Origin of the sequence: Streptomyces sp. NPDC101152 (genome assembly GCF_044768275.1) — a bacterium.
In the GTDB taxonomy this organism is placed as follows: Bacteria; Actinomycetota; Actinomycetes; order Streptomycetales; family Streptomycetaceae; genus Streptomyces.
The window spans coordinates 1-56252 of sequence record NZ_JBIWPO010000026.1; the positions used below are offsets into that span (position 1 = coordinate 1).

General features: G+C 72.3%; 51 protein-coding genes. 30 read left to right on the top strand and 21 right to left on the bottom strand.

Annotated elements, in window-relative coordinates; genetic code table 11:
• Window positions 1-182: 182 nt before the first annotated feature.
• A complete protein-coding gene (locus ACIRVK_RS28260) occupies window positions 183-845 on the bottom strand; it encodes a bifunctional DNA primase/polymerase (protein WP_404251855.1) in 663 nt (220 codons plus the stop codon).
• A 263-nt stretch (window positions 846-1108) separates the two neighbouring features.
• Here ACIRVK_RS28260 and ACIRVK_RS28265 point away from each other — a divergent pair, with 263 nt between their 5' ends.
• Together ACIRVK_RS28265 and ACIRVK_RS28270 are read left to right on the top strand one after the other, a co-directional pair.
• Entirely contained in the window at window positions 1109-2494 is a 1386-nt protein-coding gene (locus ACIRVK_RS28265) for a transcriptional regulator (RefSeq protein ID WP_404251857.1), read from the top strand.
• A 221-nt stretch (window positions 2495-2715) separates the two neighbouring features.
• A complete protein-coding gene (locus ACIRVK_RS28270) occupies window positions 2716-4296 on the top strand; it encodes a hypothetical protein (RefSeq protein ID WP_404251859.1) in 1581 nt (526 codons plus the stop codon).
• A gap of 7 nt (window positions 4297-4303) precedes the next feature.
• Here ACIRVK_RS28270 and ACIRVK_RS28275 read toward each other — a convergent pair whose 3' ends face one another.
• Entirely contained in the window at window positions 4304-5611 is a 1308-nt protein-coding gene (locus tag ACIRVK_RS28275) for an ABC transporter substrate-binding protein (protein ID WP_404251860.1), read from the bottom strand.
• 117 nt (window positions 5612-5728) lie between these two features.
• Here ACIRVK_RS28275 and ACIRVK_RS28280 point away from each other — a divergent pair, with 117 nt between their 5' ends.
• Window positions 5729-6229 (top strand): hypothetical protein, encoded by a 501-nt coding sequence (locus tag ACIRVK_RS28280; protein WP_404251862.1) that lies wholly within the window; start codon window positions 5729-5731, stop codon window positions 6227-6229.
• A 46-nt stretch (window positions 6230-6275) separates the two neighbouring features.
• Window positions 6276-7160: a formyltetrahydrofolate deformylase gene (purU, locus tag ACIRVK_RS28285; RefSeq protein ID WP_404251864.1), complete on the top strand. Its 885-nt coding sequence runs from the start codon at window positions 6276-6278 to the stop codon at window positions 7158-7160.
• Between the two features lie 108 nt (window positions 7161-7268).
• On the opposite strand, the gene ACIRVK_RS28290 is transcribed toward purU, so the two are convergent.
• On the bottom strand, window positions 7269-8504 hold the full coding sequence (locus ACIRVK_RS28290) for a zf-HC2 domain-containing protein (protein WP_404251866.1): 1236 nt from the start codon (window positions 8502-8504) through the stop codon (window positions 7269-7271).
• On the bottom strand, window positions 8501-9082 hold the full coding sequence (locus tag ACIRVK_RS28295; protein ID WP_404251868.1) for a sigma-70 family RNA polymerase sigma factor: 582 nt from the start codon (window positions 9080-9082) through the stop codon (window positions 8501-8503). The genes ACIRVK_RS28290 and ACIRVK_RS28295 overlap by 4 nt, the downstream gene beginning before the upstream one ends.
• A gap of 309 nt (window positions 9083-9391) precedes the next feature.
• Between ACIRVK_RS28295 and ACIRVK_RS28300 the strand changes: the two genes are divergently transcribed.
• Both ACIRVK_RS28300 and ACIRVK_RS28305 read left to right on the top strand, forming a co-directional pair.
• Window positions 9392-9772, top strand: coding sequence for an STAS domain-containing protein (locus tag ACIRVK_RS28300; RefSeq protein ID WP_404252091.1), 381 nt, complete (start codon window positions 9392-9394; stop codon window positions 9770-9772).
• A 184-nt stretch (window positions 9773-9956) separates the two neighbouring features.
• Window positions 9957-10469: an EF-hand domain-containing protein gene (locus tag ACIRVK_RS28305; RefSeq protein WP_404251870.1), complete on the top strand. Its 513-nt coding sequence runs from the start codon at window positions 9957-9959 to the stop codon at window positions 10467-10469.
• Here the strand turns inward: ACIRVK_RS28305 and ACIRVK_RS28310 are convergent.
• Window positions 10448-11965, bottom strand: coding sequence for a class I adenylate-forming enzyme family protein (locus ACIRVK_RS28310; protein WP_404251872.1), 1518 nt, complete (start codon window positions 11963-11965; stop codon window positions 10448-10450). The two genes, ACIRVK_RS28305 and ACIRVK_RS28310, sit on opposite strands and share 22 nt — an antisense overlap.
• Before the next feature lie 96 nt (window positions 11966-12061).
• Between ACIRVK_RS28310 and ACIRVK_RS28315 the strand changes: the two genes are divergently transcribed.
• The 4 genes from ACIRVK_RS28315 (at window position 12062) to ACIRVK_RS28330 (ending at window position 16280) form a co-directional block, all read left to right on the top strand.
• The gene (locus ACIRVK_RS28315) at window positions 12062-13255 is read left to right on the top strand and encodes an amidohydrolase family protein (RefSeq protein WP_404251874.1); all 1194 of its coding nucleotides are present in this window, start codon (window positions 12062-12064) and stop codon (window positions 13253-13255) included.
• Complete coding sequence (locus ACIRVK_RS28320) at window positions 13255-14388, top strand: acyl-CoA dehydrogenase family protein (RefSeq protein ID WP_404251876.1); 1134 nt, start codon at window positions 13255-13257, stop codon at window positions 14386-14388. Before ACIRVK_RS28315 ends, ACIRVK_RS28320 begins: the two co-directional genes overlap by 1 nt.
• 3 nt (window positions 14389-14391) lie before the next feature.
• Window positions 14392-15321, top strand: a complete 930-nt coding sequence (locus ACIRVK_RS28325) for an acyl-CoA dehydrogenase family protein (RefSeq protein ID WP_404251878.1) — start codon at window positions 14392-14394, stop codon at window positions 15319-15321.
• Between the two features lie 497 nt (window positions 15322-15818).
• Entirely contained in the window at window positions 15819-16280 is a 462-nt protein-coding gene (locus tag ACIRVK_RS28330; RefSeq protein WP_404251880.1) for an ATP-binding protein, read from the top strand.
• A gap of 403 nt (window positions 16281-16683) precedes the next feature.
• Here the strand turns inward: ACIRVK_RS28330 and ACIRVK_RS28335 are convergent, their stop codons facing one another.
• Window positions 16684-17610, bottom strand: a complete 927-nt coding sequence (locus ACIRVK_RS28335; protein WP_404251882.1) for a cyclase family protein — start codon at window positions 17608-17610, stop codon at window positions 16684-16686.
• An 84-nt stretch (window positions 17611-17694) separates the two neighbouring features.
• Here ACIRVK_RS28335 and ACIRVK_RS28340 point away from each other — a divergent pair, with 84 nt between their 5' ends.
• From ACIRVK_RS28340 to ACIRVK_RS28350, 3 genes are all read left to right on the top strand, one after another.
• Entirely contained in the window at window positions 17695-18609 is a 915-nt protein-coding gene (locus ACIRVK_RS28340; protein ID WP_404251883.1) for an SDR family NAD(P)-dependent oxidoreductase, read from the top strand.
• A 130-nt stretch (window positions 18610-18739) separates the two neighbouring features.
• Window positions 18740-19888 (top strand): acyl-CoA dehydrogenase family protein, encoded by a 1149-nt coding sequence (locus ACIRVK_RS28345; protein ID WP_404251885.1) that lies wholly within the window; start codon window positions 18740-18742, stop codon window positions 19886-19888.
• Entirely contained in the window at window positions 19888-20937 is a 1050-nt protein-coding gene (locus ACIRVK_RS28350) for a Zn-dependent alcohol dehydrogenase (protein WP_404251887.1), read from the top strand. The genes ACIRVK_RS28345 and ACIRVK_RS28350 overlap by 1 nt, the downstream gene beginning before the upstream one ends.
• Here ACIRVK_RS28350 and ACIRVK_RS28355 read toward each other — a convergent pair.
• Entirely contained in the window at window positions 20927-21910 is a 984-nt protein-coding gene (locus ACIRVK_RS28355; protein WP_404251889.1) for a GlxA family transcriptional regulator, read from the bottom strand. The genes ACIRVK_RS28350 and ACIRVK_RS28355 overlap by 11 nt on opposite strands.
• A 128-nt stretch (window positions 21911-22038) precedes the next feature.
• On the opposite strand from ACIRVK_RS28355, the gene ACIRVK_RS28360 reads away from it, so the two are divergent.
• Both ACIRVK_RS28360 and ACIRVK_RS28365 read left to right on the top strand, forming a co-directional pair.
• The gene (locus ACIRVK_RS28360) at window positions 22039-23346 is read left to right on the top strand and encodes an MFS transporter (protein WP_404251891.1); all 1308 of its coding nucleotides are present in this window, start codon (window positions 22039-22041) and stop codon (window positions 23344-23346) included.
• Window positions 23347-23405: 59 nt separating this feature from the next.
• Window positions 23406-24278 (top strand): nucleoside hydrolase, encoded by an 873-nt coding sequence (locus ACIRVK_RS28365; RefSeq protein WP_404251893.1) that lies wholly within the window; start codon window positions 23406-23408, stop codon window positions 24276-24278.
• A gap of 17 nt (window positions 24279-24295) precedes the next feature.
• Here ACIRVK_RS28365 and ACIRVK_RS28370 read toward each other — a convergent pair whose 3' ends face one another.
• From ACIRVK_RS28370 to ACIRVK_RS28390, 5 genes are all read right to left on the bottom strand, one after another.
• Window positions 24296-24901 carry a flavin reductase family protein gene (locus ACIRVK_RS28370; RefSeq protein ID WP_404251895.1) on the bottom strand — a complete coding sequence of 202 codons (606 nt, stop codon included), beginning with the start codon at window positions 24899-24901 and terminating at the stop codon, window positions 24296-24298.
• A 52-nt stretch (window positions 24902-24953) separates the two neighbouring features.
• On the bottom strand, window positions 24954-25739 hold the full coding sequence (locus ACIRVK_RS28375) for an enoyl-CoA hydratase/isomerase family protein (protein ID WP_404251897.1): 786 nt from the start codon (window positions 25737-25739) through the stop codon (window positions 24954-24956).
• Complete coding sequence (locus ACIRVK_RS28380) at window positions 25736-27961, bottom strand: acetate--CoA ligase family protein (protein ID WP_404251899.1); 2226 nt, start codon at window positions 27959-27961, stop codon at window positions 25736-25738. The genes ACIRVK_RS28375 and ACIRVK_RS28380 overlap by 4 nt, the downstream gene beginning before the upstream one ends.
• A 165-nt stretch (window positions 27962-28126) precedes the next feature.
• On the bottom strand, window positions 28127-29632 hold the full coding sequence (locus ACIRVK_RS28385; RefSeq protein WP_404251901.1) for a flavin monoamine oxidase family protein: 1506 nt from the start codon (window positions 29630-29632) through the stop codon (window positions 28127-28129).
• Between the two features lie 190 nt (window positions 29633-29822).
• Window positions 29823-31010, bottom strand: coding sequence for a flavin-containing monooxygenase (locus ACIRVK_RS28390; protein ID WP_404251903.1), 1188 nt, complete (start codon window positions 31008-31010; stop codon window positions 29823-29825).
• Between the two features lie 184 nt (window positions 31011-31194).
• Between ACIRVK_RS28390 and ACIRVK_RS28395 the strand changes: the two genes are divergently transcribed.
• The 3 genes from ACIRVK_RS28395 (at window position 31195) to ACIRVK_RS28405 (ending at window position 33288) form a co-directional block, all read left to right on the top strand.
• Complete coding sequence (locus tag ACIRVK_RS28395) at window positions 31195-31584, top strand: Zn-ribbon domain-containing OB-fold protein (protein WP_404251905.1); 390 nt, start codon at window positions 31195-31197, stop codon at window positions 31582-31584.
• Between the two features lie 23 nt (window positions 31585-31607).
• Complete coding sequence (locus tag ACIRVK_RS28400; protein ID WP_404251907.1) at window positions 31608-32228, top strand: GNAT family N-acetyltransferase; 621 nt, start codon at window positions 31608-31610, stop codon at window positions 32226-32228.
• A 184-nt stretch (window positions 32229-32412) separates the two neighbouring features.
• The gene (locus tag ACIRVK_RS28405) at window positions 32413-33288 is read left to right on the top strand and encodes a GNAT family N-acetyltransferase (protein ID WP_404251909.1); all 876 of its coding nucleotides are present in this window, start codon (window positions 32413-32415) and stop codon (window positions 33286-33288) included.
• Between the two features lie 10 nt (window positions 33289-33298).
• Here the strand turns inward: ACIRVK_RS28405 and ACIRVK_RS28410 are convergent, their stop codons facing one another.
• Window positions 33299-33964 (bottom strand): pyridoxal 5'-phosphate synthase, encoded by a 666-nt coding sequence (locus ACIRVK_RS28410; RefSeq protein WP_404251911.1) that lies wholly within the window; start codon window positions 33962-33964, stop codon window positions 33299-33301.
• A gap of 37 nt (window positions 33965-34001) precedes the next feature.
• Complete coding sequence (locus tag ACIRVK_RS28415; RefSeq protein ID WP_404251913.1) at window positions 34002-35174, bottom strand: thiolase C-terminal domain-containing protein; 1173 nt, start codon at window positions 35172-35174, stop codon at window positions 34002-34004.
• 76 nt (window positions 35175-35250) lie between these two features.
• Between ACIRVK_RS28415 and ACIRVK_RS28420 the strand changes: the two genes are divergently transcribed.
• Complete coding sequence (locus ACIRVK_RS28420) at window positions 35251-36435, top strand: acyl-CoA dehydrogenase family protein (RefSeq protein ID WP_404251915.1); 1185 nt, start codon at window positions 35251-35253, stop codon at window positions 36433-36435.
• Entirely contained in the window at window positions 36432-36908 is a 477-nt protein-coding gene (locus ACIRVK_RS28425) for a nitroreductase/quinone reductase family protein (protein WP_404251917.1), read from the top strand. The genes ACIRVK_RS28420 and ACIRVK_RS28425 overlap by 4 nt, the downstream gene beginning before the upstream one ends.
• On the opposite strand, the gene ACIRVK_RS28430 is transcribed toward ACIRVK_RS28425, so the two are convergent.
• Both ACIRVK_RS28430 and ACIRVK_RS28435 read right to left on the bottom strand, forming a co-directional pair.
• Complete coding sequence (locus ACIRVK_RS28430) at window positions 36902-37198, bottom strand: hypothetical protein (RefSeq protein ID WP_404251919.1); 297 nt, start codon at window positions 37196-37198, stop codon at window positions 36902-36904. The two genes, ACIRVK_RS28425 and ACIRVK_RS28430, sit on opposite strands and share 7 nt — an antisense overlap.
• A gap of 165 nt (window positions 37199-37363) precedes the next feature.
• Window positions 37364-38011 (bottom strand): TetR family transcriptional regulator, encoded by a 648-nt coding sequence (locus ACIRVK_RS28435; RefSeq protein WP_404251921.1) that lies wholly within the window; start codon window positions 38009-38011, stop codon window positions 37364-37366.
• Between the two features lie 123 nt (window positions 38012-38134).
• On the opposite strand from ACIRVK_RS28435, the gene ACIRVK_RS28440 reads away from it, so the two are divergent.
• From ACIRVK_RS28440 to ACIRVK_RS28450, 3 genes are all read left to right on the top strand, one after another.
• A complete protein-coding gene (locus tag ACIRVK_RS28440; RefSeq protein WP_404251923.1) occupies window positions 38135-38860 on the top strand; it encodes a VOC family protein in 726 nt (241 codons plus the stop codon).
• A gap of 210 nt (window positions 38861-39070) precedes the next feature.
• Window positions 39071-41416, top strand: a complete 2346-nt coding sequence (locus ACIRVK_RS28445; protein WP_404251925.1) for a PQQ-binding-like beta-propeller repeat protein — start codon at window positions 39071-39073, stop codon at window positions 41414-41416.
• A gap of 262 nt (window positions 41417-41678) precedes the next feature.
• Window positions 41679-43682 carry a DUF4157 domain-containing protein gene (locus tag ACIRVK_RS28450; protein WP_404251927.1) on the top strand — a complete coding sequence of 668 codons (2004 nt, stop codon included), beginning with the start codon at window positions 41679-41681 and terminating at the stop codon, window positions 43680-43682.
• An 18-nt stretch (window positions 43683-43700) separates the two neighbouring features.
• Here ACIRVK_RS28450 and ACIRVK_RS28455 read toward each other — a convergent pair whose 3' ends face one another.
• From ACIRVK_RS28455 to ACIRVK_RS28465, 3 genes are read right to left on the bottom strand one after another with little or no spacing between them, the layout of a single operon-like run.
• A complete protein-coding gene (locus ACIRVK_RS28455; protein WP_404251929.1) occupies window positions 43701-44480 on the bottom strand; it encodes an enoyl-CoA hydratase/isomerase family protein in 780 nt (259 codons plus the stop codon).
• Window positions 44477-44893, bottom strand: a complete 417-nt coding sequence (locus tag ACIRVK_RS28460) for a Zn-ribbon domain-containing OB-fold protein (RefSeq protein WP_404251931.1) — start codon at window positions 44891-44893, stop codon at window positions 44477-44479. Before ACIRVK_RS28460 ends, ACIRVK_RS28455 begins: the two co-directional genes overlap by 4 nt.
• Window positions 44894-44900: 7 nt before the next feature.
• The gene (locus tag ACIRVK_RS28465; protein WP_404251933.1) at window positions 44901-46049 is read right to left on the bottom strand and encodes a lipid-transfer protein; all 1149 of its coding nucleotides are present in this window, start codon (window positions 46047-46049) and stop codon (window positions 44901-44903) included.
• Window positions 46050-46141: 92 nt separating this feature from the next.
• On the opposite strand from ACIRVK_RS28465, the gene ACIRVK_RS28470 reads away from it, so the two are divergent.
• Genes ACIRVK_RS28470 through ACIRVK_RS28480 form a run of 3 tightly spaced genes read left to right on the top strand, consistent with a single transcriptional unit; the run spans window position 46142 to window position 48353 of the window.
• Complete coding sequence (locus ACIRVK_RS28470; RefSeq protein WP_404251935.1) at window positions 46142-47734, top strand: FadD3 family acyl-CoA ligase; 1593 nt, start codon at window positions 46142-46144, stop codon at window positions 47732-47734.
• Between the two features lie 32 nt (window positions 47735-47766).
• On the top strand, window positions 47767-47985 hold the full coding sequence (locus ACIRVK_RS28475) for a hypothetical protein (protein WP_404251937.1): 219 nt from the start codon (window positions 47767-47769) through the stop codon (window positions 47983-47985).
• Window positions 47982-48353 (top strand): fic family toxin-antitoxin system, toxin component, encoded by a 372-nt coding sequence (locus ACIRVK_RS28480; protein ID WP_404251939.1) that lies wholly within the window; start codon window positions 47982-47984, stop codon window positions 48351-48353. The genes ACIRVK_RS28475 and ACIRVK_RS28480 overlap by 4 nt, the downstream gene beginning before the upstream one ends.
• A 64-nt stretch (window positions 48354-48417) precedes the next feature.
• On the opposite strand, the gene ACIRVK_RS28485 is transcribed toward ACIRVK_RS28480, so the two are convergent.
• Both ACIRVK_RS28485 and ACIRVK_RS28490 read right to left on the bottom strand, forming a co-directional pair.
• Window positions 48418-48585, bottom strand: coding sequence for a hypothetical protein (locus ACIRVK_RS28485; protein WP_404251940.1), 168 nt, complete (start codon window positions 48583-48585; stop codon window positions 48418-48420).
• Window positions 48586-48942: 357 nt separating this feature from the next.
• Window positions 48943-51891, bottom strand: a complete 2949-nt coding sequence (locus tag ACIRVK_RS28490; protein ID WP_404251942.1) for a BTAD domain-containing putative transcriptional regulator — start codon at window positions 51889-51891, stop codon at window positions 48943-48945.
• 186 nt (window positions 51892-52077) lie between these two features.
• Here ACIRVK_RS28490 and ACIRVK_RS28495 point away from each other — a divergent pair, with 186 nt between their 5' ends.
• The 4 genes from ACIRVK_RS28495 (at window position 52078) to ACIRVK_RS28510 (ending at window position 56212) form a co-directional block, all read left to right on the top strand.
• The gene (locus tag ACIRVK_RS28495) at window positions 52078-53304 is read left to right on the top strand and encodes an amidohydrolase family protein (RefSeq protein ID WP_404251944.1); all 1227 of its coding nucleotides are present in this window, start codon (window positions 52078-52080) and stop codon (window positions 53302-53304) included.
• Complete coding sequence (locus ACIRVK_RS28500; protein ID WP_404251946.1) at window positions 53301-54224, top strand: LLM class F420-dependent oxidoreductase; 924 nt, start codon at window positions 53301-53303, stop codon at window positions 54222-54224. The genes ACIRVK_RS28495 and ACIRVK_RS28500 overlap by 4 nt, the downstream gene beginning before the upstream one ends.
• Window positions 54225-54235: 11 nt before the next feature.
• Entirely contained in the window at window positions 54236-55006 is a 771-nt protein-coding gene (locus tag ACIRVK_RS28505) for an SDR family NAD(P)-dependent oxidoreductase (RefSeq protein ID WP_404251948.1), read from the top strand.
• A gap of 87 nt (window positions 55007-55093) precedes the next feature.
• The gene (locus tag ACIRVK_RS28510; RefSeq protein ID WP_404251950.1) at window positions 55094-56212 is read left to right on the top strand and encodes an LLM class flavin-dependent oxidoreductase; all 1119 of its coding nucleotides are present in this window, start codon (window positions 55094-55096) and stop codon (window positions 56210-56212) included.
• Window positions 56213-56252: the final 40 nt, after the last annotated feature.

Here is a 56252-nt window from a genome sequence, read left to right on the forward strand (position 1 = left end):
CGACGGCGGCCCGTCCAGCGGCCGCACCGAAACCGTCCAAGCCGGGCCCGGGACGGCCTCCCGGCTCGAAGAACAAGCACCGGGCCACACGTCACCACGTCGGCAAGACGGTCAAACGCGCCGAGTCGATCAAGGAACACCAAGCCCGCCGAGCATAAACGCCAAGCTAGGCTGCCGCGCCCCTACCTGTCCCTGCCGCAGGCGTAGGCGAGCGGCGAGATCAGCTCCTCGGCGTCCGGCAGCCACCGGTTGGCGGGCGTGGGCCGGCAGGCCCACTGGACAGCGCCCCGGGACCCGTACCGGGTGGGCGGCGCGGCCACGTACGCCCCCTCGCCGAGCACGGTGAGATCGAGGGCCGTGGGAGTCCAGCCCAGCCTGCGCAGCAGGTCCGGGACCTTCACCGACGCCCCCGGCAGCACGAAGAAGTGCATCCGCCGGTCCGGCGTCAGCGTCACCGGCCCGAGCGTCAGCTCCATGCGCTCCATCCGGGCCAGCGCGAGGAAGCCGGCCGTCTCCGGGACGGACACCGCGTCGAAGGTGCGGCCCGTCGGCAGCAGGATCGACGCCGCCGGCTGCTTCTGCCACATCCGGCGCGCGACGGTCGCGCTGCCCGTGGTCTGCGTCGCCCAGTCCTCCCGCGCCGGGTGCGCCCCCGGCGCACCGCACGCGCCGTCGCCGCAGGAGCAGTGCTGCACCCCGTCGACGGCTTCCAGCCAGGTGCCGGGGAACACGTCCCAGTGGCGCTCCTCGGCGTAGCGCACGGCGGTCTCCAGCAGCGTTTCCCCGCGCTGCTTCGGAATCTGAGCGGCGTCGGTGCCCGCGATCGTCTCTTCCACGCCCAACACAACTCCCGCACCCACCTCGGGTTACGGCTCTGGCGCGCGCGGGGGAGGAGCATCGATTCCGCACCTGGGGCGCATGGATGCATGTGTGGGGGCGCAGAGGAGGAACGCCGGCGTGAGCGGGGTAGCCAGGAGGGGGGTCGGTTACCTCTTTACCCCGGCAATCCTCAGGAAACCTCGCATGGCGCGCATTTCGCGCAGGTAGGCGGGGCATTGATCTTCACGGCCGGATCTTTTCGCCCACCGCAGCCACAGGGGGTACGCCAATGGCCGCAAGGCCTCTCGTCGCGCGGCAGCCGAACGAACGGCTGCAGGCGCTCATCCAGGAGGCGGGGTGCTCGAACGCCGGGCTGGCCCGCCGGGTCAACATGTGCGGCGCCGAGCACGGCCTCGACCTGCGCTACGACAAGACGTCGGTGGCCCGTTGGCTGCGCGGACAGCAGCCGCGGGGCAGGGCGCCCGCGATCATCGCGGAGGCCCTGGGCCGCAAGCTCGGCCGTACGGTCACGATCGACGAGATCGGCATGGCCAACGGCAAGAACCTCGCCTCCGGCGTCGGGCTCCAGTTCTCGCCGACCGTACTGGGAGCCATCGAGCAGGTCTGCGAGCTGTGGCGCAGTGACGTGGGCCGGCGGGACTTCCTGTCCGGTTCGTCCGTCGCCGCGTCCGCGCTGGTCGAGCCGAGCCGGGACTGGCTGATCTCCTCGCCGGACTCGCAGGTGGCGCGTGCGGCGGGCCCGCGCGTCGGGCGGTCCGACGTGGCGGCCGTGCGGGCGATGACCCAGGCCCTCGTGGACCTGGACCACCAGTACGGCAGCGGGCACGTCCGCCCGGTCGTCGTGCACTACCTCAACAGCGTCGTCTCGGGGCTGCTGGCGGGCTCGTACCGGGAGGCGGTGGGCCGGGACCTGTTCGCCGCGGTCGCCCGACTGACCGAGCTCGCCGGGTACATGGCCGTCGACACCGGCCAACCGGGCCTCGCCCAGCGGTACTACATCCAGGCGCTGCGGCTCGCGCAGGCGGCGGGAGACCGCGGGTACGGCGGCTATGTGCTCGCCGCCTCCATGAGCCATCTCGCCGCGCAGCTCGGAAACCCGCGGGAGATCGCGCAGTTGGCGCGGGCGGCGCAGGAGGGGGCGCGGGGCCGGGTCACCCCGCGCGCGGAGGCGATGTTCCTCGCGGCGGAGGCGCGCGGGCACGCCCTGATGGGCGACGCGCGGGCGGCCCAGGTGGCGTCCGGGCGGGCGGTCGGCGCGCTGGAGTCGGCCGACGCCTCGTCCGGGGACGACCCGGCGTGGATCGTCCACTTCGACGAGGCGTACCTGGCCGACGAGTTGGCGCACTGCCACCGGGACCTCGGACAGGCCGAGGCGGCGGCGCGGCGCGCCGAGGAGTCCCTGGCCGGGCTCCCGGAGTCCAAGGCGCGCCGACGGGCCATCGGATATGTGCTGCTCGCCACCGCGCAGGTGCAGCAGCGGGAGATCGAGCAGGCCTGCGCCACGGGGCTGAAGGCGGTCGAGTTGCTGGAGACCCTGCGCTCCAACCGGGGCGCCGAGTACCTCGAGGACTTCCAGCTGCGGCTGGAGCCGTACCGGGAGGAGCCGGTGGTGCGGGAGTTCGGGGCGCGGCTGGAGCTGCAGGCGGCAGCGTGAGGGCGGGCGACCGGCCGGTGTCCGGCGGGTGAAGGCGCGGGAAACGGCCGGTTGCCGAGCGTGACCACGTGAAGGATGGACATAAGGAGCGTGTGGGAGAGCGGATCTGTTACCGCTGTCACAGGGCGGGAGGTTGAGCCCTGAGCTGCGTGGCACCCGGCTCGGGGGACCCGGTAGCGTGAACCGACGATTCACAAGGTCCCCCCTATGTAGGAGTCCCGGTGACGCAGAGTGGACAGGGCGAGAAGCCCTCGCCGCGCGAAGCGCGCGAAGGCATCGTGCTGCCCTCCGACGGCGGCGAACCCCTGCTCCCGGGCATGCTCAACGCCGCCCAGGACGGGACGGCGCCGGGTTCCCCGGGCAACGCGGGCACGAGCCACTACGGCGGCCCGCCGCCCGCTGGCCCCCAGTCCACCGGTGCCCCGCCGGCACCGGCGGCCCCGCCCGGCGGGCAGTCCTGGGGCACCCCGTGGGGCCCCGAACAGCACCAGACCCCGGCACCTCCCGCGGCCACTTCCTGGCCGACGCCGCCGGACCAGACCTGGGGCGGCACCGCCGACCAGTGGTCCACCCCCGCCGCCCAGCCGCTCCTCCCGGAGGGCCAGGGCAGCGCCCCGCTGCCGCCCGGCACCTTCGGCGCCCCGCTGCCCCCCGCCGCCGACGAGGGCGCCACGCAGTACATACCGCCGGTGCCGGCCGCGCCCGCGCCCGGCACTGAGGGCGCCACCCAGTACCTGCCGCCCGTGGTGGGCGGTGACGAAGGGGCGACGCAGTACATTCCGCCGGTCGCGCCCGGGGCCCTGCCGCCCGAGGTCGGGGGGCCCGTGGGCGCGGAGGCGACGCAGTACCTGGGACGGACCGGCGCCGGGCCGTTGCCGCCCGCCGTCGGTCCCGACGCGCAGGCCACGCAGTACATCCCGCCCGTGTCCGACCAGGCGCCCTACGGCGCGCAGCCCGGCGGGGACCGCCAGCCGCCTTCCGAGTTCGACAACCTGTTCCGCAGCGGTCCGGCGGCCAACGGCCCCGCGGGCGCCACCCAGCACCTGCCGCGCTTCGAGCAGCCGCCCGCCCAGTCCCCGTACGCCCAGCCGCCGTACGGACAGCAGGCGACGCCCTCGTACGGCGGGCAGCCCCCGCAGGGCCCCCACGGTCCGCAGGACACGAGCGGTGGGCGTGGCCGGTCGAAGGTGCCGCTCATCGCCGCGATCGGGGTCGGCATCGTCGTCATCGGTGTCGGGGCCGGAGCGATGCTCGGCGGTGGGGGCGGCGGCGGCAAGGCCAAGAACCAGACCGTCTCCGCGACGGCCCCGGCGACGCAGGGTTCCGCCTCGGCGGGCGGCGATGCGGCGAAGCAGCAGGCGGTCGCCCTGGACAAGCTGCTGGCGGACAGCGGCAACAGCCGCGCCGCCGTGATCAGCGCGGTGGCGAACGTGAAGAACTGCAGCAACCTGGACACCGCCGCCTCCGACCTGCGCGACGCGGCCACCCAGCGCACCCAGCTGGTCACCCGGCTGTCCGGCCTGTCCGTCGACCGGCTCCCGAACCACGCCGCCCTCACCACCGCCCTCACCCGGGCGTGGAAGGCGTCCGCCGCGGCCGACAACCACTACGCGGCCTGGGCCGACCAGGTCGCCGGCAACAAGAAGAGCTGCAAGAAGGGCCAGGCCCGCAACACGGGCCAGACCGCGGCCGGCAACCGCGCGAGCGGCACCGCCAGCGAGCAGAAGGCCAAGGCCGCCGACCTGTGGAACGGTCTCGCGCGGACGTACGGCCTGACCCAGCGCCAGCCGACCCAGCTCTGAGCGCGGCTCAGCCGACCTGCGCGCCCTGCAGCGTGCGCGTCATGTCCAGGAAGCCCTGGCGCGCCGTCACCAGCTGACCCTGCCGCACCACCTGGAGGGTCACCTCGGCGTTGACGACGCGGGGCAGCCCGATGCTGGCGAGCGGGCCCTGCTCGCCCCAGTGCAGGGACGGGGTGAGCCCGCCGGTGGAGACCCGCAGACCGCCGTCGAGGGCCCGGCGGACGGCGTCGGCGGTCACGTCACCGCCGCCCAGCGACTGGACGGCCTTGGTGAAGACGGTGTAGGCGATCCAGGTCGTCTGCACCCCGGCGTCGGCGGGGTCGATCCGGTTGTCGCCGAAGGCCTGCGCGCTGATCACTTTCTTCATCGGGGCCCAGCGTGGGTCACTGGCCGGCGGGTACCAGCCGGTGATGTACGCCCCCTCGTAGGGGCCCCCGGCCGCGCCCGACTGGTTGATCACCGTCTGGTCGACGCTGTCCAGGGTCGCCGCCGTGCGGACCGCCGGGTAGGCGTCGCGGGCCCGGCGGAAGGAGTCCATGAAGGTGTCGGTGCCGTCCCCGAGCGCGGGGATGACGCACCCCCTCCTGGCCTTGTCGCCGGTCGCGGCCGCCAGCGCCTGCTGGGCCGGCTCCTCGTACTCGGTGGTGTCGTCGGCGGCGCGCTGGTCGACGGCGTTCTCGTGGCCGCCCGCCTTGAGTCCCGAGTCGAGCATGGGCGGCAGCTCGTCCCCCGCGATGCTGTCGGCCCGTACCAGCGTCACCGGGCCGCAGCTCGAGGCGAGTTCCCTGCCGAGGCCGGCCAGCAGGGTCGGCCGACCGCCGTTGACCGGGTAGGACAGCGGGCTGGTGAACTCGGCGGTGGTCACGCCGTAGCCGCCGATGTAGGGGATGCCCGCGCCCTCGAGGTCGGTGAGGTACGAGTCGCCGAACTGGCTGTAGGAGCCGACGACGGCGACGACGTTCGCCTTCACGGCGGCGCGGGCGCACTGCGCGGCGGCCACGCTGTCGTTGTGGTCGTTGCAGGTCAGGACCTTCAGCTTGCGGCCGTTGAGGCCGCCCCTGGCGTTGATCCAGCGGGCGTAGGCCTGCGCGAACGCCGGCATGCCCGGCTTGTTGGTGGCGCTCGTGCCCTGCGGCGCCCAGGTCATGACGGTGATCGGGCCGTCCCCGGAACCCCCCGTGGTACCGGGGATGACCCCGCAACCAGCGGCGAGTGACGCGCACGCGACCAGGGCCCCCGCCGTGCGCACGGTGGCTCTGACGGGCCGGGTGAACGAGGGGAGGAAGGTGCTGCGGTTGCGTCGCCTGCCTGTCATGGGCCCACACGCTTCCGTCACATCACCAACCCGGAGGTGACCCTCGGTTATGGGTCGGTGACGGCAAGGTGAAATGCCGGGGCCGGTGAGGCGCGGGACCGGAAGAACGTACGATCAGTGACCGTGCAAGGTACGGAGAACCCTTCCCGTCGTGGCCGTCGCTCCTCCACCATGGGCGACATGCCACTGACCGACATGCCGTGGTGGCGCTGGCGCAGCAATGTGCGCTCCGCGCTGCACATGCTCTCCGACCCCGCCTTCCAGCAGAACGTCTGGCTGGCCGGCGTCGACGGGTACGGGGACGTCACCGACGCCGTGTACCGCCTGGTGGAGGACACCTGGCTGGACAACTGGTCCGCCGAGAAGTACGTCGGCACGATCTTCCGGGACTCGCAGGAGGCGGCCCTGGTGGACACCGCGGTGCTGCGGGTGCTGCGGATCATGCACCAGGTGGGGCCCGACGCCCCCGTCTCCGTGTACATGGAGAACCCCGGCTGGCCGGACGCGGTGCGGGCGGCACGGGACGCGCACGTGCGGATGGCCGTGGCCGACGGCGAGGACCCCGACGCGCCGCCGCGCACCCTCGAGGTGCTGCGGATCATGACGCGTTCCGCGTGACGGACACCGGTCCGCGCCGCGGCCCGGTCGTGGGACCATGGCGGGCATGAACGAGCAGTCCAGCCGGGCCGCGGCGAGCCCCGCCGACCAGTACGTCCTCACCCTCTCCTGCCCTGACAAGAAGGGCATCGTGCACGCCGTGTCGAGCTACCTCTTCATGACGGGCTGCAACATCGAGGACAGCCAGCAGTTCGGCGACCACGACACGGGTCTGTTCTTCATGCGCGTCCACTTCTCGGCGGAGCCGCCGGTGACGGTGGACAAGTTGCGCGCGAGCTTCGCGGCGATCGGTGACTCCTTCCACATGGACTGGCAGATCAGCCGGGCCGACGAGAAGATGCGCGTCGTCCTCCTGGTCAGCAAGTTCGGGCACTGCCTGAACGACCTGCTCTTCCGCGCCCGTATCGGCGCGCTGCCGGTGGAGATCGCGGCCGTGGTGTCCAACCACACGGACTTCGCCGAGCTCGTGGGCTCGTACAACATCCCCTTCCACCACATTCCGGTGACGAACGACACGAAGGCCGCGGCGGAGGCGCGGCTGCTGGAGCTGGTCCGCGAGAACGACGTCGAGCTGGTGGTGCTGGCCCGCTACATGCAGGTGCTGTCGGACGACCTGTGCAAGCAGCTCAGCGGGCGGATCATCAACATCCACCACTCCTTCCTGCCGAGCTTCAAGGGCGCGAAGCCGTACCACCAGGCGCATGCGCGGGGTGTGAAGCTGATCGGGGCGACGGCGCACTATGTGACCGCCGACCTGGACGAGGGGCCGATCATCGAGCAGGAGGTCGAGCGGGTGGGGCACGACGTCACGCCTGACCAGTTGGTGGCGGTGGGGCGCGACGTGGAGTGCCAGGCGCTGGCGCGGGCCGTGAAGTGGCATGCGGAGCGGCGGATTCTGCTCAATGGTCGACGGACGGTTGTGTTCGCCTAGGAGCTCGATCCGTCGGCGCGTCGGCGGCTGCGGGTGCGTGGGGGCCGTTCGCGCAGTTCCCCGCGCCCCTAAGAACCGCCAGTGGACCGGCCTCCGCCACGTGGCCGCCTACATCCGGCTCATCGACGCCGCCGCGAACAGCACGTCCCTGATGGCCTCGCGGTCGCCGACCTGCCCTGCCGCCGCCTCCGCCGGAGGCACGTGCCCCGCGGCCAGGCGGCAGAACTCCACGCCGTCCAGGGCGACGTGCGCCACCTCCAGCTCCGCGGAGCCGACCGCCCCCGGCGAGTCCAGGGGGATCAGCCACTCCCCGCCGCCCGACCCCTCGATCTCAAGGCGCAGGCTGCGCCCGGGCTCCCCGGCGACCCCCAGACGCGGGGCCGCACCGGCGGCCGGCCCCGACCGCCGGCGCTCCGCCAGCACCAGGGGCAGCATGCGGGCCGCCAGGTCGATCATGCGGTGCAGGTGCTGCGGGGACGGCGGCTCGTACGGGTAGTCGATCGCCTCGGCGATGTCCTCCGCGTGCACCCAGCACTCGAAGGCCCGGTCCAGCATCGCGTCGCGCAGCGGCAGTTCGAAGTCGCCGTACGAGACGGCCGGCCCGTCGGAACCGGCGCCGGTGAACGACACCGTGCGGACCAGCTCGTGGCTCTGCTCGCGCCACGGCACCCTGATGCCGCGCGTGGGCGGGAAGTGCGAGGTGTGCCAGTACGCCTCGGTGCGCGCCACCGGTGTGGGGCGCTCGGCGACGATCTCGCCGAGCGGGTCGTCGAGGCCGAGGGCGACGGCGACAAGACCGTCGACCGTGAGGAGGTGGGCGATGACGCCGGCCACCGTCGTACGGCGGCTCTCCGCGCCGTCGCCCCCGAACCACCGCAGCCGTACCGGCGCGTGCCACTCGGCGTCGCCGATGTCCTGCAGCAGCGCGTCCAGGCGGGCCGTCTCCGCGTCGTAGGGCGCCGCCCACTCCGGCACCGGGATGCGCGGCGGGCGCCGGTCGAGGCAGCCCTCCAGGACGCGGGTGCGCAGGGCGGGGTCCAGATCGAGGCTCTCCGGCGGATGCAGCAGGCCGACGGCCTCCCGCAGCCGTCGCGCCTCGTCCGCGCAGGCCCCGCAGCCGCCGAGGTGCTCCTCGACGGCCGCCGTCTCCGCGGCCGAGCAGGCGGCCAGCGCCCACGCGCCCAGCAACGACTTCAGGACCTGGTGCTCCAGCACCAACGGCGGCGGCTGTTCCTCCGGAGCGGGCAACGGACGGTCACCGTCCTCGACGGACGCGCGCGGCAGCGGTATGCGCGGCGGCACGTCGACGTCGTCGTGCTCGTCGTAGTCCTTGAAGCCGCTCACACGGCACCGCCGAATCCGGGCGGTGCCCCGGGGGCGCCGGTGTCGTGGGCCGTGGACAGGAGCTGCAGGCCCAGGCGGAGGCGGCGGCGGGCCTCGTCCTCGGTGACGCCGAGGTCGGCGGCGGTCTGGCGGTAGTCGCGGCGCTGGAAGTAGGCCAGGTCGAGGGCGGCGCGCAGGGGAGCGGGCATGGAGGTGACGATGTAGTCGGCGCGGGCGGCGACCGAGGCGCGGCGGACCCTGCGCTCCAGTTCCTCCGCGGAGCCGCCGGAGCCCCGGGCGAGCGCGGCGGTCTCGGTGGCGCGCAGCCGTTGCACGGCCAGGCGGTGGGTCAGGGTGGCCACCCAGGTACGCAGCGGGCCCTCCCTGGGGTCGTACGCCTCGGGATGTTCCCAGACGTGGGCGAAGACGTCCCGGGTGATGCCGTCGGCCGCGTGTTCGTCCCCGAGCACGCGGTGGGCCAGGCCGTGGACGAGGGAGGCGAACCGGTCGTAGAGCTCGCCGAGGGCGGCCGCCTCACCGCGGGCCAGTCGCTGCTGCATCTTGCGGTCCCAGCGGGGCGGTGCGTCCTTCTTCGCCATGCGGCCCCCTCACCCCGTCTTCGCCTGTCAGCCAGCCTGCGCCCACCGTCATCCCGAATGTAGTCGGCACCTCTGGCAGCGCACGCCCCTTTGTCGCATTGCGCGCCCCCGCGGGAGCCGCAGGTGATAGTGGACGTTCGCTTACCCGGTCCAGAACTGATCGAACAGGATCGAAGGCGACCAAAACAAGCCTCTTCCGATCGGTTTCCGTTTCTGGGCCTGTGTTTCAGGGAACGGCCGCTGGGCAGCCGCGCTGCAAGGAAGCGTAGGAGCAGCTTCCGGTTGCGGGGATTCCGGCGAGCGAAGGGCATGGTGGTGGCGTTCTATGTGACCGGCGACGAGCAGGGCGAATGGACCGTGCTCCGTGTGTCGGGCGAGCTGGACCTGGTGACGTCCCCGGTACTGCGTCAGCGGGTGCACGATGCGGTGGCCGACGGCCGCCACAGTCTCGTCCTGGACCTCTCCGAGGTGTTCTTCTGCGACTCCAGCGGCGTCGGCGTGCTCATCGCCGCCCGCCGCCTCATCCGCTCCTGCCAGGGCAACCTGCGGCTCATCCTGCCCGCGCAGGGCGCGGTCGACGGCTCGCACGTCAACCGGGTCCTGGGCGCCCTCGGGGTGCGCCGCCTGTTCGACGTGTACGCCGGTCTGGACGACGCCGTCACCGAGGAGGCCGGCCCGCTCTCGGCGTAGGCCTCGCGCCACAGGCCACCCAACAGCACCGGGTCATTGCCACACTGTTGTCCCGGAATTCACCCGGTCCTGGCACAAGTGCCGCTCCGCCGTGCCCCGACGGCCCCGCTCGTCGTACGCTCCGTCCAGGTACCGGAGTACCGGACATATGCACCCGACGTGAGGTAAGGCGGCCCCAGAAGACATGGTCAGCAGCGAGTACGAGCGCCGGATCGCCGCCCGGTTCGCCACCTTCGACCAGGACGGCAACGGCTACATCGACCGCGGGGACTTCAGCGTGGCGGCCAAGGCGCTGCTCGCCGAGTTCGACGTCGCGGCCCGCTCCGACAAGGGGCAGGATCTGTACGCCGGCGCCGAGGCGTTCTGGCAGGGCATGGCGGGGATCGCGGACCGCGACGGCGACCAGCGCATCACCCGCGAGGAGTTCGTGAACGGCGCGGTCAAGCGGCTGCGCGACAACCCCGAGCGGTTCGCCGAGATCGCCCGCCCCTTCCTGCACGCGGCCCTCGCCGTGGCCGACACGGACGGCGACGGGGCGGCCACGGTCGCCGACACCGCGCGCGTGCTGCGCATCCTGGGCGTCGACGAGCAGATCGCCCAGGCCGCCGCCACCGCGCTGGACGCCGACGGCGACGGCAGGGTGGGAGAGGCCGAGATCGTCCCCGCCCTCGCCCGCTACTTCACGGTGCCCGAGTAGCGCTCCCGCAGCTTGTACTTGAGCACCTTCCGCAGCGTCTCGCCCCGCGGAAGGGCGTCCACCACCTCCAGTTGCTCCGGCAGCTTGTGCACGGACAGCCCTTCCGCGCGCAGGTACGACGTCACGGCCGGCAGGGTCAACTCCTCGGCTCCCGGCGCCCGTTCGACGACCGCGCACACCCGTTCGCCGCGTTCGGCGTCCGGCAGCCCGATCACCGCGACGTCCCCGACCGCCGGGTGCGCGGCCAGCAGGTCCTCGATCTCCTTCGCCGAGATGTTCTCCCCCTTGCGGATGATCACGTCCTTGAGCCGCCCGGTGAGCACCAGATGCCCGCTGTCCTTCACGAACCCCAGGTCCCCGGTGCGCAGGAACCCCTCCGCGTCGAAGGCCTCCGCCGTCTGCGCCGGGTCCAGGTACCCCTGGCACACCGCCTCCCCGCGCAGCCGCACCTCCCCGTCGACGACCCGTATCTCCATCCCCTCCGGCGGCCGCCCCTCGGTGGTGGCGAGGTTCTCCACGGTGTCGTCCGGCGCCCCCATGGTGATCATCGGCACCTCGGTCATCCCGTAGCCGTGCGTGAGCTGCACGCCCATCTCCCGTACGACGGCGTGGTACACCTCCGGCGGCTTGGGCGCCCCGCCGCCCGCGAGCAGCCGCAGCGTGGGTATCACCTTCGTCCCCGGCTGTTTGCGCTGCTCGGCGAGGAACATCGAGTAGAACGCCGTGGACCCGCCCGCCACCGTCACGCCGTGGCGGCGGTAGCCCGCCAGTGCGTCCGGCAGGGCGAACTGCTCGAACATCACGGCCGGGAAGCCGTACAGCAGCAGCATCACCGTGTAGTCGGGCCCGGCGATGTGCGCGTACGGGAAGGCCATCGAGCCCACGTCGTCGGCCGACAGACGCAGCGCGTGGGCGAGGCAGGAGCCACCGGCGATCAGCGAACGGTCCGTGTGCAGGACGCCCTTGGGGTCGGAGGTCGTGCCGGAGGTCCAGTAGATCCAGCGCACGGAGGTGCCCTCGGCGGGCGGCGGGGGCAGGACGGCCGGGTCGCCGTGGGGCAGGTCGTCGTACGCCTCGAAGATCCCCTTGGCGCCGAGCCGCCGGGCCATCTCGGTGTGGTCGAAGCCGCGCCAGGTGCCCGGCACCGCGAAGTACTCCGCCTTCGACTCCCGTAGCGCGAAGCCCACTTCGCGGTCCCGGTAGAACGGGATGACCGGCGTCTGCACGGCGCCGAGGCGGGCCAGCGCGAAGGAGAGCAGGGCCGTCTCGATGCGGGTGGGCAGCTGCCAGGCGACCACCGTGCCGGGGCGTACGCCCATGTCGTACAGGCCGGCCGCCACCCGCTCGGCCCGCGCGCGCAGGTCGCCGAAGGTCAGCGCGCGGTCGTCCTGGAGGAACACGGGACGGTCGGGGGTGAGCCGGGCGCGGCGCTCCACCAGCTCCCACAGCGTGCGGGAGGAGCTCAGGGTGTGCGGGGTCTCGGTCGGGTCCGCCATGTCTGCCCCCTGCCTTGGCTGACGACTCGTCAGGTGACATGCTATCTGACGGGTCATCAGATACGTAACGCCCGTGACGTCCGGCGGAGGGGAACCATGACCGAACTGCCCCGCATCATCAGCGTCGACGACCATGTGATCGAGCCCGCGCACCTCTTCGAGACCTGGTTGCCGGCGAAGTACCGCGACCGGGGCCCGCAGCCCCTGACGGCCGGGATCGGTGAACTCGCCTACGTGGGCGGCAAGTACCAGATCACCATGGACCCGGAGGGCCCGCCGACGGACTGGTGGATCTACGAGGACCTCAAGTTCCCGTACAAGCGCAACATCGCCGCCGTCGGCTTCGACCGCGACGAGATGACCCTGGAGGGCATCACCCGGGAGCAGATGCGACGCGGCTGCTGGGACCCGAAGGCGCGCCTGGCGGACATGGACCTCAACCACGTCGAGGCCAGCCTCTGCTTCCCCTCCTTCCCTCGCTTCTGCGGGCAGACCTTCGCCGAGGCGCACGACAAGGAGGTCGCGCTGGCCTGCGTGCGTGCCTACAACGACTGGATGGTCGAGGAGTGGTGCGGCGACAGCGGCGGCCGGCTCATCCCGCTGTGCCTGATCCCCCTGTGGGACGTGGAGTTGGCGGTCGAGGAGATCCGCCGCAACGCCGCGCGCGGAGTACGGGCGGTCACCTTCTCCGAGATCCCGACCTACCTCGGCCTGCCCTCCATCCACTCCGGCTACTGGGACCCCTTCTTCGCGGTCTGCCAGGAGACGGGGACCGTGGTCAACATGCACATCGGCTCGTCCTCGCAGATGCCGGCCGCCTCCCCCGACGCCCCGCCCGCCGTGCAGGCCGCGCTGAGCTTCAACAACGCGATGGCCTCGATGATGGACTACCTCTTCAGCGGGGTCCTGGTGAAGTTCCCGACCCTCAAACTCGCCTACTCCGAGGGCCAGATGGGCTGGATCCCGTACGCCCTCGAGCGCGCCGACGACGTGTGGGAGGAGCACCGGGCCTGGGGCGGCGTCCGCGGGACCATCCCGGAGCCGCCGTCGACGTACTACTACCGCCAGATCTACTGCTGCTTCTTCCGCGACAAGCACGGCGTCGCCTCGCTGGACGCGGTGGGTCGCGACAACGCCACCTTCGAGACCGACTACCCGCACGTCGACTCGACCTTCCCGCACACCAAGGAGGTCGCCCTCGACCATGTGAAGGGCCTCGACGACGAGACCGTCCACAAGCTGATGCGGGGCAACGCGATCCGCATGCTGGGCCTGGACCTCGACCGCTGATGGATCTCTCCTACACGCCCGAGGAGGAGGAGTTCCGGGCGCGGCTGCGGGAATGGCTGGCCAAGGTGCTGCCCACGCTGCCCGCGCAGCCGTCCCCGGACGACTGGTCCGCGCGTCGGGCCTACGACCTCGGCTGGCAGCGGATGCTGTACGACGCCGGGTACGCCGACGTCCACTGGGACGCCTCGCCGACCGTCCGGCTCATCTTCCTGGAGGAGAGCGAGAAGGCCGGCGCGCCTTACGTGGGCGCGAACTTCGTCGGTCTGCTGCACGCAGGCCCGACCATCGCCGCCGAGGGCACGGAGGAACAGCGGGCACGCTGGCTGCCGCCGATCCTGCGCGGGGAGGAGGTCTGGTGCCAGGGCTTCAGCGAACCGGACGCCGGCTCCGACCTCGCGTCGCTGCGGACGCGGGCGCGCAAGGACGGCGACGAGTACGTGGTGAACGGGTCCAAGATCTGGACGTCCCATGCCGAAGTCGCCGACTGGTGCGAGCTGCTGGTACGGACGGACGCGGGCGCGCCGAAGCACCGGGGGATCAGCTGGCTGGCCATGCCCATGGACGCGCCCGGTGTCACCGTACGGCCGCTGCGGACGCTTGCCGGGTCCGCCGAGTTCGCCGAGGTGTTCCTGGACGACGTGCGGGTGCCGGTCGCCAACCGGGTGGGGGAGGAGAACGACGGGTGGCGGGTCACCATGGTCACGCTGTCCTTCGAGCGGGGCACGGCGTTCGTGGGCGAGGTCGTCGCCTGCCGGCGGGTGCTGGGCGAACTGGCGCGGGAGGCACGGCGGAACGGACGCTGGGACGATCCGGTGCTGCGACGGCGGCTCGGTCGGTTGAACGCGGAATTCCGGGCGTTGTGGCGGCTGACGCAGTGGAACGTGAGCGAGGCGGAGGCCTCCGGCGGGGTGCCGGGGGTGGGGGGTTCTGTTTTCAAGCTGCGGTATTCGCATGCGCGGCAGGAGTTGTACGACGCCGCTGCCGCGGTTCTGGGGGCGGATGCCCTGGACCTGGACCGGCCCTGGATGCTCGACCGGCTGTCGTCGCTGTCGTACACCATTGCGGCCGGTACCTCGCAGATTCAGCAGAACATCGTGGCCGAGCGGATTCTCGGGTTGCCGAAGGGGAGGTGAAGGGTGCGGTTTCAATTGACCGAGGTTCAGATGGAGTTGCGGGGGAGTGTGCGGGGAGTCTTGGGCCGGTGGTCGTCTGACGGTCGGTGGGGGCTGGTCGCGCCCCGCGGCGGAGCCGCACATGGACACAGCCCCGCGCCCCTAAACGGCAGTGCAGGACCCGGCGCTTACCAGCCCCGTCTCGACCGGGTTCTGTGGCGCACTCTCGGAGAGCTGGGCTTTTTCTCTCTACGACTGCCCGAAGTGAACGGAGGGGCCGGACTTGGCTTGCCTGAAGCCGTGTTGGCGTTCGAGGAAGCCGGGCGGGCGCTGGTACCTGGGCCGCTCGTGGCCACGCACCTCGCGGCCGGGGAAGTGCCCGGGGCCGCCACCGGGGATGTCGTCGTGGCCGCCGCTGACGGCAGGATCGTGGAGTGGCTGGACGAGGCGGACGTCGTGCGGCCGGGCGCCGAGGGGGCCGTACCGCTGCGGTCGGTGGATCCGTTGACGCCTCTGCACCGGGTGCCCGCACCGGCACCCCCGGACCCCGTCGCTGACCTCCTCACCGCCGCGGAGCAGCTCGGTACCGCCGCGCGGGTGTGTGAGCTGGCCGTGCAACACGCCCGGACGCGGGAGCAGTTCGGGCAGCCGATCGGGGCCTTCCAGGCGGTCAAGCATCTGTGCGCGCAGATCCTGGTGCGCGTCGAGGTGGCCCGGGCGGCCGTCTACGCGGCGGCTGTCACCGCCGACCGGGCCGACATCGCCGCGGCCCGGCTGCTCGCCGACGAGGCGGCCGTGCGCGGCGCCCGCGACTGTCTCCAGGTGCACGGCGGTATGGGCTTCACCTGGGAGAGCGAGGTGCACCTGCAGCTGAAACGCGCCTGGGTGCGGGCGCAACGTGGTGGAGGTGTCACGGAGAGTGAGGAGTTGCTCGCGGCCGAGCTGACGGCGTGAAGGACTGTGGTGGCCGCTGTGCTGGGATGTAGTGAAAAACACACCCGTTCATGTCACGGATCGTGGCATCTCGACACTACGGAGCGTTGATATCGGGTTGTGTCCTGGGTGCGCCCCGTCACGGCCCGGAGTCGGCGGGCCGCTCCGGTACCTTCTGTGGGATGCGAGTGGTTCCGAGCACGCGCCACGTCGGTGTTGCCCCTGGGGCGAGGCCGGTTCCGGGCTGTTCGACTGCTCGCGGCGAGCGTCGCACAGTATGCCGCACGGGTACTCCTTCGCGCTGGAATATGCCCGAAGCGCTTGTTGAGGTGACTGTACGTCAACCATGCTGTCTCTTAAGGGATTCACGTTCCGTGACCCTTGCCTTGGGCTCTGCTCTGGCTGTTGTTCTGGCCATGCAGAAAATGGCTACGATCGTGGCCCTCGTCGCGGTACGTGCGTGGCGCGAGGTCATGTGTCCGCCGGTTCGGATGGTGTGAGCGGTGCAGGTGCTTCAGGTGCAACTGGAAGTCCGGCCCGACCCCGCAGAGGTGGGGCGGGCCCGGAGGTGGGCCCGTTCGCGCCTGGCCGGGTCCGGTATAGAGGGCGACGAGTCGCTGGCCGAGACGCTGATCCTGCTCGTCTCCGAACTGGTCACCAACGCCGTCGTGCACACCGGCAGGCCGGCCGTGCTGCGGTTGTCGCTGCCGGGTGCGGCGGTCGGTTCGGCGACCGTTCGCCTCGAGGTGGCCGACGCCAGTTCCCGGGCCCCGGTGCCGCGGTGCGTGGACGGTGACGCGACGGGCGGCCGGGGGCTCGCGCTCGTGGACGGCCTCGCCGACCGCTGGGGCTGGAGCCCCGACGGCGCGGGCAAGCGCATCTGGTGCGAACTCGACCGCGCGGAGGAGGCTTCGCACGCCTCGGTGGTCTGTCCCGGCGGCGCGGCTGCCTATGAGGGGCTGGCGTTCGAGGTCGTGTGATCGCCGGACCGGGTGGTTGGTCGGCGGCCCGGTCGACCGGCGCACGGGTGCGGAAAGTCCGTCAGCGCTGGTGCACGGGAGCAGGGACCGCTGTCACGCCCCCTCCGTCGGGGCCCGGTGCGCCGGGACGTGCTTCCGTGCGCACCCCTGGCAAAGGGCGCGTAAGGGATAAATCTTCGTACGACTGTTGACGGGCCGTGACCGTTTGATCACGCTGGTGGGCAGCGATTCGCCGTGAGGGGACGCCGAGGGTGCTGGTGACGGACGCCCTTGGCGAGTGTGGGTCGTGATTCGGCGTCGACTCTTTCAGGGCCAGGGGGAGTCGGGGCGGGAACGCCGGAGTCGGTCGGCGGCGCGAGACGCCGTGCTCGGGGCGGGAGGCCGCGCCGCCGACCGGCGGACGTCACAGAACGGCGACGGGGGCCACGGGAGTTCCGGTCGCACCGACGAAGGGCTCGGGCATCGCGGACAGCAGGAAGGCGTACCGGCCGGTTTCTCCACAGGCTGTGGACAACTCCTCGAGGTTCCAGTTCTGGCCCTGCAGCATCCCCATCTCCACCAGGTCGAGCGCGTGCACGGGCAGCCAGAGGTCCTCGATCTCTGGCGGGAAGATCTCGAAGGTGAGGGTGTCGTTGGCGACGGCGGCGACATCGCGCGCGTGGAACCACTCCGGCGTGCGCACCGACAGTCCCGGCGACGGATAGCCGTACCCGTCCCGGTCCCCGGCGAGGTACACCTGGATCTGCCCGGTCCGTACGAGTACGACGTCCCCGGCGCGCACCCGCGTTCCGGCGAACTCCTCGGCCGCCTCCAGGTCCTCGGGCGTGACCGCGTGCCCGCCCGCCAGCCGGTCCACGCCCCGCGCGCGGGCCACGTCAAGCAGCACCCCGCGCGAGACGACGTGCCGTGCCTTGTCGATGCCGCTGAACCCGGCGCCGCCGTGCGCGGTCACGGTGTCGGCGGGGCGGCCGTTGTAGAGCTTGCCCGAGTGCGAGACATGGGTCAGCGCGTCCCAGTGGGTGCCGGCCTGCAGGCCCATCGTCACGACGTCGTCGCTGCACGCCACCGTGCCGGGGCCGAACAGCTCCTGGTTGATCTGCACCATCGCGTGCAGCGGGTTGATGCGGCCCGGGATCATCCCCGACTGCACGCCGTCCTGCTTCAGGGGCAGGGCGAGCGGGACGCGGCGGCCGGTGCGGACGGTCGCGGCGGCCTCGCGGACGACCTCGTCGGTGATCAGGTTCAGGGTGCCGATCTCGTCGTCGGCTCCCCAACGCCCCCAGTTGTTCACGCGCTTGGCGATCTCATGGAACTCGGCGGGCAGCGACATCGGCCCTCCCCGGGGCTTGTCTCCACGTATCTGACGGGACATAAAATCTAACGGTCCGTCAGAAACCGCGGGAAGGGGCCGGTCGTGGGGAACTTCTTGGCAGGCAAGGTCGTCGCCGTGACCGGTGCCGGGCGGGGCATCGGCCGGGCGGTGGCGCTGGCCGCGGCGGCCGAGGGGGCGCGGGTCGTGGTCAACGACTACGGCGTCTCGGTGGACGGTGCCTCGCCGACGAGCGAGGTCGCCGAGGCGGTCGTCAAGGAGATCGAGGCCGCCGGCGGGGAGGCGGTGGCGGTCGCCGACGACGTGTCCACGATGGCCGGCGGCGCGCGGGTCGTGGAGGTCGCGCTGTCGTCCTACGGGCGGCTGGACGGGGTCGTCTGCGTCGCCGGGATCCTGCGGGAGCGGATGCTGTTCAACATGTCCGAGGAGGAGTGGGATCCGGTGGTCGCCACCCACCTGAAGGGCACGTTCACCGTTTTCCGGGCCGCGTCCGCCGTCATGCGCAAGCAGCGCGCCGGGACGCTGATCGGGTTCACCAGCGGCAACCACCAGGGGTCCGTCTCGCAGGCCAACTACAGCGCGGCGAAGGGCGGGATCATCTCGCTGGTGCGGAGCGCTGCGCTGGGCCTGCACAAGTACGGCGTCACCGCCAACGCGGTGGCCCCTGTCGCCCGTACGCGGATGTCCGCCAATGTGCCCATGGAGTTGGCGGAGATCGGGGAGCCGGAGGATGTGGCGGCGTTCGTCGTGTACCTGCTGTCCGAGCGGGCTCGGGAGGCGGGGGTCACCGGGCAGGTGTACACGGTGGCGGGGCCGAAGATCGCGGTGTGGGCGCAGCCGAAGGAATTGCGCGCTGCGTATGCCTCCGGCGGTTGGACGGCGGAGAAGATCGCGGAGTCTTTGCCCGGGTCTGTGGGTGTGGATCCGATGCCGATGCTTGCTCAGTTGGCCGCGATGGAGAAGGCGGCGGGGCGTGGGGAGAGGCCGAACGCCCAATAGCTCGGGGGATGCGGTGTAGGGCGGGTCCGGGTTTGTGGGGGCTGGTCGCGCCCACGCGGCGGAGTCGCACATTGATACAGCCCCGCGCCCCCGAGTGGGTCCACTGGTCCGGCGTTGAGAGGAGACCGTCGTGGAGTTCGGGTTTTCCGGCGAGGACGAAGCGTTCCGGTTGGAGGCGCGGGACTGGCTGGCCGAGCACGTCGACACCGGCCAGGACCGGCGTACATGGGAACGCACCCTCGGGAAAGCCGGCTGGATCGGGCTGGGATGGCCGGAGGGGGGCTACGGGAACCGAACTGCCGGGCTCACCCAGCAAGTTGTCTGGGCCGAGGAGTACGCGCGGTCCGGGGCGCCTCCTCGGTCCGGGCATATCGGGGAGAACTTGTTGGCCCCTACCCTCATCGCTCACGGGAGTGAGGAGCAGAAGGGGCGGTTTCTGCCGCCCGTCGCCGCCGGGGAGGAGTTGTGGTGTCAGGGGTACAGCGAACCCGGGGCCGGGTCCGATCTGGCCGGGGTGCGGACCTCCGCCGTGCGGGAAGGGGCGGAGTTCCGGATCAGTGGGCAGAAGATCTGGACCTCACTCGCCCATGAGGCGGACTGGTGTTTTGTGCTGGCCCGGACCGAAGTCGGATCCCATCGGCATCACGGGTTGAGCTTTCTTCTCGTGCCCATGGACCAGCCGGGGCGGGTCGAGGTGCGGCCCATCCGGCAGATGACCGGGACCAGTGACTTCAACGAGGTCTTCTTCGACGGGGCGCGTGCCCGAGCCGAGCATGTCGTCGGAGGTGAGGGGCGGGGGTGGCAGGTGGCGATGAGTTTGTTGGGGTTCGAGCGGGGGGTGTCGACGCTGGCCCAACAGATCGGATTCGCCGAGGAGTTGAGCGAGGTCGTGCGAGTCGCCGTGCGGACCGGTGCCGTCGGGGATCCGGTGGTGCGGGAGCGGATCGTGCGGCAGTGGGCCGAGTTGCGGGCCATGCGGTGGAACGCCCTGCGCACGCTGGGCGGTTCCGGTGATCCGGGGGCGCCGAGTGTGGCGAAGCTGCTGTGGGCCAACTGGCACCAGCGACTGGGGGAGTTGGCGGTGCTGGTGCGGGGGGCCGAGGCGTCCGTGGGGGCCTCGGACTGGTCGCCCTCCGCGCCGTACGAACTCGACCGGGACCAGCAGTTGTTCCTGTTCTCGCGGGCCGACACCATCTACGGCGGCTCGGACCAGGTGCAGCGCACCATCATCGCCGAGCGTGTGCTCGGCCTGCCCAGGGAGCCCAAGGGGGTCGTCTGATGCGCGGAGTGGTGTTCGACGGTAAGCGGGTCGAGGTCGTCGACGACCTGGAGGTGCGGGAGCCGGGGGCGGGTGAGGTGCTGGTCGCGGTCTCGGCGGCCGGGTTGTGCCACAGCGATCTGTCCGTGGTGGACGGGACCATACCCTTCCCCGTTCCGGTGGTGCTGGGGCACGAGGGGGCGGGGGTGGTGGAGGCCGTCGGGGCCGGGGTCACGCATGTCGCGCCCGGGGACCACGTGTCGCTGTCCACGCTCGCCAACTGCGGTGCCTGCGCGGACTGCGACCGGGGGCGGCCGACCATGTGCCGGCAGGCGATCGGGCGGCCCGGGAAGCCCTTCACCCAGGGCGGTCGGGCGGTGTACCAGTTCGCGTCCAACTCCGCCTTCGTGGAGCGGACCGTGGTGAAGGCCGTGCAGGCGGTGCGGATCCCGAAGGACATTCCGCTGCCGTCGGCCGCGCTGATCGGGTGCGGGGTGCTGACCGGGGTGGGGGCCGTGCTCAACCGGGCGCGGGTGGACCGGGGGGACTCGGTGCTCGTCATCGGGACGGGCGGGATCGGGCTGAACGTCATCCAGGGGGCCCGGATCGCGGGGGCCCTGCGGATCGTCGCCGTCGACGCGAACCCGGCGAAGGAGGCGGTGGCCCGGCAGTTCGGGGCGACGGACTTCCTGACCTCGACCGAGGGCGTGCGCGACGTCCTGCCGACCGGGGCCGACCACGCCTTCGAGTGCGTCGGGCGGGTGGAGCTGATCCGGCAGGCGATCGACCTGCTCGACCGGCACGGGCAGGCGGTGCTGCTCGGCACGGCTCCGGCGACGGCCGAGGCGTCGTTCCGCGTCTCCTCGCTGTTCCTGGACAAGTCGATCCTCGGTTGTCGATACGGCTCCTCCCGGCCGCAGCGCGACATCCCCCTGTACGCCGAGCTCTACCGGCAGGGCCGCCTGCTGCTCGACGAACTGGTCACCGCGACCTACCCCGTCGAGGACTTCGAGAAGGCGAAGGCCGACGCGGAGGCCGGGCGGGTGGCGCGCGCGGTGCTCACGTTCTGACCCCGGTGCGGAAGGTCCGGCGGTACGTGGTCGGCGTCACCCCGAGGGCCGCCTGCAGGTGCTGGCGCATCGACTGGGCCGTTCCGAAGCCGGACTCCTGCGCCACCTGGTCCACCGACAGGTCGCTCGACTCCAGCAGCTGACGGGCCCGCTCCACCCGCTGCTGGGTGAGCCACTGGCCGGGGCTGACCCCGACCTCCTCACGGAAACGGCGTGTGAAGGTCCGTACCGACATCGACTCCTGGGCGGCCATGTCGCGCAGCTGGATCGGCTCGTGGAGGCGGCCCAGCGCCCAGGCGCGGGCGCCTCTCGTGGTCGCCAGCTGGGGTTCGGGGACCGGTCGGTGGATGTACTGCGCCTGCCCGCCGTCGCGGTGGGGCGGTACGACGGTGCGGCGGGCCACTTCGTTGGCGACCGCCGTGCCGTGGTCGCGGCGCACCATGTGCAGGCACAGGTCGATGCCGGCCGCGACGCCGGCCGAGGTCAGCACGTCGCCGTCGTCGATGAACAGCACGTTCGGGTCGACGTCGATCTTCGGGAACAGTCGCTGGAGCTGGTCGGTCTCGGCCCAGTGCGTGGTCGCGGGGCGGCCGTCGAGGTAGCCGGCGGCGGCGAGGACGAAGACGCCCGTGCAGATGGAGGCGAGCCGGGTGCCGGGGCGGATGTGGGCGAGGGCGGCGGCCAGCTCCTCGGTGAGGACGCCCTCCTCGAAGACCGGGCCGAGTTCGTACGACGCCGGGACGATGACGGTGTCGGCGGTGGCGAGGGTCTGCGGGCCGTTCTCGACGTCGATGGAGAAGTCGGCGTCCGTGCGGACCGGGCCCGGTGGCCGGATCGAACAGGTCACGACCTCGTACAGCCGGCGCCCCAGGGCGTCCTTGGGTCGCCCGAAGATGCGGTGCGGGATGCCCAGTTCGAAGGGGAGCAGCCCGTCCATGGCGAGGACGACGACGCGGTGCGGCCGGAACTCCATGGCGGTGCCCCTCTCTGGGCCCAAGGCCCTCTCCAAGCCCCGGCCCCGTGACCCGGTGGCCCGATTCTAACGAATGCTGTCCTTCGGGCCAGTGGTTACGGCGGGTTCCGGCCGGGATGCTCTATGTCGTGACCCAGACAACCGAGGCAGCGGCCGCCGCAGAGGACCTCCGGCCGCCCAAGACGTCGCGCGTCCACCGCGCCTGGTTCGTCGCCGCCGTCACCTTCGTGACGATCATCGGCGCCGCCGCCTTCCGCTCCCTGCCCGGACTGCTGATCGACCCGCTGCACCAGGAGTTCGGCTGGTCGCGCGGCACGATCGGCGCCGCCGTCTCGATCAACCTCGCGCTGTACGGCCTGACCGCACCCTTCGCGGCGGCGCTGATGGACCGCTTCGGCATCCGCAAGGTCGTCGCGGTGGCGCTGACCGTCATCGCGCTCGGCTCCGGCCTGACGGTGTGGATGACGTCGGCCTGGCAACTGCTGCTGTGCTGGGGCCTGCTGGTCGGTCTGGGCTCCGGCTCGATGGCGCTGGCCTTCGCCGCCACGGTCACCAACCGCTGGTTCACCGAGCGGCGGGGCCTGGTGACGGGCATCCTGACCGCCGCCTCGGCCTCCGGCCAGCTGATCTTCCTGCCGGTGCTGTCGTGGATCGTCGAGCACCACAGCTGGCGTCCGGCGGCGGTGACGGTGGCCCTCGCGGCCCTGGCGGTCGTGCCCTTCGTCTGGCTGCTGCTGCGGGACCACCCGGCCGACGTGGGCGTGAAGCCGTACGGCGCGAAGGAGTTCGTGGTGAAGCCGCCGCCCGCGCAGGGCGCCGCCCGCCGCACGGTGCGGGTGCTGGCCTCCGCCGTCCGCACCGGCCCCTTCTGGCTGCTGGCCGGCACCTTCGCGATCTGCGGCGCCTCCACCAACGGCCTGATCCAGACCCACTTCGTGCCCGCCGCGCACGACCACGGCATGCCGGTGACGGCGGCGGCCTCGCTGCTCGCGGTGATCGGGGTGTTCGACGTCGTCGGCACGATCGCCTCCGGCTGGTTCACCGACCGATTCGAGCCGCGCCGCCTGCTCGCGGTCTACTACGCCCTGCGCGGCATCAGCCTCCTCTTCCTCCCCATGCTCCTGGCCCCGTCCGTCCACCCGCCGATGCTCTTCTTCATCGTCTTCTACGGCCTCGACTGGGTCGCCACCGTCCCGCCCACCGTCGCCCTGTGCCGCGAGCACTACGGCGACGACAGCGCCATCGTCTTCGGCTGGGTCCTCGCCTCCCACCAGGTCGGCGCCGCCCTCGTCGCCTTCCTCGGCGGCGTCGCCCGCGACGTCTTCGGCTCCTACGACATGGTCTGGTACGCGTCGGGAGCCCTGTGCGCGGCGGCGGCACTGATGGCGCTGGTGATCCGCCGACGACCGGCGCCGGGGCTGGCCCCGGCCCTCTAGCGGTTGACCGCCGGATATTCCGTTGGGCACGTTTCCGCCGTATCCGTACAGTCGCGGACATGACCATCCCGATCGCGTTCGACATGGAGACCGGCGACCCCGACGACGTCTTCACCCTGTGTGCCCTCGCGACCCATCCATGGGCGCGCCTGGTGGCCGTGACGGTCATGCCGGGATCGGACGAGCAGGTCGGGATCGTCAAGCACCTCCTCGGGCGCCTCGGGGTGACCGTGCCGGTCGGGGCGTACCGGCCCGGCGGCGACGTGAAGCCGGTGTCGGGCTTCCACCGCCGATGGCTCGGGAAGGTTCCGCCCCGCGAAGCCGACGCCGAGGCCTGGCAGTTGCTCCACGACACCTTCGCCGCCGAGGACGCGACGCTGCTCACGGGGGCGCCGCTGAAGAACCCCGGCGTGCTCCTGGAACGGAAACCGGACGTCCGCGTCGCCCGCTGGGTCGCGCAGGGCGGCTTCGCCGGCGACTCCGTCGTGCCGCCCGAACACCGGCTCCCCAAGTTCGCAGGACGCGAGACCTGCGGGACGTACAACTTCAACGGCGCTCCGGAGGCGGCGTCGAAGCTGCTGGAGTCGCCCCACGTCGGCGATCGGGTGCTCGTCTCGAAGAACGTCTGCCACGGCGTCGTCTACGACGGCGCGATGCACGCCGCCCTGTCGGCGCGCCGGCTCACGCCCGGGATGGCGCTCGTACGGGAGGGCATGGAGGTCTACCTGGCCAAGCGCCGCACCGGCAAGGCCTTCCACGACCCCCTCGCGGCGGCCGTGGCCCTCGACGAGTCCGTCTGCGCGTTCCGCGAGGTCGAGGTGTACCGGGAGCGCGGCGCCTGGGGCGCCCGCCCGGCGACCGGCACCCGGACCCGCATCTCGATCTCGGTCGACCAGGCCCGCTTCCTGGACGTCCTCACGGCCACCCGGTGAAGGCCGCCGAGGTCACCTCACTGTGGCGGCTGGTCGTCCTGTAGGTGGCCGAATCGCCCCCGGTGGAAGAGGAGGGGGGCGGTGGGGGACTCCGAGGTGCCCAGGGCCTCCACCCGGCCCACCACGATCAGGTGGTCGCCTCCGGTGTGTACCGCGTGGATCGTGCAGTCGATCCATGCGGTGGCCTCCGTGAGGCGGGGGGAGCCGGAGGCCGGGGCGAGGTCATACGGCACGCCCGCGAACTTGTCCGTGCCGGGGGTCGCGAAGGCGCGGCACAGGGCGGCCTGGTGGACGGCGAGGATGTTGACGCAGAAGACGCCGGCGCGGGCGATGCGCGGCCAGGTCGTGGACGTACGGCCCACCATGAAGGCGACCAGGGGTGGGTCGAGGGAGAGGGAGGAGAAGGACTGACAGGCGAAGCCGGCCGCGGGCGGGGCGGTGATCACCGTGACGCCCGTCGCGAAGGCGCCGAGCACGCGGCGGAACTCGGCCTGGTCGAGCGGAGCCCGCTCGTCCTCGCGGACGCAGCGCAACTCCGGGCGCGGCAGCGCCTCTACGGGGGCGGGAGCGCCGGCCGCCCTGAGATAGCGGACGGCGGCGGCGGCCGCCCCTGCGTGTCCCATCACGTCTTCCATTGAAGCTGACGGAGTGTCAGATGGGAAGGGGTGGGGAGGGTCAGCGGCCCTCGTAGGCGGGGGTTCTGCGCTCCATGAACGCCCGTACGCCTTCCCGGGCGTCCCGCGTCGTCATGTTGATCTCCTGGGCGGCGGCCTCGGCGGCGAAGGCGGTCGTGCGGTCGGTGTCCAGGGAGGCGTTGACGAGCTGTTTGGTGAGGGCGAGGGCTCGGGTGGGGGCGGAGGCGAGGCGTTCCGCCCAGGCGCGGGCCGTCTTCGCCAACTCGTCGTCGGGGACGACCCGGTTGACGAGGCCGAGGTGTTCTGCGTCGGTGGCGGAGAGCGCGTCGCCGAAGAACATCAGTTCCTTGGCGCGTTGCGGGCCGATCAGGCGGGGGAGGAGGTAGGCGCCGCCGCCGTCGGGGACCAGGCCGCGCCGGACGAACACCTCGATGAACCTCGCCGATTCCGCCGCCAGTACGAGGTCGCAGGCGAGCGCGAGATGGGCGCCGAGGCCGGCCGCCGTGCCGTTCACCGCCGCGATCACCGGCTTTTCGCAGTCGAGGACGGCGGAGATGAGGCGTTGGGCGCCCTGCCGGATCATGCGGGCCACGTCTCCGGCCACCCGCTCACCCTCCGCCGAGCCGCCGCGCAGGTCGGCGCCCGCGCAGAAGCCACGACCGGTTCCGGTGATGACCACGGCCCGTACGTCCGGGTCGGCCGACGCGTCCGCCAACAGCCGGATCAGGAGGTCCCGTTGGCCGGGGGTGAGGGCGTTGAGGGCCTCGGGGCGGTTGAGGGTGACGTGGGTGACCTGGGCCTCGGTGGTGTGCAGTACGTCGGTCATCGGCACACCGCCAGCGCGTCCAGCGCCACCGCGCCCTGCCCCCTCGGCAGCACCATCAGCGGGTTGATGTCCAGCTCCGCGAGGTCGTCCCCGAGCTCCAGTGCCATGCGCTCCACCCGCAGGACGACCTCGACGAGCGCGTCCAGGTCGGCCGGCGGGCGCCCCCGGACCCCGTCGAGCAGCGCCCGCCCGCGCAGGTCGGCCAGCATGGCGTGCGCCTGGTCCTCACCGAAGGGCGGCACCCGTACGGCGACGTCGTGCAGGACCTCGACCAGCACCCCGCCGAGCCCGACGGTGACGGTCGGCCCGAAGAGCTGGTCGTGGGTGACACCGACGACCATCTCCACGCCCCGTTCGACCATCTGGCAGACCAGGACACCGTCCAGGGACACGCCCTCGTAACGGGCGATGTCGGTCAACTCGCGGTAGGCGTCCCGGACCTGGCTGGCGGAGGTCAGGCCGACCTTCACCAGGCCCAGCTCGGTCTTGTGGGCGATCTGCGCGCCGGACGCCTTCATCACCACCGGGTAGCCCACCAGGCCCGCCGCGCGGACGGCCGCCGCCGCGCTGGTCACCAACTGCTCGCGCGGTACCCGGATGCCGTACGCCCGCAGCAACTGCTTCGCCGCGTGCTCGCTGAGCTGCTGGCCGGGGCGCATCAGGGCCTGCGCCTTGCGGAAGGACGGCGAGGTGGTGCGCGGCGCCTCGTCGAAGGGGGAGCGGTAGTGGGCGACGAAACGGTGGTGGTCGAGGTAGGCGCGGACGGCGGTGATGCAGTTGGCGACCGTGCGGAAGGTGGCCACGCGGGAGGAGCCGAGCAGCACCTCGCGGTAGGCGGGCTCGGTGCCGACCGGGGAGCCCCACACCACACAGACCAGCTTGTCGGTCCGCTCAGCCGCGTCCACCAGGTCCTGGACGAGCTTGTCGCTCAGGGGTGGGAAGGGGCCGGTGATCGGGCAGATCAGGACGCCGACCGCCGGGTCGTCCAGGATCGCGTCGATGATCTTCCGGCCGCGTTCGTCCCCGACCGGGTGGCCGCCGTTGTCGACGGGGTTGGCGACGCTCAGATAGCCGGGGATCCACTGATGCAGCTCGGCCTGCTTGGCGTCGGACAGTTCGGGCAGCGACAGCCCCGCCTCGGTCGCCAGGTCGGCGAAGTGCGCGCCCGTGCCGCCGGAGATGGAGTAGACGACCACGCCGTCGGCCCGGGGCGGCCTCGCGCGGGCCAACAGGGCGGCAGTGTCCTGGAGTTCGTCGAGGCCGTCCACCCGGATCACGCCGAACTGCCGCATCGCCGCGTCCACCACCGTGTCCGCGCCGGTCAGTTTGCCGGTGTGGGAGGCGGCCGTACGGGCGCCGGTCTCGGTGCGGCCGACCTTCACGGCGACGACCGGTACCTTGCGGCGGGCGGCGCGGTCGGCGGCGAGCAGGAAGGAACGGCCGTCCTTGAGGCCCTCGACGTAGCAGGCGATGGCGCCGACCTCGGGCCGCTCGGCGAAGTAGGAGAGGAAGTCGGCGGTCTCCAGGTCGGCCTCGTTGCCGGTCGGCGCCCAGTGCGAGAGGCGGATGCCGAGCTCCTGGAGGGAGAAGACAGGGCGGCCCTGGTGGCCGGACTGGGTGATCAGGGCGATCGCCGGTCCGTCGAGGTCCTCACGGAACCGCTCGAAGGCGTTGAGGTTGGTGTTGGGCCCCAGCAGCCGCATCCCCGAGCGCCGCACGGCGAGCGCCAGCCGCTCCTGCGCGGCGGCGCCCTCCGCCCCGGTCTCGGCGAACCCGGAGGCGAAGACGACCGCGAACCGCACCTTGGCCTCGGCGAGTTCCTCGACCACCGGAAGCGGGTCGGCGACCAGCAGCACCGCGAGGTCGACCTGTTCGGGCAGGTCGGCCACGGACGGGGCGCAGGGGATGCCGAAGACGGACGGACGGGTCGGGTGCACGGGGTGCAGCCGGGCCCCGACCCGCTCCGCCCAGGCCACCAGCTGCCGGGTGATGCCGGTGTTGGGCCGCCCCTCGGCGTCCGAGGCGCCGATGACGGCGACGGACTCGGGGCGGAAGAACCGGTCCAGGTCGGGGACGTCGGCGTACAGGGGCCGGCCGCTGACGTCGAGGTCGTCGACGTCGGCCGGCCTGCCGTGGACGGCTGGCCCGGGTTGCTCGCCGCACGCGACGACCCGGGCCCGGCGGGAGTCGGTGGTGAGGGTGCCGTGGGTTGATCCAAGCATCGGTCCGCCCGCTCCTCTGAGACAGCCAAATAACTGACGCTCTGTCAGATTACTGAACTGACGCAGTGTCAGGAATGGGCGTGCACCCAAAGTTGGTGAACTCGCAACCGATCACGGCTTCACCTCGCCGCTCCACCCTCACGGCTCCACCCTCACGGGTTCACCTCACAGCTCCGCCAGCACCTCCTTGGCCACCCGCTCGCCCGAGCGCACGGCTCCGTCCATGTAACCGTTCCAGTAGGCCGAGGTCTCGGTGCCGGCCCAGTGGATGCCGCCGACCGGCTGGCGCAGGGCGGCGCCGTACTCGGTGAGCACGCCCGGCGGGGCGTAGGCGACCGGGCCGCCGCGGGAGAAGCCCTCGTTGTCCCAGCGCTGCAGGACGAAGGAGGTGGGCGAAGACGCCTTCGCGCCGAAGTAGTTGGCGTAGTCCTTGAGGACGGCCGCCTTCACCTCGTCGACGCTCGCGGCGTCGTACGCCCGTATCTCGTCGGCCTCGATGAAGCCCATCAGGGCGCCGTAGGAGGCGTCCGGCGGAGAGTTGTCGAACGTGGAGCGGACCACGCCGGAGTCGCTGACGACCTGGCCGTTGAGGCCGTCGGCGCGCCAGAACGGGGTGTCGTAGACGGCGATCGCCTTGCCGATCGAGCCCATCGGGAGCCGCTGGCTGAGCTGGTCACGGGCGGCCGGGAGCAGGGGGTCGTAGGAGATGCGGGCCGCCAGCGGCGGCGGTACGGCGACGACGACCTTCTTGGCGGTCACCGTGACGCCGTCGGCCGTGACGACGTAACCGCCGCCGGACTGCGCGATCGAGCGGACCGGCGCGCTCAGCACCACCCGGTCGCCGAGCGTGGCGGCCAGTTTGATCGCGACCTGCTGGGAGCCGCCGACGAAACGGGACTCCTGGGCGCCGTTCGCGGTGTCGGTGAGGCGTTCCAGGGTGCCGACGTTGTTCTCGTCGCCGGCGGCCGCGATGTAGAACAGCACGAAGAGCAGGGAGAGTTCGCGGGGCTGGGCGGAGAAGATCGACGTACAGGCCACGTCCAGCAGGAACTTGGCCGAGGGGATGACCGCGTTGGCGTTCAGCCAGCTCTCGAAGGTCTGCTTGTCCCACTCGGCGGCCTTGGCGGCCGTCCAGGGCGCGTCGACGGGGACGGTCTTGGCCATGTCGTCCAGCGAGGACTGCACGATCGCCGCGTTGGCGAGACCGGCCGCGTCGACCGGCGGGACCGAGCCGAGGATGCCGCTCGTGTCGTACGGGGTGCGGGTGCCGTCCTTGTAGAGGAGGTTCTTGCCGGTGTTGTAGGTGGTGAAGGTGGCCACGCCCAGGGAGTCGGCGAGGGCCTTGATGCGGTTCTGGGTGGGCCCGATGAACTCGCCGCCGCCCTCGGTGAAACCGCCGCCCGCGAGCTTCAGGTTGACGACCCGGCCGCCGACGCGGTCCCGGGCCTCGAGGACGACGACCGTCTTGCCGCCGGCCACCAGGTCGCGGGCCGCGGTCAGCCCGGCGAGCCCGCCGCCGACGATGGCGACGTCGACGTCACGACTGGTGCCCGCCGCGGCGGCGGTGCCGGCCGCGGTACCGGTGAGGGTGACGGCGCCCGCGGCCGCGGCACCGCCGAGCAGGGAGCGCCGGGACAGGGCCCCGGGGTGGTGCTGTCTTCCACGTGCCACGTGCGTCCTCCGTGTGGAGAGAGTGTGGAGCCAGAAAGTGAGCAGTGTTCAGATTCTGGCCCCGGAGGGCGGCACGCTTCAACGCTTCCGCCACATCTGACGCACAAGTAAGGAGCCTTCTGAAAAAGGAAGTTGAGGAGAAGAAGGGGCTTACCGGTCGGGCCGGGGACAGCCGGGGACAGCCGGAGTCTCAGCCGGGGAGCCGGGACAGCGCGTCCCCGCCGTTCTTCACGATCGCCTTCGCGATCTTCCCGGCGTCGATCGCGACCTCGCGCAGGGTGCCGCTGATGGGCGTGGTGAAGCCGGTGAAGTACAGACCGGGTGTCTGCTCGGGCACGCGGGCGCCGTGTGCGAGGGGTCTGCCCTGGGCGTCCAGCACGCCCAGGTGGCCGACCAGACCCTCCAGCGCGCGGACGTAACCGGTGGCCGCGACGACGGCCTCGGGGGAGATGCGGGTCCCGTCGGCGAGGACGACCTTGCCGTCCTCGAAGCCCTCGACGGCGGCCACCACCTCGACCCGCCCCTTGCGCACGGCGTCGATCAGCCCGACGTCCTGCACCGGGATGGCGCCCGCCTTGGCGCGGCTGTAGAGCCCCGTGTCCGGGCGGGGCAGCCCGTGCGCGGAGAGGTCGGGCACGCTGAGCTTCGCCATCGGCCGGGCGAGCCGGTCCACGACCCCGACCGGCAGTCGCCGTACCAGGACGCCCGTGTACTGCGCGGCCCAGCCGGCCGTGGAGCGGCGGACGATGTGCGGGGCCGTACGTACCGACAGCCGTACCCGGGAGGCGCCGCCCTCCACCAGGTCCACGGCGATCTCCGCGCCGGTGTTGCCGACGCCGACGACCAGGACGTCCCGGCCGGCGTACGGGCCGGGGGCGCGGTAGTCGCCGGCGTGCGTGAAGTCGCCGGTGTACGTGTCGAGGCCGGGCCAGTCGGGGACGTACGGGGTGTGGTTGTACCCGGTCGCGACGACCACGGCGGCGCCGGTCAGCTCCCGGCCGCCGGTGGCGCGCAGCAGCCAGCCCGTGCCGTCGGGGGCGCGTTCGACGCGCGAGACCTCGACGCCGGTGACGACCTCCAGCTCGTGCACCTCGGCGTACTTCTCCAGGTACCGCACCACGTCGTCCCGGGCCACCCACCGCCCGAACCGGCGCGGCATGGGCAGCCCCGGCAGGGCCGACAGGCGCCGGGTGGTGTGCAGGTGCAGCCGGTCGTAGTGGCGCCGCCAGGACGCGCCCACGTCGTCGGCCTTCTCCAGGACGACCGCCCGGACGCCCCGGGCCCGCAGCGCGTACGCGACGGAGAGCCCCGCGGGTCCACCGCCGATGACGTGGACGGGGTGGCCCGAAGGGCTCGCGGACGGTGTGGAGTCGGCCATGAGCGCGAGCGTAATCACGCACCAGCTTGATGGGTCTCGGTCAAGACCGGAATTGGTTGCGGATTGATCACGCCTGTAGGAGGAGTGGGTGGGACTTGTGACGTAGAACACCTGGTTGTGGCCGCGCGGCGTCCGGCCGCGGCCCGGGTTCCGGGATCGGCTCATCTGACGTACCGTCAGATACATGACGCGTCACGATCTCCCGGAGGCCGACGCCTTCACCCGGACGTACTGGGACGCGGCGGCCGAGGGGCGGCTGCTGGTCCGGCGGTGCGGGGCGTGCGGGCGGGCGCACCACTACCCGCGCGAGTTCTGTCCGCACTGCTGGAGCGAGGACGTGACCTGGGAGCCGGCGAGCGGCCGCGCCGCGCTCTACACCTGGTCCGTCGTCCACCGCAACGACCTGCCGCCCTTCGGTGAGCGCACCCCGTACGTCGCCGCCGTCGTCGACCTCGCGGAGGGGCCCCGGATGATGACGGAGCTCGTCGACTGCGCGGCCGAGCGGCTGCGGGCCGGGACGGAACTGGAGGTCTGCTTCCGGGACGGGGTGCCGGTATTCCGGCCGCGTGGCTGAGGCGGGCGCGTTTGAATGGGCGCATGACCGGCATACACGACCGCACCCTCACCCTCGAGTCCACCGAAGTGCGCGGCCACGGACTGCGCCTGCGCCCGTGGGACGCGGACTGCGAGGCCGACGTCGAGGCCTTCTTCCGGGGCTGCGCCGACCCCGAGTTCCGGCGCTGGAACACCCCGCTCACGCCGGTCTCCGACCTCGCCGTGGCCCGCGCCTCGATCGCCGCGAAGGCGGAGGGGGCGCGGACGGGGACGGGAGTGGCGTTCTGCGTCGAGGACGCGGGGGACGGTACGCGGCTGGGCCACATCAGCGTCCAGGACATCCACCCCGTGCTCAGCCACGCCATCGTCGGCTACTGGGTGCTGCCCGAGTCCCGCGGCCGGGGCGTCGCCACCCGCGCCCTCGCCCTGGCCGCCCACTGGGCCCACACCGAGCTGGGCCTGCACCGCCTCGAACTGCACCACGCCGTCGGCCACGAGGTGTCCTGCAAGGTCGCCGAACGCTGCGGCTTCCGCTACGAGGGCACGATGCGCGGCCAGATGTTCGAAGCGGACCGCCAGGACGCGTTCCGCGACTCCCACCTGCACGCACGGCTGGCGACGGATCCGGAGGTTCGTCTGGGTGGTTCGACGTCGGGCGTGTAGCACCGGGAGACACGCGGGCCTACGGTGACGGAATGAGGGCCATCGTCGAGGCCGGTGAGACCTTCCACATCACGCGGAACGGCGTTCAGGTCGCCGAACTGCGCCCCCTGGCCCCTCGATGCTCGGTCTGAGGTGAACGCGTAATTCGGAGGCAGGGCAGCCCGGTCGCGCGGCAGCATGAGGTATGCGCCCCGATGGCTGGTACCGCACCGACGACCTGGACGTCTTCCTCTCCCGGGCCGGGGACTTCCTGCGCTCCCGGCCCGCTCTGCACACCCTTCCGCTGACCGTGACCGAGCAGCTGCGCAGGCGCGGGGCGGGGACCTACGGGGACGAGGCGCCGTACTTCGGGGTGCTGGAGCGGCAGGGTGTGGTCCGGGCGGTCTACTTCCGTACACCTCCCTACCGGCTCAACGTCACCTCCCTCGCCCCCGAGGGGGCCGACTCCCTCGCCGTCCACCTGGCCGACGACGGCCGCCCGCTGCCCGGCGTCTCCGGGGAGCGGGTCGGTGTGGAGGCGCTGGTGAGGGCCTGGGAGCGGCGTACGGGTGCGACGGCGGCCGTGTACCAGCGGCAGCGGCTGTACCGGCTCGACGAGCTGACCGTGCCGGAGCCGGTGCCGGCGGGGCGGGCGCGGGTCGCCGGGGAGGCGGACCGGGAGCAACTGGCGCTCTGGTACGGCGAGTTCATGGCGGCCGTCGGTGAGGGCGCCGGTCAGCGCGCGGAGGACTGGGCCGACTCGCGCGTCTCCTACGGCGGCGTCACCTTCTGGGAGGACGCCGACGGCACCCCGCTCTCCATGGCCGGCGTCACCCCGACGGTCGCCGGACAGGTACGGGTGGCACCCGTCTACACCCCGGCCGGCCTGCGCGGCCGCGGGTACGCCGGCGCGGTCACCACCGAGGTCAGCCGCGCGGCGCGCGCGTCGGGCGCGGGGGAGGTGCTGCTCTTCACGGACCTGGCCAACCCGACCAGCAACGCCCTCTACCAGCGCATCGGTTACCGCCCGGTGGCGGACTTCGTCCAGTACGACTTCGGCCGGTACGGGGACACGGGCTGAGGACCCGGCGTCACGGCCAGAGCAGCTCGCGCTCCCACCCCCCGTCCCCCCACCGATAGTTCAACCGCACATGCCGCCGCCGTTCGTCGCCCTGGAAGAACTCCGCCTCCTCCGGGTGCAGTCGGTACAGCGTCCAGGTCGGGACCGGGGCGTCCGGCTCCTGCTGGGCCCGTTCCCAGGCGGCCTGCGAGGCCCGCGCCAGCTCCTCCACCGAGCCCAGCACCTCGCTCTGGCGGCCGGTGAGGGCGGCGGCAAGGGCGCCGGTGGAGCGGGCGTGCAGGTCACCCTGGGACTCGGCCGACGGGGCGGTGGTGACGGGCCCGCGCAGCCGGACCTGGCGGGCGAGGGCCGGCCAGTAGAAGCCGAGGGCCGCGTACGGGCGCCCGGCCAGCTGGCGGCCCTTGCGGCTGCTCCCGTGGGTCGCGAAGGTCCAGCCGTCCGCGTCGGCGCCGTGCAGCATCACGGTCCGTACGTCCGGCCGCCCGTCCGCGTCGGCCGTGGCGAGGGACATGGTGTGCGGTTCGCGCTGCCCGGCGGCGACCGCCTCCGCGAACCACGCCGTGAACAGGGCGAGGGGCTCGGCGGGGGCGGTCGCCGGGTCGAAGGGGCGCAGCTCGGTGACCGCCGGGTCCCACACCCGCAGCGACCTCAGCAGCTCATGAAGATCGGTTCCCATGCGTCGATTGTGACGCGGGTGCCGGCCTCGGTGGGCCCTAGTCCCGTCCCAGCACCACCGTCCCCGACGAGCAGAACCACCCCCCGGTACCGGAGGCCACCCCAAGGCGCGGCAACGCCCCGTCCGCCGTGCGCACCTGCCGGGCGCCCGCCTCCCCGCGGAGCTGCCGCACCGCCTCCACCAGCAGGAACAGCCCCCGCATCCCCGGGTGCTGGGCCGACAGGCCGCCCCCATCCGTGTTCACCGGCAGTTCCCCGCCCCCGACCCGCAGCCGCCCCTTCTCCACGAACGCCCCGCCCTCGCCCTTCCCGCAGAAACCGAGGTCCTCCAGCGTCACCAGCGTCATGTACGTGAACGCGTCGTAGATCTGCGCGAAGTCCATCTCCTCGGGCCGCACGCCGGCCCGCTCGAAGGCCAGGCGTCCGCTCACCGCCGCCGGCGACACCGTGAAGTCCGGCCACTGAGACATCGCCGCGTGCGAGACGTGCTCCCCGGTGCCGAGCACCCAGACGGGGGCGGTGCGGCAGTCCCGTACGTACTCCTCGGCCGCCAGCAGCACGGCCGCGCCGCCGTCGGAGCGGATGCAGCAGTGCAGCTTGGTGAACGGGTCGGCGATCATCGGGCCGGACAGGACGTCGTCGACGGTGATGGGGTCGCGGAACATGGCGTCCGGGTTCAGGGCCGCGTTCGCCCGCGCCTGCACCGCCACCTCCGCCAACTGCTCGATCGTGGTCCCGTGTTCGAGCATGTGGCGGCGGGCCGCCATCGCGTACTTGGCGATCAGCGTGTGACCGTAGGGGACCTCGAACTGGAGCGGGCCGCGGGAGCCGAAGGACAGGTTCCCGGTGCGGCGGCCCGCTCTGATGTCGGCGCGGGCCGTGGAGCCGTAGACGAGGAGGACGGCGTTCGCGTGGCCGGCCGCGATCGCGTCCGCCGCGTGGGCGGCCATGACCTCCCAGGTGGAGCCGCCGACCGAGGTGGAGTCGACCCAGGTGGGCCGCAGGCCGAGGTACTCGGCGACCTCGACGGGGGCCAGCGTGCCGAGGCCGGCCGACGCGAAGCCGTCGACCAGCTCACGACCGAGACCCGCGTCCGCGAGGGCGCGGCGGGCCGCCTGGGCGTGCAGGGCGTACGGCGTCGTGTCGTCCACCCGGCCGCAGTCGGAGAGGGACACCCCGACCGCCGCCACCTTCCGCGTCCCGCGAGTCATGAGAGGCCGCCTTCCCCTGGGCATATCGTTCCCGGACTCCTAATATGACGGTCCGTCAGATCCGGAGGGAAGAGCCATGGACGCCCGCTTCACCGCCGAACAGGGCGAGATCCGCCGTACCCTGCGCGAACTCCTGGACAAGCGTTGCGGCCCGGGGGAGTTGCGCGCCGCCCTCGGCACCTCGGACGGTCACGACCCGGTCCTGTGGACCGCGCTCGCCGACCAGCTGGGGCTGCCCGGCCTCGCGCTGCCGGAGGCGTACGGCGGTGTCGGCTGCTCGGCGACCGAGCTCGCCCTGGCCTGCGAGGAGACGGGACGGGCGCTGGCCCCCTCGCCGCTGCTGGCGACCGCCGTGCTCACCGTGCCGTTGGTCCTCGCCCTGGGGACGGACGCCCAGCGCGCCTCGCTGCTGCCGCGCCTGGCCTCCGGAGCCCTCACCGCCGCCCTCGCCGTCCCCGGCACCGCCCTCGCCACCGCCCTCGCCCTGACCGGCGACAACGGCGGCGAGTGGGCCGGCGGCGGACGGGCCGGGGGCGTGCAGGCCAGAAGGGCGGGGGAGGGGTGGCGGCTGTACGGGCAGGCCGAGCAGGTGCTCGACGGGCACAGCGCGGGGGTGCTGCTCGTCGCCGCGCACACCGGGGGGTACGCCCGGTCCCGGACGCTGCTGTTCCTGGTGCCGGGGGAGGCGACGGGGGTGGTACGGGTACGGCAGACCGCCCTGGACGCCACCCGGCCGCAGGCCCGCGTCCAACTGCGGGACGTGGCGGCCGAGTTGCTCGGCGAGGACGGCGCCGACGTGCTGGGCGCCCTCGCCGCCCTCGGGAGCACCGCAGCCGCCGTGCTCGCCTGCGAGGCCGTCGGGGCCGCCGACCGGGCGCTGGAGCTGACGGTGGCGTACGTGCGGCAGCGGGAGCAGTTCGGACGGGCGATCGGGTCCTTCCAGGCGGTCAAGCACCGGCTGGCGGACGTGTACGTGCAGGTGCAGGCGGCCCGGTCGGCCGCGTACTACGCTGCCTGGGCCGCGGTGCGGGGGGAGCGGGTGGGCGGGCTCGCGCTGGCGCAGGCCCTGGAGGCGCTGCGAGTCGCGTCCGCCGAGGGGATCCAGCTGCACGGGGGCATCGGTTTCACCTGGGAGCACCAGGCGCATCTGTACTTCAAGCGCGCATCGGGCGACGAGCTGCTCTTCGGGCCGGTGCATCGGTTGCGGGCGCGTGCCGCGGAGACGGCGCGGCTCTTCGAGGGCCGGGAGGTGGCGGTGTGATCGGGGAACGTGTGGTGCAGCGGGTGTCGTCGACGCGGGGTTTCGCGAAGGTGGCCCCGCATGTGATCCCGGCGCTGGACCGCGCCGTCCACCGGCTGACCCGGGGAAAGGTGCTGCTCAGCGCGCAAATGCTGCCGGGGGTGATCCTCACCTCCACGGGGGCCAGGAGCGGGCTGGCCCGGCGTACGCCGCTGGCCTGCATGCCCGAGGAGGGCGGCCGGAGCTGGCTGCTGATCGGCTCGAACTTCGGCCGTACGGACCACCCCGCCTGGACGCACAACCTGCTGGCCCACCCCGACGCCGAGGTGAGCTGGAAGGGCGCGGACATCCCGGTGCGGGCCCGGCTGCTGGAGGGCGAGGAGCGGACGGCGGCCTGGAAGGCGCTGCTGGACTTCTGGCCGCCGTACGCCACCTATCAGGCGCGGGTGGAGCGGGAGATCCGGATCTTCCGGATCAGCCGGCGCGATCAGTGAGTCGAGACCTGGGTGCAGGCCACGTCGTACTGGGCGACCGCGTTGCCGCTGCCCGCGTTCTGGACGGAGTGGGGTCCCGAGCCGGCGTAGTTGGCTCCGGCGACACCACCGGGGACCTCGTTGAAAGCTGAACCGGGGGCGCTGGACGCGTTGCCGGGGCTTGACGACTGGGACTGGCAGGACTGGTTGGGCTGGCCCGTCGCGAAGGCGGGCCCGGCGGCGATCCCCGCGGCGCCGGTGACCAGGGCGGCCGAGGCCATGGCGACGGCCGCTCGCTTCAGGAGGTTCATGAGCACGTCTCCTTTCGCGGAGTACCTCCCTCTATGTACGTAAACGAGGGGGGTGCCGTTCAGCGAGGTCGCGCCCGGTACGCACAGCAGGCGGTGATGCACGGAGGGTGTCCGTGCGCCACCGCCTGCCAGACAGGACTTGGGGGGGCCTGGAAAGAGGGCGGGTTACTTCGTGGGTTTTCTGCCGGTCACGCCCAGGTGGACCAACAGGGCCAGGTTCGGCTTGAGTTCGGCCTGCTTGACGCCCCAGCTCTGGAAGCCCTTCTGGTGCGAGGCGACCGCCGCGAGCATCGCGACCAGGGAACCGGCGACCGCGGCCGGGTTCACGTCCTTGTCGACCCTGCCCTTGGACTGCAACTCGGCGACCGAGCCCGCGAGGGAGTTGTTCACCGAGTTGAGGATCTTCATGCGGATCTTGTAGAAGCGCTTGTCGCCCTCGGCGGCACCGAGGTCGACCACGCGCAGGATCGCGTCGTTCTCGCGCCAGAACTCCAGGAATCCCTCCACGAGTTCCTGCGCGGTCTGCCAGCCGGCCTTGCCGACCCACGAGCGGCCCTCGAGCAGCGCGGTCAACTGCCCGCCCTCCGTGGCCATTTGCTCGGCGATCTCCAGGACGGCGCCCTCGACGTCCGGGAAGTACTGGTAGAAGGTCGCGGGCGAAGTCCCCGCCTTCCGGGCGACATCGATGACTTTGACGTCCCGGTAAGGGGAGGAGCTGAGCATCTCGCTGAGGCAGTCGAGCAGCTTCTGCCGGGTCGCCTGCCCACGCCGGCCGGCCACACGGCCGTCGACGGTACGCACTTGTCCTGTCATGTCGTCAGCTTACCGAGGGGTGATCGGAGCGCGATTCGGCCGACTGCAAATGGGGTGCAAGGGGGTGCCGAGACAGGTGTGCCTGGTCCTGCGGGGTGCGGGCGCCGACGTTAGTTTGGCGGTATGGCCGAAAACAGGGCATCCACATACGGAGAGGGCGTTCCCTGCTGGGTGGACGCGCAGCTTCCCGACGTCGAGGCGGGCAAGCGGTTCTACGGTGAGCTCTTCGGGTGGGACTTCGAGGAGGCGTACGGGGGGTCCGTGTGGGCCCGCAAGGAGGGGGAGCCGGTCGCGGCGCTGGCCCGCAAGGCGGACGGGCGGTTGCCCACCGTGTGGACCGTGTACTTCGCGACCCCCGACGTCGAAGCGCTGGCCGACCGGGTCTGGGCGGCCGGTGGACAGGTCGTCACCGCGCCCGTCCCGGTCGGCGACCTGGGTGTGACCGCGCTGGTCACCGACCCCGAGGGCGCCGTCTTCGGTCTCTGGGAGCCCGGTGGCCACCCCGGCTTCGGCAGGCGGCACGAGCCCGGCACCTTCGCCTGGGCGGAGCTGTACGCCCGCGACACCGAGGCCGCCAACGCCTTCTACGGCGAACTCTTCCACGACGCCCTGTTCGGACCGGGCGCGCGGCCCGACTTCGGCCGCGCGGCCGTCTCCGAGGTCTTCCCGGCCGAGATGCCGCCCCATTTCCTCGTCCACTTCGCGGTCGCGGACTGCGAGGCCGTCCTCGGGACGGTGAGCCGGCTCGGCGGCAGGATCCAGGCACCACCATTCGAGACGTCGTACGGAAAGGTGGCGGTCGTCACCGACAATCAAGGAGCGTCGTTCGCCGTACTGGAGCGGGCCTAGGGACTTTCACAACACCCCTCAGGGTCGCGACATGCGACGAAACGCACCGGTTTGTCGGGAGACACCCCCAATCGGGCCCTGGTTCGCAACCAGTGCCCGGGCCAGGAAGAATCGGGGTGCGTGCCGCCATGGCGGTGCGGTGGTGAGACGCTGCACTTCGGTCGCGTCCATATGTGGGTGGCGCGGCTTGTACGGGGAGGTGGCAGGCAAGTGGTGGATCAGCTGACGCAGCACGATCCGCGGCGGATCGGGCCGTTCGAGGTGCTGGGACGGCTGGGGGCCGGCGGCATGGGGCTGGTCTATCTCGCGCGCTCGGCGTCCGGCCGGCGGGTGGCGATCAAGACGGTACGGACCGAGCTCGCCGAGGACCAGCTCTTCCGCGTGCGCTTCACGCGCGAGGTGGAGGCGGCCCGGGCGGTCTCCGGCTTCTACACGGCTGCCGTCGTCGACGCCGACCCGCGCGCGGCCGTGCCGTGGCTGGCCACCGCGTACGTCCCCGCGCCCTCCCTCGAGGAGATAGTGAACGAGTGCGGGCCGCTCCCGGCCCAGGCCGTGCGCTGGCTCGCGGCGGGCGTCGCCGAGGCGCTGCAGTCCATCCATGGCGCCGGGCTGGTCCACCGCGACCTCAAGCCCTCCAACGTCCTCGTCGTCGAGGACGGCCCCCGGGTGATCGACTTCGGCATCGCCTCCGGCGTCTCGAACACCCGTCTGACCATGACGAACGTGGCCGTCGGTACCCCCGCCTACATGTCCCCCGAGCAGGCGAAGGACTCCCGCAGCGTCACCGGCGCCAGCGACGTCTTCTCGCTCGGCTCGATGCTGGTCTTCGCCGCCACCGGCCACCCGCCCTTCCACGGCGCCAACCCGGTCGAGACGGTCTTCATGCTGCTGCGGGAGGGCCCGGACCTGGAGGGCCTGCCGGCCGAGCTGCGCCCGCTGATCGAGTCCTGTATGCAGATGGAGGCCACGGCCCGCCCCAACCCGGCCGACCTCCAGGCCCAGCTCGCCCCGCACCTCTTCGGCTCCGGCTCCGACGACAGCGGTACCGCGTCGGCGTGGCTGCCCGAGCGGGCGGTGAGTCTGATCGAGGCCCGCCGCGGCGGCCGCCCGGCGGCCAGGCCCGGCCCGCAGGGCGGCGCCCGCAGCGGAGGCGGCCGCCCGGCCCTGCCGCCCCCGCCCTCCCACGACCCGGTGATCCCGACCTCGCCCCCCGTACCCGTCGGCGCCCCCGACACCGGCCCCGTCCGCCTGGCCGGCGCCCAGGTGCCCATCGGTCCCGGCCCCCGCGTCTCCGACGTCCGCGCCGCCGCCGTCAAGGCGCCCCCGCCGGAGTCCGCCCTGTCCGCCTCCTGGGTCAAGCCCCGCCCCGGCGTCAACGGCGCCGACCCCGCCGCGCCCGCCCCCCAGCCCGCCGCGCCGGAGGCCACCGGCTGGCGCCCCTGGCGCTTCCGCATGTCCAACGATGTGTGGGGCACCCCCTCGGTCTTCGGTGACCTCGTCTACGTCACCTCCTTCGAGGTGCACGCCCTCGACGTGGCCACCGGGCGGCGGCGCTTCAAGACGCGGGACGTGGCCTGGTCGATGGCGGTCGCCGACGGCCGTATCCACGCCTCCGACGGGCCGACGCTGTTCGCCCTGGACTGCCGTGAGGGCGCCGACCTGTGGCGGCTGAACACGGACGCCTGGGTGTACTCCCTGCACGCCGACCGGGGCACGGTCGTCACCGGCACCCGCGGCGGCGGCGTCCAGACCTGGGAGGCCGCCACCGGCCAGAAACTGTGGGAACTCGCCGGAGCCCAGACCGACTTCGAGTCGCCGGAGGCGGGCCCGGCCGTCCACGAGGGCACGGTGTACGTCTGGCAGGACGGCCGGCTGCGCGCCCTGAACGCCCGCACGGGCGACGAGCGCTGGTCCTACCCGATCGGTGACGCGGCCTCCTGCGGCGGCGTGCCGGTCCGGGTGACCCACGCGCCGGACGGCTACGCGTACGTCGCCGCCGGCTCCCGCGTCCTGGCCCTGGACGTCGCGAGCGGCCATGTGAAGTGGCACTTCGAGGCACCGGCGGTCTTCCTCTCCCCGCCCACCTTCGCGCCGGGCCCCGCCGTCACCGGCGGCGGCATCTACCTCGCCGACTACCTCGGCACGGTCTACGCCCTCGACGCCGCCGACGGCCGTGACCGCTGGCGCATCGCCACCGAGTCCCGGGCGTCCGTCGATCCGGTGCTGGTGGCCGCCGGGCACGTCCACGTCGGCAGCGGCAAGGGCCTGTACACCCTGGACGCGGTCACCGGGACACCCAAGTGGCGCTTCCAGGCGGGCGGGGACATCGTGGGCACGCCGGCGGTGGCGGAGGGCCGTATCCACTTCGGCTCCACCGACCACCTCCTCTACACCCTGAAGGCCGACGACGGCAGGCTGCGCTGGAAGCTGGCGACCGGCGGCGAGATCACCGGTTCACCGGTGGTCCGGGACGGCGTCGTGTACGCGTGCAGCAAGGACCGCTGCGTGTACGCCCTGGACGCGGAGAAGGGCACGGGCACGGCGCGTACGGCGTGACGTATCTGGGGACGGCCGTCGTACCGACTGCACGGAAGAGGTGGGGACGGCGGCCGTCCGGTGCAGACGCTACGCCGGGTGCGCGGTCGGCGCCACGCGGTGAACGGACGGTTGCCCCCGAGTGTGCCCTCGCGGACCTGGGCGGGACGGCCCGGTTCCAGGACACTGGGGCATCCGCCGTCTGGGAGGGGTGAGTCGGACCGTGCGCGCACACCAGCGGGTACCCGGCCGGGCAGGTGCACAGGACCGTGACCGGGAGGCGGTGGCAGGCTCGCCCGCCCTCCTGCCGGGCCGCCTCGGCGCCATGTCGGCGCCTCAGGCCCTCGCCCTGCAACGGGCCGCCGGCAACGCCGCGATGGCCCGTGCCCTGCGCGAGGAGGAGCACGAGGCGCATGACCCCTCCCACGAGCACCACCCCGTGCAGCGCTCGGCGGTGCACGAGGTGCTGGGGCAGGCGGGCCGGCCGCTGGACGAGAGCACGCGCGCGGACATGGAGGCCCGGCTCGGCGCCGACTTCTCCGACGTACGCGTCCACTCCGGTGCCGTCGCCCAGCGCTCGGCCGCCGAGATGGGCGCCCGGGCCTACACCTCGGGCAGCCACATCGTCCTCGGCGAGGGCGCCCTCGACCGGCACACCCTCGCCCATGAACTGACCCACGTCATCCAGCAGCGCCGGGGGCCGGTGGCCGGCACCGACCGCGGGGACGGGGTCAGCGTCTCCGACCCGTCCGACCGCTTCGAACGCGAGGCCGAGGCCAACGCAGGCAGGGCGCTGAGCCTGCCGGCGGGGCAGGCCGGGGCCGCGGCGGCCGACGCGGGCGGCCACGCGCACACACCGGCCGGCGGCGTCGTGGCGCAGCGGATGTACAGCGGCCGCTCGACCCGCGGCTCACGGCGCGCGGCGCCGGACGACCCCCGGATCCGGCTGGCCGAGGAGCAGATCGAGCAGATGCAGCTCCTGCCGGCCCTGTACGTCCCGGCGGAGACGTTCGGGACCGACGGCAGCGAGCCCCAGGTGCCGCGCTACGCGTACCTGACCCCGCAGCCGGGCGACATCGACATCATGCAGGTCCCGGGCCAGACCCTGCCGAACGTCAGCCACCACAATCCCGGCCCGCGCGACCACTGGCCCCTGGTCTACCAGTCGGGGCGCTTCGCCTACCGGGTGGAGCTCGTCAACGACCCGGGGGCCGAGCACAGCGACACCCTCATCGACACCCACCAGCGGGCGCGCTTCCGCGTCCTGCGCCGGACCACGAAGCAGCGCGACACCGCGCACTCGCAGGGCCGGACCTTCCGCTACCAGGAGCGCTGGTCACCCAACGAGCAGTACTGGGGCCGGCGCGACCGGACGACGATGGACCGGGCCGCTGCGCTGGCCGCGGCCCATGGGCTGCGGATGGAGGACTGTCTCATGGCCGACGAGGAGCGCTACTTCACGCGCCTGCCGAGCGACCCGGACCAGCCGTTCGCCTTCTACGCCGAGGCGGGCCGGCACGACCCGCACTTCCAGGGGAACGGCCGGAGGTTCCTCGGCGCGGGGACCTTCGACGCCGCTGCCGAGCACGCCGACCGGAACCCTCGCAGCTCCCCGTACGTCCTGAAGGAGGCCGCGAAGCTCTCGGCGCCACCGCAGGTGAACCGGCGCGACGGCAAGCGCAGTCCCGCCGCCGCGATGGGTGGCAGGCAGGCCCACGAGATGATGGGCGGCCAGGGGCACAAGGGTTCCGTCGGCGAGCACCTGGCCTCGCACGAGTGGTGCCATCTGATCGGGGACGGCGACGGCGGCCCCGACACCCCCGCCAACCTGGTGATCGGCACCAACGCGGTCAACACCGAGCAACTCGCCATGGAGACCGCGCTGCGCAGGTACGTCGGCCCGCTGGAGGGCCTCGGCTACTCGATCCGGCTGGACGCGAAGGCCCTGCTCACCGCCTCACCCGTGCACGACCCCCGCGTACCCGAGAGCCCCTCGCTGGTGGCGGACTACATCAGCTACGAGATCTCGCTCGTCCCGCGGGGCCGGCTGAACGCCTCCGGCCGCGAGCTGGTCCACCGGCAGATCATGGACGGTCGGCGCGGAGTCATCACGGAGCTGGAGTTCACCTTCCTGCGCAAGACGGTGGGCAACAAACTGGAGGCCGTCACCCAGCGGATCCGCCGGCAACAGGCCGACGCCCAGCCCCCGATGTACGCCCCGCCCGGCGCCACCTACGCGGCAGCGGGCCCGAGCAGCGGCGGACCCGGCTACTACGGCGGCTACTGAGGGCCCGCAGACGGGGCCCTAACGCACCCGGGGCGCGCCCCCCGACCGGCCGGCGAACAGTTCCGCCTGTCGGTCGGCGGGCAGGTTGCCCAGCGAGACCAGGTGTGCCGCCTGCGCGAAGCCCGCCGCCACGGCGCCCTCCCGGGCCGCCCACAACGCCCGTACGGTCCCCTGGACGCCCTCCGGCGGATACCCGGCGATCACCGCCGCGCACTCCGTCGCCGCCGCCGACGCACCCCCTGCCTCGGTGAGTTCGGAGACCAGGCCGATGTCGAAGGCCCGTCGCGCGGAGATCCGTTCCGCCGTGCCCATCAGCATCATCCGCGCGACCTCGCCGTACGGCATCCGCTGCGCCAGCAGCACGGACTCGTAGGCGCTGACCATGCCGTAGGTGGTGTGCGGGTCGAAGAAGGTGGCGGTGGGGTCGGCGACGACGAAGTCCGACTCGCCGAGGAGGTAGAAGGCGCCCCCGCAGGCCATGCCACGCACGGCGGCGACGACCGGCTTCCACAGGTCGTTCGACTTGGGGCCGACGCGCAGCAGCGGATCGTCGGACATGTAGGGCGAGTTGGGCTGCGGGACGACGGCGTCACGGTCCAGGCCCGTGCTGAACGCCCGGTCCCCGGCGCCCGTGAGGACGACCGCGCGGACGGCGTCGTCGAACCGCAACCGCCGCCAGATCTCGCGGAGTTCGTCCCGCATGGTGAGGTCGATGGCGTTGAGGCGGGCGGGCCGGTCCAGGGTGACGGTCGCGACGCCGGTGTCCTTGTCGACCGAGAGGTCCACGGCCGTCGTCACGGCCGCTCCAGAACCCACTGCGGCAGCCCATCGGCGGTGAAGACGACCCGCACCCTCGCGCCGATCCGGACGCGGTCCGTATCCACCGAGTCCAGCCGCGCGCCGGCCTCGGCGACCACGTTGCCGACCAGCCGGATGCGCGGGGCGTCGGCGAGTTCGACGACGACCACGTTGTACGGGGCCTGCTCGGCGTACTCGGGCAGCAGGGGCGGATGCGGCAGGACGTAGGACCAGACGCGGCCGTGGCCCTCCATCCGGCGCCACTCGGCGGCGAAGGACTGGCAGTGCGGGCAGCAGGGCCGGGGCGGGAAGCGGGGCTTGCCGCAGTCGGCGCAGGCCTGCACGCGCAGTTCGCCCTGGCGGGCGTAGCCCCAGAAAGGGGCGCCGTCGGTGTCCGTGACGGGGGTCAGCATCGGGTGCTCAACTCCTCAGCAGCAGGGCGGAGGTGGGGACCCCCTCGCCGGCGGTGACGAGGCAGGTGGCGGCGTCCGGGACCTGGGCGGTGCTTAAGCCGCGCAGTTGCCGTACGCCTTCGTTGATGAGGTTGAAGCCGTGCACGTAGGCCTCGCTGAGCCCGCCGCCGCTGGTGTTGAGCGGGAGCCGTCCGCCGATCTCCAGGGCGCCCTGCTCGGTGAACGCCCCGCCCTCGCCGCGACCGCAGAAGCCGTAGCCCTCCAGGGACAGCGGGATCAGCGCGGTGAACGCGTCGTAGATCTGGGCGACATCGACGTCCTGCGGCGTGAAGTCGGCGTGTTTCCACAGGTGTCGGGCGGCGGCCCAGGCGGGTCCGGTGAGCGGGTCGTCGTTCCAGTAGTTGACCATGCCGTGGTGCTGGGAGGGCAGGCCCTGGGCGGCGGAGTGCACGTACACCGGCGCCTGCCGGCAGTCCCGGGCCCGCTCGGCGCTGACGACCACGCACGCCAACGCACCATCGGTCTCCAGGCAGTTGTCGAAGAGGCAGAGGGGCTCGCTGATCCAGCGGGAGGTCATGTACATCTCGCGGGTCAGGGGCCGTTCGTACATCACGGCGGCGGGGTTCTGGTTGGCCCGGTTGCGGCAGGCGAGGGCGACGTTGAACAGATGGTCCCGGGTCGCGCCGTACTCGTGCATGTAACGGCGGGTGAGCATGGCGATCTCGTCGGCGGGCCTAAGCAGTCCGAAGGGGCGGGTCCACTGGGCCGGAGTGGGCAGCTGCACCGTGGTGTTGGTCCAGGGACGGGGGCCGCTGCCCCGCTTCCGGGACCGCCAGGCGACCCCCACCGTCGCCTGGCCGGAGGCGATGGCGGCGGCGAGATGCGCGACGGTGGCACACGAACCCCCGCCCCCGTAGCCCACCTTGCTGAAGAAGGTCAGGTCCCCGAAGCCGACCGCCTTCGCCAGCTCCACCTCGTCCGTCTCCTCCATGGTGTACGAGGCGAGCGCGTCGACCTCGCCGGGCGCGATCCCGGCGTCGTCGAGGGCGGCGAGGACGGCCCGGCAGGCGAGGGTTCTCTCATCGTCCTCCAGGTGCTTGGCGAACGGTGTCTGTCCTATGCCGACGATGGCGGTGGCGTCCTTGATCCCGGCCATGCTGGTGCACCTCCGCAGACTGTCCCCTCAGCTGACAGGCCGTCAGGTTACAGCTAATCTGACGGGTAGTCAGCTATCGGTAGGGGGCTGTTGTGCGCGGTGACGAGGAGTGGGGGACCATCCCGGGCCTGGTCCGCTCGGCGGCCGAGCGGTACGCGGACGCCGAGGCGGTGGTGGACGGCCGGGTCCGGGTGTCGTACGCGGAGTTGGGCGCGCGGGTGGACCGGGTGGCCGCGGCCTGCGTCGCGAACGGGGTCGCGGTCGGCGACCGGGTGGGGATCTGGGCGCCCAACTCCCTGGAGTGGATGGTCGCGGCGCTGGGCGCGGTGTCGGCGGGCGCGGTGCTGGTGCCGTTGAACACGCGGTTCAAGGGCGGCGAGGCGGCGGACGTGCTGCGGCGCAGCGGCGCGCGCCTGCTGTTCGTGACCGGCACCTTCCTGGGCACGTCCTACGTGGCCTCCCTGCGCCGCGCGGCGGGCGACGGGCCCGGCGACGGCCCCCTCCCCGGCCTCCCGGACCTGGAACAGGTCGTGGTCCTCTCCGACGACGCCCCGGCCGACTTCCGCACCTGGAAGGACTTCCTAGCGAGCGGGGAGGGTGTGGGGGAGCGGGAGGTGAGGTCGCGCGCCGCGCTGCTGTCCCCCTCCAGCCCCTCGGACATCATCTTCACGTCCGGGACGACGGGCCGCCCCAAGGGCGCGGTGATCACGCACGGACAGACATTGCGGGGCTACGAGATCTGGAGCGACCTGGCGGGATTGGAGCAGGGCGACCGCTACCTGATCGTGAACCCCTTCTTCCACACCTTCGGCTACAAGGCGGGCGTGATCGCCTGTCTGATGCGGGGCGCGACGATGATCCCGCAGCCGGTGTTCAGCGTGGACACGGTGCTGGCGAACATAGCGGCGGAACGCGTCTCGGTCCTCCCCGGCCCGCCCACCCTCCACCAGTCGCTCCTCGACCACCCGGCCCGCGACTCCCACGACCTCTCCGCCCTCCGGCTGGTCGTGACCGGCGCGGCGGTCGTCCCCCTGCGCCTCGTGGAACGCCTGCGCGGCGAACTCGGCGTCGGCACGGTCCTCACCGCCTACGGCCTGTCCGAGGCGAGCGGCATCGTCACGATGTGCCGCCGGGGCGACGATCCGACGGTGATCGCGTCGACGTCCGGGCGGGCGATACCCGGCACCGAGGTCCGGGTCGAGGCGCCGGTCGGACAGCCCGGCGAGGTCCTGGTCCGCGGGTTCAACGTCATGCGGGGCTACTACGAGGACGCGGCCGCGACCGCCGAGGTCCTGACGGAGGACGGCTGGCTGCGCACCGGCGACGTCGGCGTCCTCGACCCGGCCGGCAACCTCCGCATCACCGACCGCATCAAGGACATGTTCATCGTCGGTGGCTTCAACGCGTACCCGGCGGAGATAGAACAGCTGCTGGGCCTGCACCCCGACGTCGCCGACGTGGCGGTCATCGGCGTCCCGGACCCCCGCCTGGGCGAGGTCGGCAGGGCCTACGTGGTCCGCCGCCCGGGTTCCGTCCTCACCGCCGACGACCTGATCGCCTGGTCCCGCCGCGAGATGGCGAACTACAAGGTGCCGAGATCGGTGGAGTTCGTGGCGGAACTGCCGCGGAACGCGAGTGGGAAGGTGGTGAAGGGGGAGTTGCGCGGGGCTGGTATCACCGGATAGCGACACTTGGTATCTGCTGATACCATCCCTGCATGGCCAAGACGCAGATCAACATCCGGATGGACGACGAGACGGCGGAGATGGCCCGGCAGGCCGCGGCCACGCGGCGGATACCCGTCAACGAATACGTCGAGCAGCTCATCAGGGACGACAACGAGCACCTGCGCGTCGTGTTCATGGCTGCCGCGCAGGAAGTGCTCGACGAGTACGGCGATCTCATCGACGAGATCGAGGGGGAAACCGAGGCGTGAATCTCAAGGTTGACCTCGCCTGGATCCTTGAGGTTGCGCAGCGGGCGGGTCAGGAGGATCCCGCCATCGACGACTACGGCGTTCCCGTGGCCGCAGTCGAGCGGCATCGGGCGGTGCTGGTCGGTCAGGAGATCTACCAGGGGGCGTTTGCGAAGGCGGCGGCGCTGGCGCATTCGCTGGGGCGTATGCGCTGGCTGGAGCGGTCGAACCTGCGGGTGGCCGTTGCCGTCGCTCACGCGTATCTGATCGCCGCCGGGGTCCCGGCCAAGCTCGATCAGCAGCGGGTTTCCGCGCTGGCGCGGGAGCTCAAGCGGCCGGAGAGCACGGTGCGCAGTGTGGCGGTAGTCCTCAAGGAGTGGACGGTGTGAACGCCTCGGCCGCGGCAGCTCCCCTCCGGGCTGCCGCGGCCGTTCCCCGTCGGGGTGGTGGTCGTCAGGCCTTCTCGTCCGTGACGTGGATGTTGTCCGGCGTCACCGTGCCGCCGTCCTTGGCGGTGGCCGCCAGCGGCTCGTCCGTGACGTGGATGTTGTCCGGAGTCACCGAGGCGTCGGCCGGCTCGTCGGTGACGTGGATGTTGTCCGCGGTGTTCTGGTCGCTCATCTGGTGCTCCCCTGAAGGCTCGTGCGGTGGATGGACAGGATCCGCCCGGCAACTCCCCCGAGGGTCGCCGGACGGATCCTGAGGCCGGTTCACCCTAAGGGGTCTTGCACTATGCCCGCCCGGGTCGCGTGGTCTGGCACCGCACCTCGCCGCGTTGCCGAAACGCCCAGGTAGCTCCGCTACCAGGGTGCTCCGGCGCCTTGCGATGCACGGCACCAGACCACGCGACCTGATCGGACGCTCATAGTGCAATGACCCCTTAGAGGTCCGGCTTCCTGCCGTTCCGTCTGCCCCCCGACGCGACGGCCCGGCAGAAGTGAGACTGCCGGACCGCGATAAACGAACGATGAACGCCCCTCAGGCGACCGCCGCCGGCGTCAGCAGACCCCTCACCTCGTCCGCCTCCGGCGCCCCCAGCGCCTCGAAGATCTCGAGGGCCTCCCGCCAGCACACCTGGGCCCGGTCCAGTTGCCCGATGCCGTTGAGGGCGCGCCCGAGCACCGTGAGGACGTTGCCGCGCCGCCACTCGCCGCCGATCCCCCGCAGCAGCGTCAGCGCCGTCTCCGCGTCGGCCGCCGCCTGCGCGGGACGACGGGCCGTGAGGTCCAGCTCGGCGAGCCGGAAGAGGGTCATGCCCTCCCACAGCCGCTGCCTGCTCTCCCGGAACACCTCCAGCGCCTGCTGCAGGCACCGCGTCGCCTCCGCCAGCTTCCCGCTCCGGGTGAGCGCGAGACCGAGCGCGTACCGCCCGTTGGCGCCCTTCAGGGCGTGGCCCATGTCGTCGTACATCGCCGTGCCCTGCCGGGCCAGCGCCACCGCGTCCTCGGTGCGGTCGGTGGCCAGATAGGTGCGCGAGAGGTTGCACAGCGCGCTCGCCTCACCCGAACGGTCGGCCACGGCACGGAAGTTCTCCATGGCCCGGGTGAAGTACCGCTCGCTGTCCTCGTACCGGCTCTGGTACATCGCGATCGCGCCGAGGATGTTGTACGACCAGCAGCCGCCCAGCGGATCACCGTCCCCGCCGGTCAGCTCCCGGGCCTGCCCGGCCTCCTCGTCGGCCAGGTCGAAGCGGCCGGTGATGCTGTGCGCGTAGGCCAGCGTGATCAGCGCCCGCGCCTCCGCGCGCCGGTCACCGGCCTCCCGCGCCGCCTCCCGCAGCGCCGAGGCGACGGCCTCGTACTCCCTGGAGTTGGTCCCCGACTCCGCCAGGTCGACGGCCGCCCAGAGCACGTCGACGGCGTGCCCGAGCATCCCGGGGTGCGCGGACTGCCGTACGCAGGCCAGCAGCGAGACCGCCTCCGCGTAGAGCCAGTCCTGCGCGGCGTGCCGGTCGGAGAAGGTCAGCCCCGGGTACTCCGGCGTCGCGAGGTGGTCGACCAGCCGGTCCCCGGGCCGTTCGATGAGGTAGACCCCGCCGACCGTGGCCAGGTAGAAGTCCAGCAGCCGCGACAGCGCCGCGCCCCGCTCGCTCGGCGGCCACTCGTCCCGCTCGGCGCACGCACGCGCGTAGAGCCGTACGAGATCGTGGTACCGGTAGCGGCCCGGCGCCGCCGACTCGAGGAGCGAGGTGTCGACCAGGGACTCCAGCAGGTCCTCGGTGTCGTCCACCGGGAGGTCGAGGACCGCCGCCGCGGCGGCCAGCGAGATGTCCGGACCGTCCGCGAGCCCCAGCAGCCGGAACGCCCGCTGCTGGGCCGGCTCCAGCTGGCCGTAGCCCAGCTCGAAGGTGGCCTTGACCGCGAGATCTCCGGCCTGCAGCTCGTCCAACCGCCGCCGCTCGTCGGCGAGTTTGGCGGCGAGGACCGAGACGGTCCAGGTGCGGCGGGCCGCGAGCCGGGAGGCCGCGATCCGGATCGCCAGCGGCAGGAAACCGCACGCGGCCACCACGTCCAGGGCCGCCTCGCGCTCCGAGGCCACCCGCTCCTCCCCGACGATCCTGGTGAAGAGTTGCAGGGCCTCCTCCGGGGACATCACGTCCAGATCGACGAGGTGCGCCCCGGCGAGATCGACCATCCGCACCCGGGAGGTGACCAGGGCCGCGCAGCCCTCGGTCCCCGGCAGCAGCGGGCGTACCTGCGCCGCGTCCCGGGCGTTGTCCAGCAGGACCAGCACCCGGCGCCCGTCCAGCACCGACCGGTACAGCCCCGCGCGCTCCTCCAGGGAATCCGGGATCGCCGAGTCGGGCGTGCCGAGCGCCCGCAGGAACGAGCCGAGCACCGTCTCCGGCTCCGCCGCCCGCGCTCCGGCGCCCTGCAGGTCGACGTAGAGCTGCCCGTCGGGGAAGGCCGCCCGCGCCTGGTGGGCCACGTGCACCGCGAGGGTCGTCTTGCCGACACCGCCGATGCCGGCCAGCGCGGACACCGCCATCACGCGGCCCTCCGCCGAGGCCAGCACCTCGCCCAGCTCCTTCACGAAGGCCGCCCTGCCGGTGAAGTCCGGGACGGTGGCGGGGAGTTGGGCGGGCCGCACCGGAGCGGCGGCCGGCTCGGCCCGCGGCGCGGAGGGCTCCGCCAGCCCCGGGTCGGCCTGCAAGATCCGCTGCTGGAGCTCGCGCAGCCCCGGACGCGGGTCGACGCCCAGCTCCTCCGCCAGCAGCCGGCGCGTGTCGGCGTACACCGCGAGCGCCTCCGCCTGCCGCCCGGAGCGGTACAGGGCGAGCATCAGCAACTCCCGCAACCGCTCCCGCAGCGGATGCGCGGCCGTCAGCGCCGTCAGCTCCGACACGGCCTCCGCGTGGCAGCCCTGCTCCAGGTCCATGTCGAGGCGCGACTCGACGAGTTGCAGCCGCCATTCCTCCAGGCGTACCCGCTGGGCCTCCGCGTACGGGCCGGGAACGCCCGCCAGGGTCTCCCCGTCCCACAGGGCGAGGGCCCGCCCCAGCACCTCCCGCGCCTGGCACAGGTCCCCGGCGCCCCGCGCCTTCTCCGCCTCGGCCGCCAGCTCCTGCGCCACCGCCAGGTCCAGCGCGCCCTCGCCGAGCCCGCGCACCGCGTAGCCGCCCGACTCGCTCACCAGCACCCCGGGATCCAGCACCTTGCGCAGCCGGGAGGCGTACGTCCGTACCGCCGCCAGCGCCTGGGAGGGCGGCTCCTCGCCCCACAGGGCGTCGATCAGCTCGGCCGCGGTCGCCGTACGGCCCTCGCGCAGCAGCAGGGCGGCCAGCAGGGCGCGCTGCTGCGGGGAGCCGGTGTTCAGGGCCTCGTCACCGCGCCGGGCACGCACCGGACCGAGCACCCCGAAGCGCAGTGCCGTCGGCTCGGGCGAGCCGGGGCGCCTCTGCTCCGGCACCCGCGGTGCGTCGTCCATCGCCGTCCCCCTAGACCCAGTGAGCAACTACGTCAGTCTGCCTTGTCCACGGCGGATGCGTCAGCCGGGGAGAGCTCCGTCACAGCCAGGCGCACGGGATATCACCAAGCCCTTACTCCTCCTCCCCATCCGGAACCCCGGACCGGGGAGCTGACGGACCGTCAGATCGGCGCTACCGTGAGCGGCATGGACTCCCGACTGACGCTCCCTCAGATCATTTCCGTGGACGACCACACCGTCGAGCCGCCGAACGTCTGGCAGGACCGGCTCCCGAAGAAGTACCTGGACGTCGGCCCACGGATCGTCCGCGCCCCGCTGAAGGAGATCAGCTTCCTCGGCGGCCGCTTCAAGCCCGTCATGGGCGCCCCCGGCGACGACGGCCCGATCGGCGACTGGTGGTTGTACGAGGACCTCCAGCGCCCCCTGACCCGCCTGGACACGGCCGTCGGCTACAGCAGGGACGAGATCAAGCTGGAGGTCATCACCTACGAGCAGATGCGCCCGGGTTCCTACGACGTGCCCGAGCGGCTGGCCGACATGGACGTCAACCACGTCCAGTCCGCCGTCTGCTTCCCGACCTTCCCGCGCTTCTGCGGCCAGACCTTCACCGAGGCCGCGGACCACGAACTCGGCCTGCTGTGCGTGCAGGCCTACAACGACTGGATGGTGGAGGAGTGGTGCGGCCCGAAGGCCCGGGGCCGCCTGATCCCGCTCACCCTCATCCCCCTGTGGGACGCCGAGCTCGCCGCCGCCGAGGTCCGCCGCAACGCCGCCCGCGGGGTCCGCGCGGTCGCCTTCTCCGAGATACCCCCGCACCTCGGGCTGCCCTCCGTCCACTCCGACGACTGGGACCCCTTCCTCGCCGCCTGCGACGAGACAGGCACGGTCGTCGCCATGCACATCGGCTCCAGCAGCCGTATGCCCTCCACCTCCAAGGACGCCCCGCCCGCGGTCGGTTCGACGATCACCTTCGCCAACTGCTGCTTCTCGATGGTCGACTGGCTGATGAGCGGCAAGTTCGAGCGCTTCCCGAACCTGAAGGTGATGTACGCGGAGGGCCAGATCGGCTGGATCCCGTACATCCTCGAACGCGCCGACGTCGTCTGGGAGGAGAACCGCGGCTGGGGCGGCGTCGCCGACAAGGTGCACCGGCCGCCGTCCGAACTCTTCGCCGAGCACGTCTACGGCTGCTTCTTCGACGACGCCTTCGGCCTGCGCAACCTCGACTCCATCGGCCTCGGCAACGTCCTGTACGAGACCGACTACCCGCACTCCGACTCCACCTGGCCCAAGTCCCGCGAGGTCGGCGAGGCGCAGATGGGCCACCTGGACCCGGAGGTCGTGGAGCGGATCGTGCGCGGCAACGCCATCGACCTGCTCGGCCTCACCCCCGAGGGACTCTGGCGGCCATGAGCGCCCTCGCGTACGGGATGCAGCTGCCGGTCCAGTCCCAGAGCACGATCTACGCCGAGCCCTGGGAGGCCACGGCCGGCCCCGCCGACCTGATCGCCGTCGCCCGGGCGGCCGACCGGGCCGGCTTCGCCTACCTCGCGAGCTGCGACCACGTGGCCATCCCCCGCCGCCTGGCCCCCGCGATGAGCACGGTCTGGTACGACCCGGTCGCCACCCTCTCCTACCTGGCGGGCGTCACCGAACGCGTCCGCCTGCTCAGCCACGTGGCGATCGTGGCCCTGCGCCACCCCCTCCTCACCGCCAAGCAGTACGCCACCCTCGACCACCTCAGCGGGGGGCGCCTGATCCTCGGGGTCGGGGCCGGGCACGTACCGGAGGAGTTCGCGGCGCTGGGCGCCGACTTCGAGCACCGCGGGGCCGTGCTCGACGAGACGATCGACGCCCTGCGCGCGGCCCTCGGCCCCGAGGAGTTCCCCGAACACCACGGCAAGCTGTACGACTTCGCGGAACTGGGCCAGCGACCCAGACCGGCGCAGGACCGCGTCCCCGTGTGGGTCGGCGGCTCGTCCCCCGCCGCCGTCCGCCGGGCCGCCCTCAAGGGCGACGGCTGGCTCCCGCAGGGCGACCCGCGCGACCGCCTCCCCGCCCAGATCACCCGCCTGCGCCGACTGCGCGAAGAGGCCGGAATCGAGGACGAGTTGACCGTCGGCGCGATCACCGAGCCCCTGTACGTCGGCGAGCCCGCCTGGGACGTCGGCCGCCGTACCCTCACCGGCCCCCCGGACGCGCTCGCCGAGTCCCTGCGCGCCTACCGGGCGATGGGCGTGCACCAGATCCAGGTGCGGTTCCGCTGCCGGAGCCGTACCGAACTCACCGACCAGATCACGGCCTTCGGCGCCGAAGTCGCCCCACACCTCTAGGGAGTTACGGCATGGGCAAACTGGACGGACGGGTCGTCGTCGTGACCGGCGCGGCACGCGGGCAGGGGGAGCAGGAGGCCCGCCTGTTCCGGGCGGAGGGCGCGGAGGTGGTCGTCGCCGACGTCCTCGACGAACAGGGCGAGGCGCTGGCACGGGAGATCGGCGCACGGTACGTCCACCTCGACGTGGGCGAGGAGGCGGACTGGCAGGCGGCGGCCCGCACCGCCAAGGAGGCGTACGGCCGCATCGACGGCCTGGTCAACAACGCCGGCATCCTGCGCTTCAACTCCCTGGTGGACACGCCCCTGGACGAGTTCATGCAGGTCGTACGGGTCAACCAGGTCGGCTGCTTCCTGGGCGTCAAGACCGTCGCGCCGCTCATGGAGGACGGCGGCACGATCGTCAACACCGCCTCCTACACGGCCGTCACCGGCATGGCGGCGGTCGGCACGTACGCCGCCACCAAGCACGCCGTCCTCGGCCTCACCCGGGTCGCCGCGCTCGAGCTCGCCGACCGGCGCATCCGCGTCAACGCGATGTGCCCCGGCGCGATCGACACCCCGATGTCGAACCCGGCCCAACTGGATCCGGAGGCGGACGCGGCGGAGACGACCCGGGCCCTGGACGAGCTGTATCGCAAGCTCGTACCGCTGGGCCGGATCGGCAGGCCGGAGGAGGTGGCGCGGCTGGCCCTGTTCCTGACGTCGGACGACTCCTCGTACATCACGGGTCAGCCCTTCGTCATCGACGGCGGCTGGCTGGCGGGGGTCAGCATCATCTGACGTACCGTCAACTATTGACCTTTCTGACGGTACGTCAGAAAGTCGTAGGACTCAGCAGACTCACCTGCCTTGGGATGGTGAACCGCCGTGGAATTCGGCCTCTTTGTACAGGGATACGTGGGCAAGCGCGCCGAGACCGACCCGCTTGCCGAGCACAAGGCGCTGATGGAGGAGACCGAGTACGTCATCCAGGCGGACAAATCGGGCTTCAAGTACGCGTGGGCGTCCGAGCACCACTTCCTGGAGGAGTACTCCCATCTCTCCGCGAACGACGTGTTCCTCGGCTACCTCGCCCACGCGACGGAACGCATCCACCTCGGCTCCGGCATCTTCAACCCGCTGGCCCAGGTCAACCACCCGGTGAAGGTGGCCGAGAAGGTCGCCATGCTCGACCACCTCACCGAGAACCGCTTCGAGTTCGGCAGCGGGCGGGGCGCCGGCTCGCACGAGATCCTCGGGTTCATCCCCGGGGTGACCGACATGAACTACACCAAGGAGATCTGGGAAGAGACCATCGCCGAGTTCCCCAAGATGTGGCTCCAGGACGAGTACGCGGGCTTCCAGGGCAAGTTCTGGCAGCTCCCGCCGCGCAAGGTCCTGCCGAAGCCGTACGGCAAGTCGCACCCGGCGATGTGGTACGCGGCCGGTTCACCGCCGTCGTACGCGATGGCCGCGAAGAAGGGGCTCGGGGTCCTCGGGTTCAGCATCCAGAAGGTCTCCGACATGGAGTGGGTGCTCGAGCAGTACAAGACGGCGATCGTGAACGCCGAGCCGATCGGGGACTTCGTCAACGACAACGTGATGGTCACGACGACCGCGATCTGCGCACCGACGCACGCGGAGGCGATCGACATCGCGGTGCACGGCGGGCTGCACTACCTGCCCTCACTGGTGTTCCGGTACCACGACACGTTCCCGCGCCCCGAGGGGTTCCCGGTGTGGCCGGAGACGCTGCCGGAGTACACGCCGGAGTTCGTGGAGGTGCTCATCGAGGAGGAGCTGCTGATCTGCGGGGACCCCGACGAGGTGCTCACGCAGTGCAAGCGGTGGGAGCAGGCGGGGGCGGACCAGTTGAGCTTCGGGTTGCCGGTGGGGGTGCCGAAGGAGGAGACGTTGCAGACGATTCGGTTGATCGGGGAGCACGTGATTCCGAAGATCGACACGGATCCTGTGCATCGGACGTCGCGGTTCCGGGGGGCTGTCTGAGGTTGTACGGCGGCTGCGGGTTTGTGGGGGCTGGTCGCGC

Coding starts and splice junctions, on each gene's coding strand:
- ACIRVK_RS28265 (WP_404251857.1), top strand. CDS start 1,109: ATGGCCGCAAGGCCTCTCGTCGCGCGGCAGCCGAACGAACGGCTGCAG.
- ACIRVK_RS28275 (WP_404251860.1), bottom strand. CDS start 5,611: ATGACAGGCAGGCGACGCAACCGCAGCACCTTCCTCCCCTCGTTCACC.
- purU (WP_404251864.1), top strand. CDS start 6,276: ATGAACGAGCAGTCCAGCCGGGCCGCGGCGAGCCCCGCCGACCAGTAC.
- ACIRVK_RS28295 (WP_404251868.1), bottom strand. CDS start 9,082: ATGGCGAAGAAGGACGCACCGCCCCGCTGGGACCGCAAGATGCAGCAG.
- ACIRVK_RS28300 (WP_404252091.1), top strand. CDS start 9,392: ATGGTGGTGGCGTTCTATGTGACCGGCGACGAGCAGGGCGAATGGACC.
- ACIRVK_RS28305 (WP_404251870.1), top strand. CDS start 9,957: ATGGTCAGCAGCGAGTACGAGCGCCGGATCGCCGCCCGGTTCGCCACC.
- ACIRVK_RS28310 (WP_404251872.1), bottom strand. CDS start 11,965: ATGGCGGACCCGACCGAGACCCCGCACACCCTGAGCTCCTCCCGCACG.
- ACIRVK_RS28315 (WP_404251874.1), top strand. CDS start 12,062: ATGACCGAACTGCCCCGCATCATCAGCGTCGACGACCATGTGATCGAG.
- ACIRVK_RS28320 (WP_404251876.1), top strand. CDS start 13,255: ATGGATCTCTCCTACACGCCCGAGGAGGAGGAGTTCCGGGCGCGGCTG.
- ACIRVK_RS28335 (WP_404251882.1), bottom strand. CDS start 17,610: ATGTCGCTGCCCGCCGAGTTCCATGAGATCGCCAAGCGCGTGAACAAC.
- ACIRVK_RS28350 (WP_404251887.1), top strand. CDS start 19,888: ATGCGCGGAGTGGTGTTCGACGGTAAGCGGGTCGAGGTCGTCGACGAC.
- ACIRVK_RS28355 (WP_404251889.1), bottom strand. CDS start 21,910: ATGGAGTTCCGGCCGCACCGCGTCGTCGTCCTCGCCATGGACGGGCTG.
- ACIRVK_RS28365 (WP_404251893.1), top strand. CDS start 23,406: ATGACCATCCCGATCGCGTTCGACATGGAGACCGGCGACCCCGACGAC.
- ACIRVK_RS28370 (WP_404251895.1), bottom strand. CDS start 24,901: ATGGGACACGCAGGGGCGGCCGCCGCCGCCGTCCGCTATCTCAGGGCG.
- ACIRVK_RS28375 (WP_404251897.1), bottom strand. CDS start 25,739: ATGACCGACGTACTGCACACCACCGAGGCCCAGGTCACCCACGTCACC.
- ACIRVK_RS28380 (WP_404251899.1), bottom strand. CDS start 27,961: ATGCTTGGATCAACCCACGGCACCCTCACCACCGACTCCCGCCGGGCC.
- ACIRVK_RS28390 (WP_404251903.1), bottom strand. CDS start 31,010: ATGGCCGACTCCACACCGTCCGCGAGCCCTTCGGGCCACCCCGTCCAC.
- ACIRVK_RS28395 (WP_404251905.1), top strand. CDS start 31,195: ATGACGCGTCACGATCTCCCGGAGGCCGACGCCTTCACCCGGACGTAC.
- ACIRVK_RS28400 (WP_404251907.1), top strand. CDS start 31,608: ATGACCGGCATACACGACCGCACCCTCACCCTCGAGTCCACCGAAGTG.
- ACIRVK_RS28405 (WP_404251909.1), top strand. CDS start 32,413: ATGCGCCCCGATGGCTGGTACCGCACCGACGACCTGGACGTCTTCCTC.
- ACIRVK_RS28410 (WP_404251911.1), bottom strand. CDS start 33,964: ATGGGAACCGATCTTCATGAGCTGCTGAGGTCGCTGCGGGTGTGGGAC.
- ACIRVK_RS28415 (WP_404251913.1), bottom strand. CDS start 35,174: ATGACTCGCGGGACGCGGAAGGTGGCGGCGGTCGGGGTGTCCCTCTCC.
- ACIRVK_RS28420 (WP_404251915.1), top strand. CDS start 35,251: ATGGACGCCCGCTTCACCGCCGAACAGGGCGAGATCCGCCGTACCCTG.
- ACIRVK_RS28430 (WP_404251919.1), bottom strand. CDS start 37,198: ATGAACCTCCTGAAGCGAGCGGCCGTCGCCATGGCCTCGGCCGCCCTG.
- ACIRVK_RS28435 (WP_404251921.1), bottom strand. CDS start 38,011: ATGACAGGACAAGTGCGTACCGTCGACGGCCGTGTGGCCGGCCGGCGT.
- ACIRVK_RS28440 (WP_404251923.1), top strand. CDS start 38,135: ATGGCCGAAAACAGGGCATCCACATACGGAGAGGGCGTTCCCTGCTGG.
- ACIRVK_RS28460 (WP_404251931.1), bottom strand. CDS start 44,893: ATGCTGACCCCCGTCACGGACACCGACGGCGCCCCTTTCTGGGGCTAC.
- ACIRVK_RS28465 (WP_404251933.1), bottom strand. CDS start 46,049: ATGGCCGGGATCAAGGACGCCACCGCCATCGTCGGCATAGGACAGACA.
- ACIRVK_RS28475 (WP_404251937.1), top strand. CDS start 47,767: ATGGCCAAGACGCAGATCAACATCCGGATGGACGACGAGACGGCGGAG.
- ACIRVK_RS28485 (WP_404251940.1), bottom strand. CDS start 48,585: ATGAGCGACCAGAACACCGCGGACAACATCCACGTCACCGACGAGCCG.
- ACIRVK_RS28490 (WP_404251942.1), bottom strand. CDS start 51,891: ATGGACGACGCACCGCGGGTGCCGGAGCAGAGGCGCCCCGGCTCGCCC.
- ACIRVK_RS28495 (WP_404251944.1), top strand. CDS start 52,078: ATGGACTCCCGACTGACGCTCCCTCAGATCATTTCCGTGGACGACCAC.
- ACIRVK_RS28500 (WP_404251946.1), top strand. CDS start 53,301: ATGAGCGCCCTCGCGTACGGGATGCAGCTGCCGGTCCAGTCCCAGAGC.
- ACIRVK_RS28505 (WP_404251948.1), top strand. CDS start 54,236: ATGGGCAAACTGGACGGACGGGTCGTCGTCGTGACCGGCGCGGCACGC.